At 61.1% G+C, this 57226-nt stretch carries 46 protein-coding genes, 1 tRNA gene and 2 pseudogenes; 30 read left to right on the top strand and 19 right to left on the bottom strand.

Annotation, left to right across the window (positions count from 1 at the left end; all coding sequences use genetic code 11):
* A pseudogene (locus ABD819_RS12160) lies at window positions 1-132 on the top strand (IS481 family transposase); the annotation flags it as partial.
* 114 nt (window positions 133-246) lie between these two features.
* Here the strand turns inward: ABD819_RS12160 and ABD819_RS12155 are convergent.
* The 4 genes from ABD819_RS12155 to ABD819_RS12140 all read right to left on the bottom strand — a co-directional run bounded on the left by ABD819_RS12155 (window position 247) and on the right by ABD819_RS12140 (window position 4585).
* Window positions 247-2241, bottom strand: coding sequence for a M1 family metallopeptidase (locus tag ABD819_RS12155; RefSeq protein ID WP_345124676.1), 1995 nt, complete (start codon window positions 2239-2241; stop codon window positions 247-249).
* Between the two features lie 108 nt (window positions 2242-2349).
* Window positions 2350-2709, bottom strand: coding sequence for a hypothetical protein (locus ABD819_RS12150; RefSeq protein ID WP_345124674.1), 360 nt, complete (start codon window positions 2707-2709; stop codon window positions 2350-2352).
* Window positions 2710-2750: 41 nt separating this feature from the next.
* On the bottom strand, window positions 2751-3932 hold the full coding sequence (locus tag ABD819_RS12145) for a serine hydrolase domain-containing protein (RefSeq protein ID WP_345124672.1): 1182 nt from the start codon (window positions 3930-3932) through the stop codon (window positions 2751-2753).
* A gap of 2 nt (window positions 3933-3934) precedes the next feature.
* A complete protein-coding gene (locus ABD819_RS12140) occupies window positions 3935-4585 on the bottom strand; it encodes a hypothetical protein (RefSeq protein WP_345124670.1) in 651 nt (216 codons plus the stop codon).
* Window positions 4586-4642: 57 nt separating this feature from the next.
* Here ABD819_RS12140 and serA point away from each other — a divergent pair, with 57 nt between their 5' ends.
* Together serA and ABD819_RS12130 are read left to right on the top strand one after the other, a co-directional pair.
* Window positions 4643-6544 carry a phosphoglycerate dehydrogenase gene (serA, locus tag ABD819_RS12135; protein ID WP_345124668.1) on the top strand — a complete coding sequence of 634 codons (1902 nt, stop codon included), beginning with the start codon at window positions 4643-4645 and terminating at the stop codon, window positions 6542-6544.
* 236 nt (window positions 6545-6780) lie between these two features.
* Window positions 6781-7326, top strand: coding sequence for an REP-associated tyrosine transposase (locus ABD819_RS12130; protein WP_345124666.1), 546 nt, complete (start codon window positions 6781-6783; stop codon window positions 7324-7326).
* 132 nt (window positions 7327-7458) lie between these two features.
* On the opposite strand, the gene ABD819_RS12125 is transcribed toward ABD819_RS12130, so the two are convergent.
* Window positions 7459-8886 (bottom strand): D-alanyl-D-alanine carboxypeptidase, encoded by a 1428-nt coding sequence (locus tag ABD819_RS12125; protein ID WP_345124664.1) that lies wholly within the window; start codon window positions 8884-8886, stop codon window positions 7459-7461.
* Window positions 8887-9011: 125 nt separating this feature from the next.
* Here ABD819_RS12125 and pyrG point away from each other — a divergent pair, with 125 nt between their 5' ends.
* From pyrG to ABD819_RS12110, 3 genes are all read left to right on the top strand, one after another.
* Window positions 9012-10658 carry a CTP synthase gene (gene pyrG, locus ABD819_RS12120; RefSeq protein ID WP_345124662.1) on the top strand — a complete coding sequence of 549 codons (1647 nt, stop codon included), beginning with the start codon at window positions 9012-9014 and terminating at the stop codon, window positions 10656-10658.
* A gap of 192 nt (window positions 10659-10850) precedes the next feature.
* Window positions 10851-12641: a membrane protein insertase YidC gene (yidC, locus tag ABD819_RS12115; protein ID WP_345124660.1), complete on the top strand. Its 1791-nt coding sequence runs from the start codon at window positions 10851-10853 to the stop codon at window positions 12639-12641.
* A gap of 235 nt (window positions 12642-12876) precedes the next feature.
* Window positions 12877-13425, top strand: coding sequence for a DUF6438 domain-containing protein (locus ABD819_RS12110; protein ID WP_345124658.1), 549 nt, complete (start codon window positions 12877-12879; stop codon window positions 13423-13425).
* 76 nt (window positions 13426-13501) lie between these two features.
* On the opposite strand, the gene ABD819_RS12105 is transcribed toward ABD819_RS12110, so the two are convergent.
* Window positions 13502-15196 carry an ABC transporter substrate-binding protein gene (locus ABD819_RS12105; protein WP_345124656.1) on the bottom strand — a complete coding sequence of 565 codons (1695 nt, stop codon included), beginning with the start codon at window positions 15194-15196 and terminating at the stop codon, window positions 13502-13504.
* A 193-nt stretch (window positions 15197-15389) separates the two neighbouring features.
* Between ABD819_RS12105 and ABD819_RS12100 the strand changes: the two genes are divergently transcribed.
* The 10 genes from ABD819_RS12100 to lepB all read left to right on the top strand — a co-directional run bounded on the left by ABD819_RS12100 (window position 15390) and on the right by lepB (window position 23141).
* A complete protein-coding gene (locus ABD819_RS12100; protein ID WP_068193033.1) occupies window positions 15390-16199 on the top strand; it encodes a ParA family protein in 810 nt (269 codons plus the stop codon).
* A gap of 411 nt (window positions 16200-16610) precedes the next feature.
* Entirely contained in the window at window positions 16611-17774 is a 1164-nt protein-coding gene (locus ABD819_RS12095) for a C10 family peptidase (RefSeq protein WP_486326955.1), read from the top strand.
* 28 nt (window positions 17775-17802) lie between these two features.
* Complete coding sequence (locus ABD819_RS12090) at window positions 17803-18282, top strand: hypothetical protein (protein ID WP_345124648.1); 480 nt, start codon at window positions 17803-17805, stop codon at window positions 18280-18282.
* A 131-nt stretch (window positions 18283-18413) separates the two neighbouring features.
* A complete protein-coding gene (locus tag ABD819_RS12085; protein WP_345124646.1) occupies window positions 18414-18554 on the top strand; it encodes a hypothetical protein in 141 nt (46 codons plus the stop codon).
* 77 nt (window positions 18555-18631) lie between these two features.
* A complete protein-coding gene (locus ABD819_RS12080) occupies window positions 18632-18793 on the top strand; it encodes a DUF433 domain-containing protein (protein ID WP_425553981.1) in 162 nt (53 codons plus the stop codon).
* Between the two features lie 166 nt (window positions 18794-18959).
* The gene (locus tag ABD819_RS12075) at window positions 18960-19127 is read left to right on the top strand and encodes a hypothetical protein (RefSeq protein ID WP_345124641.1); all 168 of its coding nucleotides are present in this window, start codon (window positions 18960-18962) and stop codon (window positions 19125-19127) included.
* 93 nt (window positions 19128-19220) lie between these two features.
* Complete coding sequence (locus ABD819_RS12070) at window positions 19221-20243, top strand: ParB/RepB/Spo0J family partition protein (protein ID WP_345124639.1); 1023 nt, start codon at window positions 19221-19223, stop codon at window positions 20241-20243.
* A 111-nt stretch (window positions 20244-20354) separates the two neighbouring features.
* Window positions 20355-21086: a DUF5683 domain-containing protein gene (locus ABD819_RS12065; protein ID WP_345124637.1), complete on the top strand. Its 732-nt coding sequence runs from the start codon at window positions 20355-20357 to the stop codon at window positions 21084-21086.
* Between the two features lie 99 nt (window positions 21087-21185).
* On the top strand, window positions 21186-21905 hold the full coding sequence (gene dapB / locus ABD819_RS12060) for a 4-hydroxy-tetrahydrodipicolinate reductase (RefSeq protein ID WP_345124635.1): 720 nt from the start codon (window positions 21186-21188) through the stop codon (window positions 21903-21905).
* Window positions 21906-21992: 87 nt separating this feature from the next.
* Window positions 21993-23141 (top strand): signal peptidase I, encoded by a 1149-nt coding sequence (gene lepB, locus ABD819_RS12055; protein ID WP_345124633.1) that lies wholly within the window; start codon window positions 21993-21995, stop codon window positions 23139-23141.
* A 190-nt stretch (window positions 23142-23331) separates the two neighbouring features.
* Here the strand turns inward: lepB and ABD819_RS12050 are convergent, their stop codons facing one another.
* The gene (locus tag ABD819_RS12050; RefSeq protein ID WP_345124630.1) at window positions 23332-23994 is read right to left on the bottom strand and encodes a uracil-DNA glycosylase; all 663 of its coding nucleotides are present in this window, start codon (window positions 23992-23994) and stop codon (window positions 23332-23334) included.
* A 113-nt stretch (window positions 23995-24107) separates the two neighbouring features.
* On the opposite strand from ABD819_RS12050, the gene apaG reads away from it, so the two are divergent.
* Together apaG and ABD819_RS12040 are read left to right on the top strand one after the other, a co-directional pair.
* Window positions 24108-24494, top strand: a complete 387-nt coding sequence (apaG, locus tag ABD819_RS12045; protein ID WP_345124627.1) for a Co2+/Mg2+ efflux protein ApaG — start codon at window positions 24108-24110, stop codon at window positions 24492-24494.
* 93 nt (window positions 24495-24587) lie between these two features.
* Window positions 24588-25367, top strand: a complete 780-nt coding sequence (locus tag ABD819_RS12040; protein WP_345124626.1) for an O-methyltransferase — start codon at window positions 24588-24590, stop codon at window positions 25365-25367.
* A 120-nt stretch (window positions 25368-25487) separates the two neighbouring features.
* Here the strand turns inward: ABD819_RS12040 and kdsA are convergent, their stop codons facing one another.
* On the bottom strand, window positions 25488-26312 hold the full coding sequence (gene kdsA, locus ABD819_RS12035) for a 3-deoxy-8-phosphooctulonate synthase (RefSeq protein WP_345124625.1): 825 nt from the start codon (window positions 26310-26312) through the stop codon (window positions 25488-25490).
* Between the two features lie 171 nt (window positions 26313-26483).
* Window positions 26484-27098, bottom strand: coding sequence for a methyltransferase domain-containing protein (locus tag ABD819_RS12030; RefSeq protein WP_345124623.1), 615 nt, complete (start codon window positions 27096-27098; stop codon window positions 26484-26486).
* A gap of 125 nt (window positions 27099-27223) precedes the next feature.
* Here ABD819_RS12030 and ABD819_RS12025 point away from each other — a divergent pair, with 125 nt between their 5' ends.
* Window positions 27224-28174: a hypothetical protein gene (locus ABD819_RS12025; protein WP_345124622.1), complete on the top strand. Its 951-nt coding sequence runs from the start codon at window positions 27224-27226 to the stop codon at window positions 28172-28174.
* A 187-nt stretch (window positions 28175-28361) separates the two neighbouring features.
* Here the strand turns inward: ABD819_RS12025 and ABD819_RS12020 are convergent, their stop codons facing one another.
* The 5 genes and pseudogenes from ABD819_RS12020 to rpsA all read right to left on the bottom strand — a co-directional run.
* A complete protein-coding gene (locus tag ABD819_RS12020) occupies window positions 28362-30080 on the bottom strand; it encodes a T9SS type A sorting domain-containing protein (protein ID WP_345124621.1) in 1719 nt (572 codons plus the stop codon).
* A 37-nt stretch (window positions 30081-30117) separates the two neighbouring features.
* Window positions 30118-31827, bottom strand: coding sequence for a T9SS type A sorting domain-containing protein (locus ABD819_RS12015; protein ID WP_345124619.1), 1710 nt, complete (start codon window positions 31825-31827; stop codon window positions 30118-30120).
* 123 nt (window positions 31828-31950) lie between these two features.
* On the bottom strand, window positions 31951-34587 hold the full coding sequence (gene cphA, locus ABD819_RS12010) for a cyanophycin synthetase (protein ID WP_345124617.1): 2637 nt from the start codon (window positions 34585-34587) through the stop codon (window positions 31951-31953).
* A gap of 167 nt (window positions 34588-34754) precedes the next feature.
* Window positions 34755-34825 (bottom strand) — tRNA-Cys (locus ABD819_RS12005).
* Window positions 34826-35514: 689 nt separating this feature from the next.
* Window positions 35515-37323: pseudogene (gene rpsA, locus ABD819_RS12000) on the bottom strand (30S ribosomal protein S1); the annotation flags it as partial.
* Window positions 37324-37964: 641 nt separating this feature from the next.
* Between rpsA and ABD819_RS11995 the strand changes: the two are divergent.
* On the top strand, window positions 37965-38804 hold the full coding sequence (locus tag ABD819_RS11995; protein ID WP_345124614.1) for an alpha/beta fold hydrolase: 840 nt from the start codon (window positions 37965-37967) through the stop codon (window positions 38802-38804).
* Window positions 38805-38884: 80 nt separating this feature from the next.
* On the opposite strand, the gene ABD819_RS11990 is transcribed toward ABD819_RS11995, so the two are convergent.
* The 5 genes from ABD819_RS11990 to tsaD all read right to left on the bottom strand — a co-directional run bounded on the left by ABD819_RS11990 (window position 38885) and on the right by tsaD (window position 43363).
* A complete protein-coding gene (locus ABD819_RS11990; protein ID WP_345124609.1) occupies window positions 38885-39952 on the bottom strand; it encodes a fatty acid desaturase family protein in 1068 nt (355 codons plus the stop codon).
* Between the two features lie 60 nt (window positions 39953-40012).
* Window positions 40013-40507 (bottom strand): HNH endonuclease, encoded by a 495-nt coding sequence (locus ABD819_RS11985; protein WP_345124604.1) that lies wholly within the window; start codon window positions 40505-40507, stop codon window positions 40013-40015.
* A gap of 232 nt (window positions 40508-40739) precedes the next feature.
* Window positions 40740-41531: a C40 family peptidase gene (locus ABD819_RS11980; RefSeq protein WP_345124600.1), complete on the bottom strand. Its 792-nt coding sequence runs from the start codon at window positions 41529-41531 to the stop codon at window positions 40740-40742.
* Window positions 41532-41780: 249 nt separating this feature from the next.
* Window positions 41781-42239: an SsrA-binding protein SmpB gene (gene smpB / locus ABD819_RS11975; protein WP_345124598.1), complete on the bottom strand. Its 459-nt coding sequence runs from the start codon at window positions 42237-42239 to the stop codon at window positions 41781-41783.
* 110 nt (window positions 42240-42349) lie between these two features.
* Window positions 42350-43363 carry a tRNA (adenosine(37)-N6)-threonylcarbamoyltransferase complex transferase subunit TsaD gene (gene tsaD / locus ABD819_RS11970; RefSeq protein WP_345124596.1) on the bottom strand — a complete coding sequence of 338 codons (1014 nt, stop codon included), beginning with the start codon at window positions 43361-43363 and terminating at the stop codon, window positions 42350-42352.
* Window positions 43364-43652: 289 nt separating this feature from the next.
* Here tsaD and ABD819_RS11965 point away from each other — a divergent pair, with 289 nt between their 5' ends.
* The 10 genes from ABD819_RS11965 (at window position 43653) to ABD819_RS11920 (ending at window position 56941) form a co-directional block, all read left to right on the top strand.
* The gene (locus tag ABD819_RS11965) at window positions 43653-48263 is read left to right on the top strand and encodes a translocation/assembly module TamB domain-containing protein (protein WP_345124592.1); all 4611 of its coding nucleotides are present in this window, start codon (window positions 43653-43655) and stop codon (window positions 48261-48263) included.
* Between the two features lie 247 nt (window positions 48264-48510).
* Window positions 48511-49410 (top strand): cell division protein FtsX, encoded by a 900-nt coding sequence (locus tag ABD819_RS11960; protein WP_345124588.1) that lies wholly within the window; start codon window positions 48511-48513, stop codon window positions 49408-49410.
* Between the two features lie 84 nt (window positions 49411-49494).
* Window positions 49495-49812, top strand: coding sequence for a DUF3098 domain-containing protein (locus ABD819_RS11955; protein WP_345124584.1), 318 nt, complete (start codon window positions 49495-49497; stop codon window positions 49810-49812).
* A gap of 78 nt (window positions 49813-49890) precedes the next feature.
* Window positions 49891-50721, top strand: coding sequence for an undecaprenyl-diphosphate phosphatase (locus ABD819_RS11950; RefSeq protein WP_345124580.1), 831 nt, complete (start codon window positions 49891-49893; stop codon window positions 50719-50721).
* A 2-nt stretch (window positions 50722-50723) separates the two neighbouring features.
* Entirely contained in the window at window positions 50724-51572 is an 849-nt protein-coding gene (truB, locus tag ABD819_RS11945) for a tRNA pseudouridine(55) synthase TruB (protein WP_345124575.1), read from the top strand.
* Window positions 51573-51761: 189 nt separating this feature from the next.
* Window positions 51762-52709 (top strand): bifunctional riboflavin kinase/FAD synthetase, encoded by a 948-nt coding sequence (locus ABD819_RS11940; RefSeq protein ID WP_345124572.1) that lies wholly within the window; start codon window positions 51762-51764, stop codon window positions 52707-52709.
* Window positions 52710-52743: 34 nt separating this feature from the next.
* Window positions 52744-54021, top strand: coding sequence for a carboxypeptidase-like regulatory domain-containing protein (locus tag ABD819_RS11935; RefSeq protein WP_345124570.1), 1278 nt, complete (start codon window positions 52744-52746; stop codon window positions 54019-54021).
* A gap of 74 nt (window positions 54022-54095) precedes the next feature.
* Entirely contained in the window at window positions 54096-54794 is a 699-nt protein-coding gene (locus ABD819_RS11930) for a CoA transferase subunit A (protein ID WP_345124568.1), read from the top strand.
* Between the two features lie 126 nt (window positions 54795-54920).
* Window positions 54921-55580 carry a 3-oxoacid CoA-transferase subunit B gene (locus ABD819_RS11925; RefSeq protein ID WP_345124566.1) on the top strand — a complete coding sequence of 220 codons (660 nt, stop codon included), beginning with the start codon at window positions 54921-54923 and terminating at the stop codon, window positions 55578-55580.
* Window positions 55581-55768: 188 nt separating this feature from the next.
* A complete protein-coding gene (locus ABD819_RS11920) occupies window positions 55769-56941 on the top strand; it encodes a T9SS type A sorting domain-containing protein (RefSeq protein WP_345124564.1) in 1173 nt (390 codons plus the stop codon).
* Window positions 56942-57226: the final 285 nt, after the last annotated feature.

Here is a 57226-nt window from a genome sequence, read left to right as displayed (position 1 = left end):
TACAACTTTGCCAAACGCCTCAAACGGCTCAAGGGATTGACACCCTACGAATTTGTTTGTGCGGAATGGCGGAAAAATCCTAGTAGCTTTATTCGAGAACCGACCCACCATACTCCGGGACCATACATCTAGGCGGTCCGACCGGTTGTCGTTGGACCGAAATCGTTGGTACTTCAACCGGTCAGACCGCCCAGGGCGGTCGGACCGGCAGGCCCGACTCGAATACGGTTACTTCTGCACCAGTACTTACTTCAGCACCTGGGCCCGCCACACGTTATTGCCGGGGTTGGCGTCGGGCAGCAGCTTGGTGGGGTTGAGGCGCACCAGGGTGAGCGGCGTGGTGGAGTTGTAGCGGAACGTCCAGGTGCCGCTGCGCTGCCACACTTCCACGGGCAGGCGCACGCGGGTGGTTTTGCCGCCGGTTTCGGTCACGTCGGCGATGACGGGCATGGCGGCCTGGCCCCGGTTTTCGACGGTGATGAGCGCGCCCTGCTTGGGGTCCTGGTTCACGTAGGCCACGGCGGTCACGGCCTGGTCCAGAATCCAGTTGTTGTACACCCATTCGCGCCAGAACCAGGTCAAATCCTCGCCGCTGGCCTCGTTCATCGTCCGGAAAAAGTCCTTGGGCTGCGGGTGCTTAAAGGCCCAGCGCTTGATGTAGGTGCGGAAAGCGTAGTCGAACCGCTCCGGCCCCAGCACCTCGGCGCGCAGCAGAAACAGGCCGTAGCCCATTTTGGCGTAGGCGGCGTAGCCCAGCATGTTGGCCGGGGTCACGTCGGGCACGGTGTAGGGCGGTACCGTGGAAGGGTCCATCATGTAGCGGATATTACCGGCCACCAGGCGCGTGGTGTCGTTCAGCTGTTTCGCATACTCGCCGTTGTTGAAAGCGTTGCTGGAAAGGATGTTGATAAAGGTGTTGAACCCCTCGTCCATCCACGGGTACTTGCGCTCGTTCGAGCCCACAATCATCGGGAACCAGTTGTGGCCGAATTCGTGGTCCGTCACGCTCCACAGGCTGGCTTTGCGGGCCTTCGCGCCGCAGAACACGATGCCCGGATACTCCATGCCGCCCACCACGCCGGCCACGTTGGTCGCCACCGGGTACGTGTATTCGTACCACTGCTTCGAGTTGTATTCGATGCTTTTCTTCACGTATTCCGTCGAGCGGTTCCAGGCCGTATCCTGGGCCGCTTCGGTGGGGTAGAGCGACATGGCCAACGACTTGCGGCCGCTGGGCAGGTTCATCTTCGCCGCATCCCAAATGAAGGAGGCCGAGGCCGCCCAGGCCACATCCCGCGCCCGCTGGCAGCGGAAGTGCCAGGTCAGGCGGCCGTTTTTGCCGCCGGGCCGCGAGCTGGCCTGCGTCACCTCATCGGCCGAGCGCACCAGCACGGTTTTGTCCGAACCGGCGGCTTTGGCCAGGCGGCTTTGCTGGGCGCTGGTCAGCACTTCGGCGGGGTTCACGAGCTCGCCCGAGCCGCCCACGAGGTAGTTGGCGGGCACGTTCAGGGTGTAGTCGAAGTTGCCGTATTCGAGGTAAAACTCGGCCGTGAGGTAAGGCAGCGTGTTCCAGCCCTCCACGTCGTCGTACACGGCCATACGCGGGTACCACTGCGCCACTTCGAAGATTTCGCCGTTCTTGGTCTGGAGGCGGCCGAGGCGGTCGGAGCCGTACTCGGGAATGCTGAAGCCGTAGGCGATATCGATTTTCAGCTTGTCACCGTTGGGCTTCAGGGCCTCGGGCAGCATGATTTGCATGCGCGTGTCGGTCACGCGGTAATTGGCCTTCAGCTTCTTGCCGTGCAGCTCGATGGTCACGGTTTGCAGCGAGTCGCCGCCCCGAAAGCCGCGCGAGTTGTTGCCGAAGCGCCCGCCGCCCACCGGCGTAATGGCCGCCCCGCGCGAGTCTTCGCGGTACAGGTTCTGGTCGACTTGCAGCCACACGAAGGGCAGCGCATCGGGCGAGTTGTTGGTGTAGGTGATGGCCACGGTGGCGCTCACGCGGGCCGTTTTCTCGTCGAGCCGGGCATCGATTTTATAGTCGGCCGCGTTCTGCCAGTAGTCGGCCCCGGGCTGCCCGCCGGCCGTGCGCGTGGGCGTCGAATGCTGCTCAATAAACGAGGGATTGAACAGCGTGCGCGAATCGTAGGCGGGGCCGGTGTTCACGGTTTGGGCCAGCGCCGGGCCGGCTGCCAGTAGGGCCGCGCCCAGCAGCACGCCGGACAGGAATTGTAGTTTCATGCGAATCATAAAGGGGAAAAAGCGAAGAAGAATCGCACAAAAGAACGTCACGCCTCAGCTACGTTCGGCATGACGTTCTTTTCACGCCCTTTTTTGCCGCCCCTGCCCCTACAGCCGCTCCCGCACCAGCTCCATCAGTCCGTTCAGGTCGGCCGCGTCCATTTCGGGCGCTTCAATAAATGGGGTCAGCGCCCCGGTTTCGGCAGCGGCGAAGGCGGCCGGCAAGGGGTGCGTACGCCACCGCGGGTAGTCGCGCACAAACTCGTCGCGGTGCAAAAACGCCACCGGTACGGCCAGCTGCTGAATAAACTGCTGCCACTCGGGCCGCATCGAGGTTGCTCCGTAGGTCACGGCACACAGCGAGCACGGGTAGGTGGCCGGCGAAAGAATCTTGTGGAACATATCCTTCAGGCCGGCCAGGCGGCCGCCGTCGGCGTTGTACACGAAAAGGAGGCGTTGGTATACCATCGAAAGCGTAAACAGTAGGTAAGACAACCGATTCGGCGCGGCTATTTTTCCGCGTACTGATACGGCACGTAGTTCTCCCACTGCCAGGGCGTGGCTTTATCGCCGAGCAGCTTCTCCAGCAGCGCTTTAAAAATCTTGTCCGCGTTCGAGCTGTTGCCCATCAGCAGCAGGCCCAGCTTGCGACCGGCGAAAACGACGCTGTGATTTTCCCAGCCGTCGTCGTGCCCTTCCTTGAAATAAGCCGGGCCGTAGGGCGACTCAAACGTGCCCCAGCCCAGCCCGTAGCCCAGGCGGATGGCGCGGTTGCTGTCCGGCGCGGCCACCGTCGCCAGCGGCCCAAACTGCGCTTTGAAAGGAATGCGCACTTGCAGGCGCGTCATTTCGCGCTTGGCGGTCGGCGTGAGGCCGCGTCCCTGCATCACGGCGGCCATAAAACGGGCGTAGTCGGCGGGCGTAGTTTCCAGCGAGCCGGCGGCCTGGGGCTTGGTGCGGCGGCGCTTTTCCAGGGACTGGCCCTGCTCGTCGTAGCCCAGCGCGTAGTTTGCCTCGAAAGCCGGCTGCCACACGTAGCTGGTGTGGGCCATGCCCAGCGGCCCGAAAACCCGCGCTTCGCTCAGCTGCGTCAGAGTTTGCCCGGTGATGGTTTCGACCACCAGCTGCAGCAGCTGCAAGCCCTCGCCCGAGTAGCCGTAGCGGGCACCGGGCTCAAACTTGAAGCGCAGCTTTTTATCGGGCTCAATCCAGCGCCAGTTGGGCAGGCCCGTGGTGTGGGTGAGGGCCATGCGGGCCGTGAGGCGCGGCCAGCGGGCATCGCCGGCCAAGTCGCGGTAGGCCTCGTAGTCGGGCAGCGGCCTGGGCAGGTAGTCGGCCATCGGCTTATCGAGGTCGAGGCGCTGTTCCTGCACCAGCTGCATCACCAGGTAAGCAAAGACAGCTTTGCTGAACGAGGCCCCGTACATGGCCGTTTCGGATTCCAGGGGGGCTTTGGTGGCTAGGTTGCGGTAGCCGTAGGTGTGCAGGTAGCGCACTTGGTTGTTTTCGAGCAGCGCCACCGCCAGGCCCGGCACGTTGGCCGAATCCATGAGCTGCTGCACGGTGCGGTCGATGTCGGCCGGGCGTAGGGTGCGGCCATCGAGAGTGTGGAACGCCGGGGCGCGCTGGGCCAGGGTGGGCACGGCGGAAACCGCAACCAACAGAACCGATATCGGCAGGAAAGTCTTCATTGCTACTGAATTTCCAGTTTGGCGTAGGTGAAGGTGGTGCCCGGGCTTTTGCCAGTCCACATAGTACGGCTCAACAGCAGTGAGGTGGCTGAAGTCCAGCAAATACGGTAGGGCTCCCCGGTTTTCGGCTCAAGCCGCCACACCTGGCGCAGCCGCCCGTTGCTCATCTCCAGTACTTGTAAGCTGTTGGGGTGCCCGCCACCGTACTCTATTCCCTGACAGATAGCTGCGATATGCTGGGTATCCGGCGCAAAAATGGGCTCACCCGCCAGTGCTATCTGAGTTCCTGAATTATCAATCAGCACATACTCCGATGTCTCGTCGTACTCAACTTTCACCAGGTGACATTTGAACTCCGGTAAATAGCCTAAGTACTGATGAATAATTAACTCGGCTTCGCTAATCCCTCTTTTTATCGTTGCTTCAATCGTGATGTCAGCGAACACCTTCGGGCCTTTTGCCGTGGGAATTGTAATTCGTCCCTCCTGCTTTCGAAGCGGAAAGGCAACCTGTGGCTTGGTTGAAACACAGGCTTTCCCAGCCGCCAGGTACGCCGCCCTCGTCAGCGGGCTGAACGTGACGCGCATGGCCGGCGGCCCGGCAGCCGGAAAACGGCTCAGTAGCGGCAGCAGCCAGATTAGCAGAAGTTTCATTAAAAACATGGGAGCGGAATGTAGCGGCAAGGTACTGCCGGCCCCACCTTTGTCATCATGCCCAACGCCGCTGCCCTCCTGCCCTACCTCGTTTTCGATTTCGACAGCACCTTCACCCAGGTTGAAGGTCTCGATGAGCTGGCCGACATTGCCCTGGCCGGCCGCCCCGACGCGGCCGAGCGCGTGGCCCAAATCCGGGCCCTGACGGACCAGGGGATGGCCGGCGAAATCGGGTTTCAGGAGTCGCTGGCGAAGCGGCTGGCGCTGCTCGGGGCCAACGAGCGCCACCTCGCGCCGCTCATTGCCCGCCTCAAAACCAAGGTGAGCGAGAGCATCCGGCGCAACGGCGACTTCTTCCGGCAATTTGCCGATAGGATTTACGTGGTGAGCAGCGGCTTTCGGGAATTCATTGAGCCGGTAGTGGCCGAGTTCGGCATTCCGGCCAGCCACGTCCTGGCCAATACCTTCACGTTTGATGCGGCCGGCAACATCACTGGCTGCGACCCGGCCAACGTGCTGAGCCGCGACGGCGGCAAAATCCGCCAGCTCGTGCTGCTCGATTTGGACGGGCCGGTGTACGTGCTCGGCGATGGCTACACCGACTACCAAATCCGCGAAGCCGGCTTGGCCCACCGCTTCTACGCTTACACCGAGAACGTAGCCCGCCCCACCGTGGTGGCCCACGCCGACGAAGTGCTGCCCACCTTCGACGAGTTTTTGTACCAACTAGGACTTCCCATGACTTTATCATACCCCAAAAACCGCATCAAAGTCCTGCTGCTGGAGAATCCGGATGCCCGCGCCGCCGAGCTTTTCCGGGCCGAAGGCTACCAGGTGGAGGAAGTGAAAGGCGGCCTCGACGAGGACGAGCTAATCGAACGAATCGAAGGCGTGAGCCTGCTCGGCATCCGGTCCAAAACGCAGGTGACCCAGCGCGTGCTCGATGCGGCCAATCGGCTGATTGGTATTGGCGCTTTCTGCATCGGCACCAACCAGATTGACCTGGCCGGAGCCATGAAAAAGGGCGTGGCGGTGTTCAACGCGCCGTTTTCGAACACCCGCTCCGTGGTGGAGCTGGCCCTGGGCGAAATCATTGTGCTGGCCCGCCGCATCCCCGAGAAGAATCCCAAAATGCACGCCGGCGAATGGGATAAGTCGGCCAACGGCTCGTTCGAGATTCGCGGCAAAACCCTCGGCATCGTGGGCTACGGCAACATCGGCTCGCAATTATCGGTGGTAGCCGAAGCCGTGGGCATGAAGGTGGTGTACTTTGACGTGGCCGAAAAGCTGCAGCTTGGCAACGCCGTGAAGTGCCGCACGCTGGCAGAGCTGCTGGCCCAGGCCGACGTGGTGACGCTGCACATCGACGGACGGCCCGAAAACGAGAACTATATCGGCGCGAAGGAATTCGCGCTGATGAAACCCGGCGCCCTTTTCCTCAACAACGCCCGCGGCCATGTAGTAGACGTGCCGGCGCTGGCCGCCGCCCTGCGCAGCGGCCACCTCGGCGGCGCGGCCGTGGACGTGTTCCCCTACGAGCCCAAAACCAACAGTGAGAGTTTCGAGAGCGAGCTGCGGGGCCTGCCCAACGTACTGCTCACGCCCCACATTGGCGGCAGCACGGCCGAGGCCCAGCGCAATATCGCCGAGTTCGTGCCCGAGCGCCTGATGCAGTACATCAACACCGGCAACACCCAGCAGTCGGTCAATTTCCCCAATATTCAGCTACCGGTGCAGCAGGCGCATCGCCTCATCCACATCCACGCCAACGTGCCCGGCGTGCTGGCCGACATCAACAACGTGCTGGCCGCCCACCAGGTCAACATCCTGGGCCAGTACCTGAAAACCAACGAGCACATCGGCTACGTGATTACCGATATTGATAAGGAGTACGACCTCGACGTGATTCAGGCCCTGCGCGCCGTGGAACACACCATCAAGTTCCGGGTGCTGTACTAGCCGCGCTTGCGCGCCCGGCACCTGGCGGCAGTCTAAGGCAACGCAGTTGCCAAGACTGCCAGCCACGGCAACGGATGCAGTCTCCCGACTGCCGCGTTGCCGCGTTGCCGCGTTGCCGCGTTGCCGCGTTGCCGCGTTGCCGCGTTGCCGCGTTGCCGCGTTATTCCAATCACAGCAGCCCTCAGTATTTCCCCAAGCCGACCTCGGTCAATTGTTCTTACACTATTCTCACCCCCATGGGCTACCAAATCCGCGACCAGCAGGCCCTGTATTTCCTCACGTTCACCACCGTTGGCTGGGCTGATATCTTCACCCGCCCTCACTACAAGGATATCATCATCGACAGCCTGCGCTACTGCCAGGCCAACAAAGGCCTGGAGCTGTTCGCCTACTGCCTCATGACCAACCACCTGCACCTCATTGCCCGCGCCGCCGAAGGCCACGAGCTTTCCAACATCGTGCGGGATTTCAAAAAATTCACCGCCAATCAGCTTTTCAAGGAAATAGTTAATTCGCCCACCGAAAGCCGCCGCAACTGGCTGCGGTGGCTGCTCACCCAGGAAGGCGAACGGAACCCCAGTAACCAGAATTTTCAGCTCTGGCAGCAGCGCAGCCACGGCGTGGAGCTGCACAGCGAGGAGATGGTGCGGCAACGCCTGGCTTACACGCACGCCAACCCGGTACGGGCGGGAATTTGCTACCGCGATGAGGATTATGTGTATTCCTCGGCCTCGTTTTATTCGGGGCTGGAGGCGGTGCTGCCGGTGTCGTTGCTGTTTTAGCTGTTTTGGTTTCGGCAGTCTGGAGACTGCACTTGTGGTCGTGGCTGGCAGTCCCGGCAACTGCGTTGCCTTGAGACTGCCGCCAGAGCGTACCAGACCGTACCAGAGCGTAGTGCCCCGCCATTCCTGCTCTTACAGCCGCTCGCGCACCTGGCGCAGCACCCGCTCCACCTCGTTGCGCATGTCGCCGCTGTCTACCACGTGGTTGTTGTTCAGGAAGCTGACCGCCAGCAGCCGACCGCTTTTGGTGCGCAGGTAGCCGCACACGTTGAGGTTGTTGCTGAGGGTGCCGGTTTTGCCCCACACCCAGGGGCCGGCCGCGTCGTGGTAGCGCTTGCGCAGGGTACCCTGGCCCCCGCCGGCCGCCAGCAGGCTGAGCAGGCGCGGCTCGGGCACTTCCTGGTGCAGCTTGAGCAGCAGGGCCGTGAGGGTGCGCGGGGTGATGAGGTTGAGCCGCGAGAGTCCGGAGCCATCGACCCAGAAAACCGGGTCGGGCAGGCCGGTGAGCAGGTTTTTGCGAGCGTAGCGAATCACGCGCTCGGTGCTGAGCGAGTCGTGCCGGCCGATTTTGGTGCTGCACATCAGCAGCAGCTGCTCAGCCAGAAAATTGTCGCTCACCCGCAGCATGCGGCGGTAGAGGGAGTCGACGCGCAGCCCGTGGAGCGTGCGGATGGAATCCTGACCGGGGCGCGGCCGCCATGCGGCGTTGCTGGTGGCCCGGCGCAGGGTGTCGCCCAGCAGCCGCAGCATCAGCCCGCGGCTGGTGATGAAGGGTGTTTCATCGACCCATTTTTTGCCGGAAGGCAGCACGTAGAAGCGGTTTTCGCTGGTGGCCCGCAGGACGTGGGTGTCCTTGTCGAGGCCGGGCGTGAGCAAATCGGACGTGGCCGGCCCCACCAGCGGCGCGAAAAAGCGCGGCAGCACCCGCACCCGGGCCGCCGGGGCCAGCGCCGGGCGCACGGCTGCTACGCCCCCGGCGCGGGGCCTGGCCGGCACCGGCGCGGCCCCATAAAAGCGCACGGTGTGGCCGTAAATCGGGAAAGCGCCCCGCTCGGGCTGGAAGTAGTAGCCGTAGTCGTCCCAGGTCCAGCTGGGGCCGAAGGGCGTGACGCAGGCAATGTCGCAGTAGGCCAGCTTCGTTTCCGGCCGCTTCAACAGAAACTCATAGGCCCGGCGGCTGGGCACGTCGCCGTGCAGCAGCGTGGGGTCGCCGGTGCCCTGGAAAAACAGCGTGTCATTGCGGCTGAAGTAGCGCAGGCTGGGCAGCGAGTCGCCGAGCAGGTGCAGGCCAGCGTAGAAGCTGAACAGCTTCATGTTGCTGGCCGGGGTGAAATACTTGGTTTCCTGGTAGCCAAACAGGTCTTCGCCGGTGGCGGCATCGGCCAGGCTCAGGCCCACCTGGTGCTGGCGCAGGATTGGCGAGGCGGCCAGCAGCGAATCGAGCCAAGGCAGGCGCTGGGCGACAGGCGGCGCGGTGGCGGGCAGTTTTTCCGGAGCCTGGGCACAGGCGGCCAATTGGGTACCCAGGGTGAGCAGCAGAAAATAGAGGGGACGTAGCATCGGCCGCAACTTACGCAGCATTCGGGGCTGGGGTGGCTTTTTCAGCAAAATTGCTCCCTGGATACGGGACCGCTCAACCTTTTTTTCGGGTTCCAATTTCGGGTGCCGTACTTTTGACCCCCGTCATGCCCGAACGCCAAAACCCCTCCCCCCCCGCGTCGGCCGCGAAATACATTTTCGTTACCGGCGGCGTCACTTCTTCACTCGGCAAAGGAATTATTTCCGCCTCGCTGGCCAAGCTTTTGCAGGCCCGCGGATTCCGAGTCACCATTCAGAAGTTCGACCCCTACATCAACATTGACCCCGGTACGCTGAACCCGTACGAGCACGGCGAGTGCTACGTGACCGACGACGGGGCCGAAACCGACCTCGACCTCGGCCACTACGAGCGGTTCCTGAACACCCCGACCTCGCAGGCCAACAACGTGACCACCGGCCGTATCTACGACCACGTCATCCGCCGCGAGCGCGAAGGCGCGTTCCTCGGCAAAACCGTGCAGGTGGTGCCCCACATCACCGACGAAATAAAGCGACGCATGCTGCTGCTGGGCCAAACCGGCCAGTTCGACGTGGTGATTACCGAAATCGGTGGCTGCATTGGCGACATTGAGAGCCTGCCCTTTGTGGAAGCCGTGCGCCAGCTGCGCTGGGAATTGCCCGACGCCGACTCGCTGGTGATTCACCTCACGCTGGTACCGTACCTGAAGGCCGCCGGCGAGCTCAAAACCAAGCCCACCCAGCACTCGGTGCGCGATTTGCGCGAGGCCGGCCTGCAACCCGACATTCTGGTGTGCCGCTCCGAGTACCCGATTCCGCTGGAGATGCGCCGCAAAATCGCGCTGTTCTGCAATGTCAAAATCAACTCGGTTATCGAGTCGCTCGACGCCGACAGCATCTATTCGGTGCCCCTGCTAATGCGCAAAGAGGGCTTGGATGAGCGGGTGATTAAGCGCCTGAAGCTGACCGGCGGCACCGCCGTACCCGACCTCGAAGCCTGGAAAGATTTCCTCGGTAAGCTCAAAAACCCGACCGAGGAAGTGACCATTGCCCTCGTGGGCAAGTACGTGGAGCTGCCCGACGCCTACAAGTCCATCAATGAATCCTTCGTGCACGCCGGTGCGCAGAACGAGTGCAAAGTGACGTTGCGCAGCGTTCAGTCCGATAACATTACGCCCGAAAACGTGGCCGCCCTGCTCCACGGCTGCGACGGCGTGCTGGTAGCCCCCGGCTTCGGCGAGCGCGGCTTTGAGGGCAAGATTGCGGCCGTGCGCTACGTGCGGGAAAACAACATTCCGTTCTTCGGCATCTGCCTGGGCATGCAGGTGGCCGTGGTAGAGTACGCCCGCAACGTGCTGGGCCTGCTCAACGCCAACTCGACTGAGATGGACGCGCTCACGCCCAACCCCGTGGTGGCCATGATGGAAGAGCAGAAAAACATCACCCTCAAAGGCGGCACCATGCGCCTCGGAGCCTACGGCTGCGACCTGCGCCGCGGCTCGCGCGCCGCCAAAGCCTACGGCCGCAACCACATCAGCGAGCGCCACCGCCACCGCTACGAGTTCAACAACGACTACCTGGCCCAGTACGAAGCCGCCGGCATGCACATGACCGGTACCAACGCCGAAACCGGCCTCGTGGAAGTAATTGAGCTGCCCGCGCACCCCTGGTTCGTGGCCGGCCAGTTTCACCCCGAGCTGAAAAGCACCGTGGAAAACCCGCACCCGCTGTTCACGCGGTTTGTGCGGGCGGCCATCCAGCACCGCAAGGGGTAGAGCGTTGCGCTTGCTGAAGAATGCACGTCATGCTGAGCGCAGTCGAAGCATCTCTACTGTCCAACTAATCCTGTTGATTGGATTTAGTATTGCGGTAGAGATGCTTCGACTGCGCTCAGCATGACGTGCGTTCTTTGTACCTCATTAAGCACAGCACAACGTACCTTTGCCCCTTCGCAACTTAAAATAGTAATGGATAGAAATCAAGCAACCGGCCTATTCCTCATCTCGGCCTTGCTCCTCGTGTACTTGTTTTTCTTCAGCCCGAAGACGGACGAAAAAGCCACTGGCAAAACTCCGGCCGCTACTACTGCTGCCACCAAGGCCCCGGCGGCCACCGCGCCCGCTTCGGTAGCGGCCCTGGCTCCGGAAATGGCCCTTGACACCACCGCCGGCGCGGCGCAGGACCTGCACCTGACCAACGAAAACATCGACATCACGCTCTCGACCCGCGGTGGCCGCGTGACGGCCGTGCGGATGAAGAACTACAAGACGTTCTTCGGCCAGCCGCTCGATTTGTTTGATGCCAAAACGGCCCGGATGGATACCCGTTTCCGCACCGTGGACGGTAAAACCATCAAGTTTTCGGACCTGAACTTTCAGGCCGCAACTTCGCAGGACAGCGGCGCAACGAAGCTCACCTTCACGGCCCCGGTGGCCGGTGGCAGCATCGTGCAGACCTACTCGCTGCCCGCCAATAGCTTCGAGCTGAAGTACGACCTGCGCCTGAACGGCCTGGAGCGCACGGTGGCCCAGGAGCCGCTCACGTTCACGTTTGTCGACCAGGTGCGCCAGACCGAGCAGGACCTGCAGCAGAACCGCAACCACACCACCATCAACCATTACCTCGCCGCCGGCGACCAGGGCTCGCTGGCCGAAGCCAGTGAAACCCCCGAAGAATACAAGGCGGCCGGCCCCGTGAAGTGGGCCGCCCACAAGCACGACTTTTTCGTGGCCGGCCTCATTGCCGACCAGCAACCCTTCGCGGGCGGCGCGTTCAACTCGACCGTAAACCTGGCCGATTCCACGACCATCAAGACGTTGAGCACCATGCTCACGCTGCCGGTGGCCGAGGTGACGCAGGGCCGGGGTCAGTACCGCTTTTTCTTCGGTCCGAACTCGTTCAACCTGTTGAAAAGCGTGGCCCCCGAGTTCGACCGCAACGTGTACCTGGGCTGGGGCTTGTTCCGCTGGGTGAACCGCTTCGTGGTGCTGCCGGTGTTCCACTTTCTGGAGCAGTTCATCAGCTCCTACGGGTTGATTATCGCGCTGTTGGTGCTGCTAATCAAGCTCGTAACCTGGCCGCTCACCTACAAAACCTACGAGAGCCAGGCCCGCATGAAAGTGCTGAAGCCCGAGATTGACGAGTTGAAAGCCAAGCACGGCGACGACTCCACCAAGGTGCAGCAGGAGACCATGAAGCTCTACTCCACTTTTGGGGTGAGCCCGCTGAGCGGCTGCGTACCCACGCTGCTGACCCTGCCGATTCTGTTCGCCATGTTCCAGTTCTTCCCCAATGCTATCGAGCTGCGCCAGCAAAGCTTCCTGTGGGCCAAGGATTTGAGCAGCTACGACGTATTCGTAAAACTACCTTTCTACGTGAAATGGTACGGCGACCACGTCTCCATGTTCACGCTGATGATGACGGCCTCCACGCTGCTCATGACCTGGCAGAGCAACCAGACCAACACGGCCATGCAGGGCCCGATGAAGACCTACAGCTACCTGATGCCCATCATCTTCCTGTTCGTACTGAACAGCTTCGCGGCCGGCCTCACCTGGTACTACTTCGTGTCGAACGTCATCACCTTCGCCCAGCAGGCGCTCACCAAGGCTTTCGTGGACGACACCAAAATCCGCGCCCAGCTCGACGCCAACAAAATCAAGAACAAGGACAAGAAGCCCGGCGGCATCCAGAACCGCATTGCCGAAGCCATGAAAGCCGCGCAGGAGCGCGAGGCCCAGGCCAAGCGCAAGTCGTAGTAACGATACTGGAACGCAAATAGGCCGTCATGCTCATCTGGCGTCCGCGAAGTCGAAGCATCTCTACCGCGTAAGTAACTAATTACTGTTGCGGTAGAGATGCTTCGACAAGCTCAGCATGACAAACGAAAACCGGCAGAACGAAACCCCAGGCACGGTTTTCGTTCTGCCGGTTTTTTGTTTGCCTACATTCACGGCTGCTTCCCTGCCGTTTCACCTCTCAACAAATACCACCATGCGCTATTTCGCCGCCTTTCTGCTCTTGTTCGCCTTTGCGTTTGCGCTGCCCGCCTGCGCTCAGAAAAAGACTACGACCCAAAAGGTAAAAATCAAGAAAGCCCCCAAAAAGACCGTTGCGGCCAAGGCCCCTATCAAGCCCCTGGCCGAACCGGGCCCGGTGCTCACCTTTGAGCGCACGCCCTGCTTTGGCACCTGCCCGGCCTACACCATGCAGGTTTTTGCCGATGGCCATGTGGCGTACGAAGGCCGCCGTGGCGTGCCCATGATGGGCAGCAAAGAGCTGAAGCTGCCCGCTTCGGCCGTGACCGATATGCTGAATCAGGCCAGGGAAGCCCACTTTGAGCAGTTCCAGGCCCGGTACTCACAGAATACCACCGACCTGCCCAGCACTATTATCGGCGTGCGCCAGCCCAATGGCAAACTCAAAACCGTGGTACTGGAAGAAGGCGCTCCGGAAAACGTGCGGCAGTTCTTCACCTACATCGGCAACCAGCTCGATACCCTGGCGCAGCTTAACACGGCTACCCCCAGCGCCGACCGGTAGCCCCGCGCCTGCACGCTGCGCTCCTCAGCGGCTACCTCTGCGGTAACTTGCCGAACGATGACCAAACGCGGCTCTGCTACTCTTTGCGCACCCGCTCCAGCAGCAGCTGGTTCATGGGGTTGGGCGTGAGGCCGCGCACGTTATTCTGCGTAAGGCGCACTACCTCATCGTAATACAGGCTGATAACGGGCGATTCCTCCACCACAATCCGGTCCATGGCCTGGTAGAGCGCCGTGCGTTTGGCTACGTCCTGGGTGCGGCGGGCTTCGTCGTACAGCTTATCGTAGGCCGCGTTTTTGAAGTGGGTTTTATCGGGGCCGGCGGGGCTGAAGTTGGGGCTGTAGAACAGCGCCAGGTAGTTTTCAGCATCGGGATAATCGCCGAGCCAGCTTTTGGCGAAGAAAGCCACCCGGCCGTTGTCCACCAGGTCCTGCTGGGCGGCCGATTGGTTGATGTCAATCTGAACCTGGGCGCCGACGTTGGCCCACTGCTTTTGCAGGTATTCGCCTATCTCCTTGCGTTCCAGCACGGTGCTTAGCCGTAGCTTCAGCGGGCGCTGCGGCCCGTAGCCGGCCGCCCGCAGCAGCTGGCGAGCTTTCTGGGGCTGGTAGGTATAGCCGGGCACCTCCTTTTCGGAGAACGAGGGCAGGGCCGTGGGCACGAAGCCCGAAGTACCGGCGTGGCCTACCCGGTTGAGCAGGTAGGTCAGCATCTCGGGCTTGTTGAGGGCGTAGTTCAGGGCCTGGCGCACGCGCTTGTCGCGCAGGGCCCGGCCCTGAATGGCCTGCTCGCCGCTCAGATTGGCCGAATCGAGCTGAAAACCCAGGTATTCGGTATTCAGGTAGGGTGCTTTCTGCACCGTGAATTTGCCCTTGAAATCGTCCCGGATAGTGCCATCGGGGTGCATAATCAGGTCGCGCGAGCCGGCCCGGATGCCCGAGAGGAAATCCAGCTTGCCCTGCATGAAGGTCAGGAACTCAGTTTTGCGGTCGGGCAGGAAGCTCACGGCTACGGCATCGAGGTAGGGCAGGCGGCGGCCCTGCCGGTCGGCGCGCCAGTAGCCGGGGTTGCGCTCGTAGAGCAGCACATTACCCTCGTCCCAGAGCTTGAACCGGAACGGCCCCGTGCCTACCGGATGCTCGCGGAAATCTTTGCCGTATTTCGCCACCGCCTCTTGCGGCACCACGTAGGCATAGGGCATGGTGAGGATGCCCAGAAACGGAATGAACGGCTCCTTGAGATGAATCCGCAGCGTGGAGTCATTCACCGCCACGAATGCGGTGTCGCTGGGGCTACCATCGGGCTGCTCCAGCACCTTGCCCCGGAAAATCCAGCCGCCGGAGCTGGCCGTGGCCGCATCCAGAATGCGCTTGAAGCTGTAGACGAAGTCGGTAGCCGTAATGGTGCGGCCCTTGCCGCCGGCAAACACGTCGCTGTCATGGAACCGCACGCCGGGCCGCAACACAAAAGTGTAGAGCCGCCCGTCGGGCGAAATCGTGTAGCGCCGGGCCAGCGCCGGCACCGGCAGCAGGGTCGAATCCAGCTCCATCAACCCATTAAACAGCTGCGACACCGCCCAGGAATTGGCCTGGTTGCGGGCAAAAGCGGGGTCGAGCGAGGACAGGGCCTCGGGCTGGTTGTAGCGGAACACGCGGCGCTCATCGGCGGCCGGGCGGGCGGCATCGTGGCAGCCGGCCAGCAGCAGCAGCGCGGCCAGGGGCGCGGCTGGCCTTGCCAATGCAGCGGCCCAACGAGCCAAAAAAGCGGACATACGAACAGGGAAAGAATGTATCTTTGTGCGGAACCTGATGCAATGCTACGGCAAAAGTTATTAGTTATTGGTTGCCAGTTGGTCGTTGTCAGTTGTTAGCCGGAAGGCGTAAAAAGTCCCGAGAGCTGATACTGAACACCCAATACCAAACAACTGACAACTGACAACGACCAACTGACAACTATAGAGACTCATGGGAAAAATCATCGCGGTAGCCAATCAAAAAGGTGGGGTGGGCAAAACCACTACCTCCATTAACCTAGCGGCGTCCCTGGCCGCCCTGGACTACCGGACCCTGCTCGTCGATGCCGACCCCCAGGCCAACGCCACGTCCGGCGTGGGCTACGACCCCAAGGACATCCAGAACAGCATCTACGAGTGCATGGTGGACGGCATCAACGCCCAGGACATCATCCTGCCCACCAACATTCTGCCCCACCTCGACCTCATGCCCTCCCACATCGACCTGGTGGGTGCTGAAGTGGAGATGATAAACCTGCCCAACCGCGAAGAGAAAATGAAGGAGGCCCTGCGCCCCCTCGCCGAGCAGTACGACTTCATCATCATCGACTGCTCGCCCTCGCTGGGCCTCATCACGGTCAACGCCCTCACGGCCGCGCACTCGGTTATCATCCCCGTGCAGTGCGAGTATTTCGCCTTGGAGGGTTTGGGTAAGCTCCTGAATACCATTAAGATTATCCAGAGCCGCCTCAACACCGAGCTCGAAATCGAAGGCATTCTGCTCACGATGTACGATGTGCGCCTGCGCCTCTCCAACCAGGTGGTGGAGGAAGTGCGCATGCACTTCCAGCAGCTGGCCTTCGACACCATCATCCCCCGCAACGTGAAGCTGAGCGAGTCGCCCAGCTTCGGCATCCCCGTCATCCTGCACGACGCCGAGAGCAAAGGCTCCATCAGCTACCTCAACCTGGCCCGCGAAATCGTGGAGAAAAACAGCGTGGAAGCCCGACCCGAGGAAACGGCGGAGGACGAGCGGATTTAGGACTTGTGCGGCAAAAAGGTCTAATGTGTTATCGATGGCAATTTGGGGAGCGTGTCTGAAGCTACGAATTGGCTCAGCTCACTTCCGGCATACTCGCGTTATAGAAGCATCCTTTCCGCAGGAAATATATTGCGCTCGTCTACTTTAGAACAACTGCTATGATTAGGAGTGAATTATTTTCTATATTCGCCCTCCACATTACCTAATTCATACTGGTTTGAAAAATTCTACCCCCCCCCCCGCAAGTATTCGCTTCTGTTTGGCGCGATAGCCACGTGTGCTATTGTCTCCTGTTCGAAGGTTTCACCGGAAGTGGCTCCTGACCCCAGGCCGGCCACGCCGCCAACGGCTTACCTGGTAACTGAGCCCGCGGCCCGGCAAGTCGCAGAAAATATTGCGCGTAGCGCCGAAATGTATGCGCAATACCGGCACAACGTGACGACAGGCGATACGCAACGGGTTTTCCGGGGCAAGCAAGCTATTTTGCGCTTCACGGCCGTGCCTGCCACCGACGGAAAGCCCGCTTTTTACGCTTGTGATTACCAGAACGGCGGGTTTGCTTTGGTAGCTGCCGACTGGCACATGCGCCCCATTTTAGCCTTTTCCGAACACGGTTCCTTTCGCTACAGCGTCGTTTCGACTGCCAACCGAGGAGCGGCGGCCCCGGCCCCGGCAATGCCCGACGGCTTGTTGACGTGGGTAGAAACGACCACGGCAGCGGCCGTGGCCCTGCGGCGATACCCCGACGCTAAAAACACGGTGCCGGGCGCATCGGAAGCCTGGCAAAGTCTGGAATCCCTTGTTTGCCCGATAAGCGGCGACCCCGACATTGACTTTGCTTGCGAGAATCAGCCCTCTGTTATCACCACGCAGCGCGGGCCCCTGTTGACTACCTCATGGGGACAGCGTACTCCGTACATCGACAATTGCCCCGTTGTGTCCGGAGTTCAATGCCCAACGGGTTGCGTGGCCACGGCGATGGCGCAAATCATGCGCTACTGGCAACGACCCACCTCCTATTCCTGGACGGCGATGCCCGATGGCCCACTTAACCCGTTCTCGGGAAGTTTCCCGGCTTTGGCACAGGTGATGAGCGACGCAGGGCAGCGCATTTCGACGGACTACCAACCCCAGAGTTCGGGTGCCAGTTCGTATCGAATATGCCCGGCTTTTAACAACAGCTTTGGCTACAGCTCGGCCGACTATCGTGCTTACCCCAATGCTTCGAACGGCACCAGTGCAACCACCTTGTTACTGCCCAACTGCTCGTACATCGACATCATGAGCAATTTTAATCAGGGTCAGCCCGTTATTTTCGGTGGTTATACCCAGCAAGGCAGCTTTCTCGGCGTGAAATGGCCTGACGGAAACGGCCATGCCTGGGTGAGCGACGGCTACCTCCAGACCGCTTATGTGTTTACCGGCATCACTTTCCTGCAGTTTCACATGAACTGGGGGTGGGACGGACGATTCAATGGGTGGTATTCATTCAACAACTGGCAGGTAAACACGGGTAATGGCACCACCACGAATTACCGGTACTGCCAAGATGCGGTCATCAATATTCGCCCTTAATGTTATGAAACGCGCCCATTTATTCCTTATGCCGCTGCTGGCGCTCACCGCAAGCTGCGAAGAGCCGGTCAAGCCCAACGGCAACGTTATGCCTGACCCACTTGTCTTTGTGCTGCTGGACAAGCAAGGTAACGAACTGTTCACCAGCGAAGACACCCCCATCAGAGTTTCTTCTTTTAATAGCAGGGGGCAGCGGTTTTACATAGAAAGCCAAACGGAGTACCCCGATGGCAAGACCAAAATGATACAGCCTACGTCACCCAGCGCACCTTACCGTTTTGTATACTCTTCCTTGGGAATACCGCTGGCTAGCAGTCAGGGCAGTAAGGAATGGTACCTGGAGTTGAATGGCAAAACGGACACGCTACACTACGACGTGCGGCACGCCCGGCCCAAGGCGCTTTACAACCAGTTCGATGTCGTGGCCGTTTCCTTCCACGGCAAGCCGGTAGCCGCCAGCGGGGACCCGCTCAAAAGCGTTTACTACGTGTTGCGCCGGCTGCGCTAGGCGGCCGGCCACCGCACGAGCCGGGACTGGCCGCTGGTCAAAATGGCAGGTGCGCATTCCGACCGGGTGCTGGGGTTGAGGCGGCTGCCGGAAGGTAGCTGCCTCTTTCGTTTTCTTCTCGTCGCCTGCCTGTGCCAACTGCTGAGTGTTCTGTTCCTGCTGTTGTACGGCTACCCGTTCTCATTACCAATGCCGACAACCGCTGGCAACCCGTGGAAAAGAACAGCGTGGAGGCCCGCCCCGAGGAAACGGCGGAAGACGAGCGGATTTAATTATCCATAAAGATGTACACCTCTCCTACTCACCCGCTCATCGGCATTGACCCGGAAATCCGTTTCGGGCGGGCCTTATTGGTACGCGCATCAGCGTGGACGACGTGCTGGGGTGGCTGGGCAATGGCACGAGCAACGCGGATATCATCGGGGAGTTTCCGGAGCTGGATGAAAACCTGATTCGGGCCTGTTTGCGCCACGCGGCTGACCAGCCTACGGGCTTGTTTGAACCGCAATAATTGCTGGTTTGGCTCGTTGGAGCGTTTATGAAAAATTTCCTCACTCAGGCCGGGCTGGGACTTATCATTCTATCGGGCTGCGCCTCGGCGCGCTTTACACCGATACCCGAACCAGCGGCAGCCAGCGTTTTTTTTTAGCAAGCTACCCGACCGCCCCTACCGGGAAGTGGCCCACATCGAATACACCGGCAGCATCTTCAGCAGCCGCACGCAACTGCTTCGTCGGCTTCAGGAGCGCCAAACCAAGGCGCAGGGCGATGCTTTGGTGCAAGTCCGCTACGATTTTGTGCTCTGGTACCCGCACGCCAGCGCCATCGTTATCAAGTACCAGTAGCGTATAGCTGGCACGGCCGCTTTCCGGCGCGGGCTCACCTCCAAACTTCGCGGCTTGCCCTTCGACCAACAATCCGTAAATTTGAAGTTCCGTATGCGCCGACCTTTCGGCCAACAGGACCTTGCCGAGATGACCCCAGAGAAGAACGACGAGAAAAACGCGCTGCCCACCCCGTCCCAACTCGTGCCCAAGCGCAAGATTGGCGGCCTGGGCCGGGGCCTGAACGCCCTGATTGAAGGCAGCTACGAGAAAAAGGGCGACCGCCCCGGTCCCGGCGACCGGCTGCTGGCGCACCCCGTCAATTCGGTGGGCTTCATCTCGGTCGAGCACATTGAGGCCAACCCCTACCAGCCCCGCACCCACTTCGACAAAGAAGCCCTGCAGGAACTGGCCGACAGCATCAAAATCCAGGGCATTATCCAGCCCGTGACCCTGCGCCAGCTCGGCACCAACGCCTACCAGCTTATCTCGGGCGAGCGCCGCCTGCAGGCTTCCAAGCTGGCGGGCCTGGAGACGATTCCGGCCTACATCCGCAAGGCCGACGACCAGCAGATGCTGGAAATGGCCCTGATTGAGAACATTCAGCGCGAAAACCTGAATGCCATCGAAATTGCCCTCAGCTACCAGCGCTTGCTGAGCGAGTGCAACCTGCGCCAGGAAGAGCTGGGCGACCGGGTGGGCAAAAACCGCTCGACCGTGACCAACTACCTGCGCCTGCTGAAGCTGCCGCCCGATGTGCAAATCGGCCTGCGCGACGCCGAAATCAGCATGGGCCACGCCCGCGCCCTCATCGGCCTCGACGACCCCAAGCTGCAAGTGGAGCTCTACCGCAAGATTGTGGCCGAGGAGCTGTCTGTGCGCCGCGTGGAGGAGCTGGTGCGCGGCGGCTACGGCCGCAACGCCGACGACAAAGGCAACGCCGAGAAAGACAATACGGCCCCCACCCCATCGGCGGTGCCGGTGGCCGAGCTGCGCCGCGCCGAGCGCCACCTCACCGACCGGTTTGGCTCGCGGGTGCAGGTGCGGCCCGGCCCCAAGGGCAACGGCGAAATCAAAATTGCCTTCGATTCGGTGGAGGACATGCAGCGCATTCTGCATATTCTGCAGCCGTCGTAGCGTAGCCAATGACGGGTTTCAATACCTGCTGCGGTTTGTTTCAAATTTCAGTTTTGAGATATAGCCGCAGTGATGTGCTAAAGCCCGGCATTTTCCGTTAGCAGATTTGCTATGAAAAACTCGTTTGCCTACTTGCTGGCCCTGCTGGTTTTCGGCTGCCTGCTATTGGCTGGCTTCACCAGCCGCGCCCAGGTGCTGGGCCCACCGCTGGAGCCCACGGTGGTGGTGTCCGACACGACCGAAACCCGCGTAGTGGTGGTGACGCCCGAAGCCAGGCGGCGCAAGGAAGCGGCCGACTCGGCCAAGCGCACGGAGCACATGTTCCGGGCCTTTGGCTACAAGGGCATTCGCCTCACGCGGCCCGGCAAGGCGGCGCTGCTGGCCGCGCTGCTGCCCGGCGCGGGCCAGATTTATAACCACAGCTACTGGAAGCTGCCGCTGGTGTATGGGGCGCTGGGCGGGGTGATTTACGGTGAGTACCACTATCAATCACGCTACCGGGAGTTTGCTGATGCGGTTAACGCCGTGGAGGTTGACCCAAGCAACTTACAAAATGCCAATGGCTCGGGCCTGGTACGTTCCAACGCCGCAAAAGTGCGCAGCCTGGATGGTTTGCGTAGCGGCGTCGTGTTTTTCCGCGGCAACCGCGACATTTTTTACCTCTACATCGGCTTAGCCTACAGCCTGCAGATTGTGGATGCGCTGGTTGATGCCCACCTCAAAGATTTTGATGTGAGCGACGACCTCACCTTTCACTGGGAGCCCACGCTCATGGCCGTACCCGGCCGGGCTGCGGCGCTGCCCACTGCGCCGGGGCTATTATTTGCGTTGCGGGTGAAGTAGGGGCGGGTGATTTTTTCCCAGTAGGACTTTTTTATAAAGTCAGCTAAAAATGGCCGCCCTTGCCAGCCCACAACAAACTCCTGACAACTACCCTTCTACATGAAAATCCTTCTCATCGGTTATGGCAAAATGGGCCAGACCATCGCTGCCCTAGCGGCCCAGCGCGGCCACGAAATTGCCGGCATCGTCGACCTGCACGCCAGCCAGCTAAACATCACCGACTTCACCCCGGCCACCGTCGATGTCGCCATTGAGTTCACCCATCCCGATTCGGCTTTTGCCAACGTAGCGGCCTGCCTGCGCCAGGGGTTGCCCGTGGTGTGCGGCTCCACCGGCTGGCTCCATCATTTCGATGAGGCCCAGGAATTAACCCAGGAATTGGGAGGCAGCCTGTTTTACGCTTCCAACTACAGCGTGGGCGTAAACCTGTTCTTCCACTTCAACGAGTACATAGCAGCCAAAATGAGCCAGTTTGGCGGCTACGACGTGGCCGTGCGCGAAATTCACCATACCCAAAAAATCGACCAGCCCAGCGGCACCGCCCTCACCGCGGCCGAAGGCATCCTCCGGCATTTCCCCGCCAAAACCACCTGGCGCAACGCCCCCGCCGAAACCCCGGCCGAGCTGGCCATCATCAGCGAGCGCGCCGGGGAAGTCGTGGGCACGCACATCGTCGCCTATACCTCGGCCGTGGATACGCTGGAAATCAAGCACGAGGCCCACAGCCGCGAAGGCTTTGCGCTGGGTGCCCTGCTGGCGGCCGAGTGGCTGCCCGGCCGCCAGGGCGTGTTTGGAATGAAAGAGCTGCTGGGATTGTAGCCTTGCCAGCAGTAGCACGTACTTCGCTGCCGTTCTGCTGCGTTTCTTTGCCTGATATTCATTGCCAAGCCCAAGCTTGCTTCCCCCATGTCTTTGCTCAAAACCGACCACACCACCGCGCCCAAGGCACCCAAGACGAAAACCCGCGAGTGGGCCGATTCGCTGATTTTCGCCGTTGTGGCGGCCACGCTCATCCGCTGGGCCACGTTTGAGGCGTATACTATTCCCTCGCCCAGCATGGAAAATTCCCTGCTGGTGGGCGACTACCTGTTCGTGAGCAAGCTGCACTACGGCCCCATCACGCCCCAAACGCCGCTGCAGGTACCCCTCACGCACCAAACCGTGTGGGGCACGGGCCTGAAAAGCTATTCCGAGCTGATTCAGCTGCCGACGTACCGGCTGCCGGGCTTCTCCGAAATCAAGCGCAACGACGTGGTGGTGTTTCACGTGCCCCACGAAACCCAGTTTCCGGCCGACCTGCGCACCAACTACATCAAGCGCTGCGTGGCCGTGGCCGGCGATACCCTCGAAATCCGCGAGGGCCAGGTGTTCCTCAACGGCAAGCCCGGCGTGACCCCGCCCGGCCTGCAAACCACCTACTTCATGCAGGTGGACAACCCCAACGACGAAGTGCTGGCCGCCCTGCGCGCGCAAGGCGTGGTTGATTACGACCAGCCCGGCGGCATGCCCCAGGCCGTGGCCGACGCCGACGGCAAGTTTGGCTACGCCATCAGCTGCACCAAAGCGGCGGCTGATTACTTCAAAAAGCAGCCCTACGTGCGGAGCATCACCGTGATTCAGCCGCCCGTGCAGCTGTTCCCCGATGCGGCCGACTTCCGCAACTCCGGGGCCATGAGCGCCACCCCGCGCAACTGGAGCCTCGATGACTACGGCCCGCTGCCCATTCCCAAGAAAGGCCAGACCATCACCCTCTCGCCCGCCAATGCCGCCATCTACTTCAAAATAGTGGCCCGCTACGAGCGCAACCTCGGCGTGACCTGGAAAGACGGCATGATTTACCAGAACGGCAAGATGCTCACCAGCTACACCGTGAAGCAGAACTACTACATGATGATGGGCGATAATCGCCACAACTCCGAGGACTCGCGCTTCTGGGGCTTCGTGCCCGAAGACCACGTGGTGGGCAAAGCCGTTCTCATCTGGCTTTCCATCGACCCCAACGCCGACTTCTGGCACAAAATCCGCTGGAGCCGCCTGTTCAGCCTTATTCACTAAAGGCCGGCTACCTGTTGTCATTGCGAGCGCAGCGAAGCAATCCGTCCTGTTCTCAGCGACAACCCTAGTAATGCGAAACGCCCCGGCTCTGCTCAGAGTCGGGGCGTTTCGCATGAAGATATTTATCACATTTCAAGGCTGGGCGCAGATAGAGGACGGATTACTTCGTCGTCCCTCCTCGCAATGACAATTACCACTCAATCGGGGTCAGCCCTTTACTCTCCAGCCAGGCATTGGCTTTGCTGAACGGCTTGCTGCCGAAGAAGCCTTTATCAGCGGCGAACGGCGATGGATGCACGGATTTAATAATCACGTGCTTCCGCTCGTCAATCAGTTCCGATTTTTTGCCGGCGTAAGCGCCCCAGAGAATAAATACCACGTGCTGGCTTTCCTCCGAAACCTTGCGGATAACGGCATCGGTGAATTCTTCCCAGCCCTTTTTTTGGTGCGAAGCCGGCTCGGCGGCGCGCACGGTGAGCGTGGCATTGAGCAGCAGCACGCCCTGCTGCGCCCAGCGGTCGAGGTTGCCGTTGGGGGCGGGCGGCGTGCCGGGAATATCCGCTTGCAGCTCCTTGAAAATATTCTGAAGCGAGGGCGGCGTGCGCTGCCCATCCTGCACCGAAAACGACAGCCCGTGCGCCTGGCCCCGCCCGTGGTAAGGGTCCTGGCCCAGAATCACCACCTTCACCTGGCCAAACGGCGTGGCTTCGAAGGCGTGAAATATCTGGGAGCCGGCGGGGTACACGGTAGCCGTCGCGTATTCACCTTTCACAAAGGCAATCAGACGCTGGAAATAGGGTTTTTCAAATTCATCGGCCAGCACCGGCTGCCAGCTTTCGGCTATCTTTACCATCGAAATTTGTTTGAAAATAACTGGGCATTTGCGGCGTTTTATGGCCACTTTTGCGTAAAACCAATTTTGGCGGGCCGCTGTTATGCCCGCAGCTACGCTTAGCTCCGCCGACTATGCCCACCACCACTACGCAAGGCGTCACCGTTTCGGTTACGACCAACTACCTACCCGACTACTCCAGCCCCGGCCAGGAGCATTTCGTGTTCGCCTACAAAATCGAAATTCGTAACAACAGCGAGTTCACCGTGAAGCTATTGCGTCGCCACTGGCACATTCACGACGCCAACGGCGTGGTGCGCGAAGTGGAGGGCGAAGGCGTGGTAGGCCGCCAGCCCGTGCTGGAGCCCGGCGAGGCCCACCAGTACGTGAGCGGCTGCAACCTGAAATCAGGAGTGGGCAAAATGCGCGGCACCTACCTCATGGAACGGGTGGCCAACGGCCAGGAATTCAACGTGGAAATCCCGGAGTTTACCCTCATGGTGCCTTACCGGTTGAATTAGGGTTTAGTTGTCAGTTGCTGGTTGTCGGTTGTTAGTTTGTACCGTGGTTGTCGTTTCAGCCGAACAACGGACAACTAACAACCGACAACTATTTTGTTTCAACTCCTCGCTTACCTCCGCTTCTGGCTCCGTTCGGGCAATGCCCACGGGCTGCATTCGCCGTTTGTGTTCGGCCTCTACACGTCGGTGGTGCGGCACACCGGCATTTTTGGGGCGTATGCCGCTGTTGAGGCCCGGCGGCAGCAGCTGTTGAATAGCCCGGCCCGCATCAGCGTCACGGACTTTGGCGCGGGCTCGCACACCGGCGCGGGCCAGCAGCGCCGCGTGGCCGATATCGCCCGCACGGCGGCCAAACCTACGCATCTCGCGCAGCTGTTGTTTCGACTGGTCAATTATTTCCGGCCGGCCACCATTTTGGAGCTGGGCACTTCGCTGGGCCTCACCACGGCCTACCTGGCCGCCGCCGACTCGCACCACCGCGTCATCACCCTGGAGGGTTGCCCCAATGTAGCCGCCGTAGCCCGCGAGACTTTTGCGGAGCTCCAGCTGCGCAATATTGAAATCGTGGAGGGCAACATCGACCACACCCTGGCCCCTACCCTGGCGGCACTGGGTGCGCCCGTCGATTTTGTGTTTTTCGACGGCAATCACCGCTACGAGCCCACGCTGCAGTATTTCGAGCTGTGCCTGGCGCACCGCACCGACGAATCGGTATTCGTGTTCGATGACATTCACTGGTCGGCCGATATGGAACGGGCCTGGGAAGTCATCAAAGCCCACCCCGATGTGCGACTGACGGTGGACTTGTTCTACATCGGGCTTGTGTTCTTTCGAAAGAACCAGCCCAAGCAGCACTTTTCGTTGCGGGTGTAAAAACGGTCATGCTGAGCGCAGCCGAAGCATCTCTACCGCTGTACTAAATCAGATTAGTTGCGCAGTAGAGATGCTTCGGCTGCGCTCAGCATGACGTTCTATTGGGCATGACGGACTTTTCTACCGCACTGCGTCCCGCACCCGCGTTAGCTTCACCAGCAGCGCTTCGAGCTGGTCGAGCGGCAGCATATTGGCGCCATCAGATAACGCGGTAGCTGGTGTGGGGTGCGTTTCGATGAACAGGCCGTCGGCTCCCACGGCGATGGCGGCTTTAGCGATGGTTTCGATGAGGGCGGGCTGGCCGCCGGTTACGCCGCTGGCCTGGTTGGGCTGTTGTAGGGAGTGGGTCACGTCCATCACCACGGGCACTTCGAAGCGGCGCATGGCGGGCAGGTTGCGGAAGTCCACCACCAGCTCGGAATAGCCGAAGGAATTGCCGCGCTCGGTGAGCATGACGTTGGGGTTGCCGGCTTGGCGTACCTTATCCACGGCGAATTTCATGGCCTCGCCGCTCAGGAACTGGCCTTTCTTGATGTTGACTACTTTGCCGGTTTGGGCGGCGGCGATAAGCAAATCCGTCTGCCGGCACAGGAAGGCCGGGATTTGCAGCACGTCGACGTACTCGGCGGCCAGCGCGGCTTCGGTCGATTCGTGGATGTCCGTAACCGTTGGCACCCCGATTTCGCGGCCTACTTTCTGTAGAATACGCAGCGCCGTTTCGTCGCCAATGCCGGTGAAGGAATCCGCCCGCGAGCGGTTGGCTTTGCGGTAGGAACCCTTGAAGATGAAGGGAATCTGCAGCTTATCGGTCATGTGCTTAATGCGCTCGGCAATGCGCAGGGCCATGTCCTCGCCTTCGATGACGCAGGGCCCGGCCATGAGAAAAAACTGGCCGGAATTGGTGTGGCGGAAGTGCGGGAGGGTGTTGGCGAGGGCAGTCAGCATGAGGAATTTAATTGCTTATTTCTGGTTTTTCTTCTGATTGTGAGCAGAACGTCATGCTCATCTGGCGTCCGCTTGTCGAAGCATCTCGACCGCGCAATGCAATTAGTTACTCGCGCGGTAGAGATGCTTCGACAAGCGGACGCCAGATGAGCATGACGTTCTATTCTAATATCAGTGTGTCTTTCGCTTCAAACAGATAAACAGCTCCCGCCCCTGCCGGGGCTGCAGCGAATTGGTCGCGGTTTCGAAGTGGCGAAACTCGAAGTACGGCGCGAAGTACGCCCGGTATTCTTCCTTGGTGCCGCCAAAGGGCGGCTCCTGCACTGGTCCAAAATCGGTATCGAACAGCAGGCCCATGAGCGTGCCGCCGGGCCGCAACAGGGCGGCGCACTGCCGGGCATACGCCGGGCGCAGGACGGGGTTGAGGGCGCAGAAAAAGGTCTGCTCCACAATTAAATCAAACGGCGGGTCGTTGGGCAGGGCAAAGAAGTCGGCCAGCAAGAGGTGGCCGGCGGGGAAATCGGGCACGCGGGCGGCCAGCGCAGCGAGGGCTTCGGGGGCGATATCGGCCACGAAAACCTGCCGACAACCCCGCTCGTGCAGGTATTCGGCCTCGTAGGCGCGGCCGGCCCCGGGAATGAGGATGCGCGGCTGGCTGGCCACGTCAATTTGGTCGAAGTAGGCGCGCAGTGGCGGAGTTATGGTGTGGGCATCCCAACCATCGCGGCCGGTAGCGTAACGGCCTTGCCAGTAGGCACTATCAAAGTCGGCAAAAACCGTTTCCATGGGGTTGAAGTATAGAATAAACTTGCCAGGGCAGCAAACTCCCCTATTTTTACGCCAAAGGTACATGCTGCATCGCGGCGCATACCCCGAAATTACTTCCGTTTCTTTTGCTTAAACATTCCCCTATGGACCCCAACGAAACCCCCGAACCCCGCTCCAACAATAGCCGCGTCCTGCTCTGGGTAGCCCTCGTATTGGTGCTGCTGGGCATCAACGGCGTCTTGTTCTACCTGAATCAGCAGAAGGGCACCCAGAACGAGGCCCTGACCACCGAAGTCCAGGCCAAAGACAGTAAATTGCAGGAGCAGATTAAGCAATACGAAGCCCTGAAAGCCGATTTCGAGCGCCAAAGCCAGGAGCTGCAAGCCCTGGGCCTGAGCAACGACTCGCTCGAATCGAAGATTGCCAGCGTCAATTCCGACCTGCTCAAGCTGCGTTCCTTCAAGGCGGGCAGCTTCTCCATTGCCCAGCAAAGCCTGTTTAAGCAGCGCGCCCAAAACCTGGAGGGCCAGCTGCGCAAGAAGGACGACGACATTGCCCAGCTGAAGAAGGATAATGAGACGCTCTACACCGAAACCAGCACGCTGAAAGAAAAGCAGAACAAGCTGACCGACACCATCAGCACCATCGCCCGCACCAACCGCGAGCTTTCGGATAAGGTAACGGTGGCCTCGCACCTACAGGCTGACAACATCAAGATAGCCATCATCACCTCCAAGAACAAGGAGAAGGAAGACGACAAGGAGGAGTTCAAAGCCAAGCGCGTGGAGAAGGTGAAAATCACCGCCAACATGGCCCGCAACGACGTTTCGCCCAAGGAAACCAAAGCCATCTACCTGCGCATTCTGGAGCCCGATGGCGCGGCCCTCTACAACCTGAGCACCGGCGGCGGCACCTTCACCGTAGACGGCCAGGAGGCGTTCTACACCCAGAAGCAGGACGTGGTGTACGACAACACGCGGCAGAAAATGGAATTTATCTATGCCAAAGGCGCCGAGTACAAGAAGGGCCTGCACACGGTGGAGCTGTATGAAAGCGGCCAGCTGATGGGTAAAACGACGTTCACGCTCAAGTAAATCACCGATTACGCGGATTTAAGCGGATTTCACGGATTTTGTGGACGATTATTCAAACGACAAAAGGCCACCCAAGCGGGTGGCCTTTTTTTATGGCTACTCTTTCGTGTTCGTTGAACAGAATCGTCCACAAAATCCGATGAATCCGACCAATCCGATAAATCCGCGGTTCTGACAATGGCCGCCCCTACTCCACCAGCAGGCGCTGGGCCGGGCCGGCACCGCGCAGCAGGTAGAGGCCGGCGGGCAGGCCCCGCAGGTCCAGCGCGGCCTCGGACCCGGCCGGGGCGGGGTAGCGGCGCACGGCCCGGCCCCGCGCGTCGGTGAGGGTGAGGGGCGCGGGGGCGGTGCCGGCGGGCAGGCGCAGGGTGGCCGTGCGCCGGGCGGGGTTGGGGAAGAGGGCGGCCGGGGCGCGGCTGGCGGTGGTGGCCGTGAGGGTGGCGTCGGTGAGGGACGCCAGGAAGCCGAGGGTGGAGGCGTTGAGGGTTGGGTTGGAGAGGGTGATGGAGCTGAAGCTGGCCGTGGCACTGCCAAAATACCCAGCCACGTACACGCTGGTGCCACTCAAGGACAGCGCGTTGGCTTCGTCGTCACTCGTGCCGCCGGCCCGTTGCGCCCACCCGAAGCTGCCCGTACTGCCCGCGTCGGCGAGCTTGGCCACGAACACGTCGCGAATGCCCACCCTACTGCCCGCACTGGTCAGGGTGGTGGCACCGAAGCCCGCGACGTTGCTGAAATATCCGGCCACGTACACGCTGGTGCCGCTCACGGCCAGCGCACCGGCTAAATCGTTGCCCGTGCCGCCGGCCCGTTGCGCCCACGTGAAGCTGCCCGTGGGGCCCGCGTCGGCGAGCTTGGCCACGAATATATCCTGGCTGCCCGCATTGGTCAGAGTGGCGGGGCCAAAACCTGCCGTGGCGCTGGTGAACGACCCGGCCACGTACACGCTGGGACCACTCACGGCCAGGGCGAGAGCAGTTTCGCTCCCCGTGCCGCCGGCCCGCTGCGCCCACCCGAAGCTGCCCGTGCTGCCCGCATCGGTGAGCTTGGCCACGTACACGTCATTAGAGCCATTAGCGTTTGTATTGGTCAGGGTGGTGGCACCGAAGCCGACCGTGAGACTCTGAAAATACCCCGCCACGTACACGCTGGTGCCGCTCACGGCCAGCGCGAAGGTTCCATCGTTGCCCGTGCCGCCGGCCCGCTGCGCCCACCCGAAGCTGGCCGTGCTGCCCGCGTCGGTGAGCTTGGCCACAAACACGTCGTAGGAGCCCGCACTGGTCAGAGTGGCGGGGCCAAAGCCCGCCGTGGGGCTGTCGAAAAAGCCGGCCACGTACACGCTGGTGCCGCTCACGACCAGCGCGGTGGCAAAATCGGTTTCCGTGCCGCCGGCCCGCTGCGCCCACACGAAGCTGCCCGTGCTGCCCGCATCGGTGAGCTTGGCCACGAACACCTCGAAAGAGCCATTGGAATTCGCATTGGTCAGGGTGGTGGTACCGAAGCCGACCGTAAGACTGTAAAAATGCCCGGCCACGTACACGCTGGTACCACTCACGGCCAGCGCGGTGGCTCGGTCGTCGTTCGTGCCGCCGGCCCGCTGCGCCCACACGAACTGGTTGCTGGCCGGGTTGAACTTGGCCACGAACACGTCATTGAGGCCGAGGCTGGTCAGCGTGGTGCCGCCCAGCACCACCGTGTTCGTGAATTCCCCGGCCAGATATACGTTACCCGCCGCATCGACGGCCGTGGCTGTCACTGTCGAGTTGTTGCGCATGACTGCCGCCGTGGCCACGGCCACGGCCCGCGCCGACTGCCAGGCCGGAGCCTGGGCCGCCGCCGGCCGGTGCAAGGTCAAAAAGAGCAGGGCCAGCAGGCCCATGGGGAACCGGGAGGAAAAAGCTTTCATGGGAATGAAAAAGTGTATTCCCAAATATATGCTTATCCTAATTCACCACCAAACGCCGGGCGGGGCCGGCACCGCGCAGCAGGTAGAGGCCGGCGGGCAACCCGCCCAGGTCGAGGGCGGCCTCCGGGCCGGCCGGGGCGGGGTAGCGGCGCACGGCCCGGCCCAGCGCATCGGTCAGGGTCAGGGGCGCGGGGGCGGCCCCGGCGGGCAGGCGCAGGGTAGCCGTGCGCCGGGCGGGGTTGGGAAAGAGCTGCGCGGGGGCCAGGGCGCGGGCGGCGGCGGTGGCCGTCAGGGTGGGGTCGGTGAGGGCGGCCAGGTAGCCAAGGGAGGTGTTGGCGTTTGGATTGGAGAGGGTGGTGGGGCTAAAGCCCGCCGTGGGGCTAAAAAAAGCCCCGGCCACGTACACGCTGGCGCCGCTCACGGCCAGTGCGCTGGCGCCGTCTAAATTCGTGCCGCCGGCCCGCTGCGCCCACGCAAAGCTGCCCGTGCTGCCCGCGTCGGTGAGCTTGGCCACGAACACGTCACCAGCCCCCGCAGTGGTCAGGGCGGCAGGGCCAAAGCCTGCCGCGAGGCTGTCGAAAGTCCCGGCCACGTACACGCTGGTGCCGCTCACGGCCAGCGCACCGGCAAAATCGTTGCCCGTGCCGCCGGCCCGTTGCGCCCACGTGAAGCTGCCCGTACTACCCGCGTCGGTGAGCTTGGCCACGAACACGTCGGAAGCGCCCGCGGTAGCCAGGGTGGTGGGGCCAAAGCCCGCCGTGGAGCTTCTGAATTCACCAGCCACGTACACGCTGGTGCCGCTCACGGCCAGCGCGGTGCCTGCGTCGTAGCCCGTGCCGCCGGCCCGCTGCGCCCACGCGAAGCTGCCCGTGGGGCCCGCGTCGGTGAGCTTGGCCACAAATACATCGTAAGCGCCCGCACTGGCCAAGGTGGCGGGGCCAAAGCCCGCCGCGGGGCTGGCAATACCTCCGGCCACGTACACGCTGGTGCCGCTCACGGCCAGCGCGGTGGCTTGGTCGAAGCCTGTGCCGCCGGCCCGCTGCGCCCACGCAAAGCTGCCCGTGCTGCCCGCGTCGGTGAGCTTGGCCACGAACACGTCAAAAGCGCCCGCATTGACCAAAGTGATGGCGCCGAAGCCTGCCGTAGGGCTGTCGAAAAACCCCGCCACGTACACGCTGGTACCGCTCACGGCCAGCGCGAAAGCATAATCGCTGCCCGTACCGCCGGCTTGCTGCGCCCACGCGAAACTGCCCGTGCCGCCCGCGTCGGTGAGCTTGGCCACGAATACCTCGGAAGCGCCCGCACTGGTCAGGGTGGTGGGACCAAAGCCCGCCGTGGCGCTGTTGAGAGTCCCGGCCATGTACACGCTGGAGCCGCTCACGACCAGCGCGGTAGCTTCATCGTTTCCCGTGCCGCCGGCTCGCTGCGCCCACACGAACTGGTTGCTGGCCGGGTTGAACTTGGCCACGAACACGTCACGCTCTCCGAGGCTGGTCAGCGTGGTGCCACCCAGCACCACGCTGTTGGTAAAGGACCCGGCCAAATACACGTTGCCCGCCGCATCCACGGCCGTGGCCGTCACTATCGAGTAATTACTGGCCGCCGCCGCCGTGGCTGCGGCGACAGTCCGCGCCGACTGCCAGGCCGGGGCCTGGGCCTGGGCCGACAGGCGAAAGACCAGGAGAAGAATGGCCAGCAGGATGCGAACCACAGCAGCGGGCGGTGGGAAAGAGGAAAGGTTGAACATAGAAAGGCAGGCAGTAGAGAAATAAAAGCAGCGGTACGGTGTAGGGTGCGGGGCATTCCCCGCCCGTCGTTGAACGAAACCGTTGTGTCGGTCCCAACGACGGGCGAAGGCAAGCCCCGCACCTTACCCTGCCGGATTCGTGGTTTCGAATTCTTCCAGCTGGGCCAGTACGGCCGCGATATTCTCCGCGAACATCGTGATGACGGCCCCTTTAGGAGCGGTTTTCAGGACGTGGCTCACGGCTTCGGGCTCGCGCTCGATGTAGGTGATTTTCAGGTCCGGCTTGTCGAGGCGCAGGCCGCGCTCCATGATTTCGCGCAGGAATTCGGCCGATTTGCCGCGCAGGTCGCGGTCCTGCCGCAGAATCACCTCGTCGAAGATGCGGCCGGCGATGCGGGCGAAGCCCAGGGTATCCTCGTCGCGGCGGTCGCCCAAGCCCGACACTACGCCGATTTTGTGGGTGGCCGACGTGGCTTCCATAAACTCGGCGAATTTGGTAATGCCCGCCGTGTTGTGGGCGTAGTCCACGATGACTTCGAACTTCGGAAACTTGAAGGAATTCATCCGACCCGGCGTTTTCGAGCCCGAAGGCACGAAGGTGCGGAAGGCGGTTTTGATGTCGTCCTTGTCGAACCCGGCCAGGTAGCCCGCCAGGCCCGCCGCCAGGCAGTTCTCAATGTTAAAGCCCGCCCGGCCCTCGAACGTGACCGGAAACTCGGCCGCCCGGTCGATGCGCACCTTATAGCTGTTGCGATAAATCGTGACGTAGCCTTCCTCGTACACCGCCGCCACGCCGCCGGCCTCCACGTGCTCCTGAATGCGCGGGCTATTCTCATTCATGCTGAACAGGGCCACCTGGCAGTCTACGGTGCGGGCCATGGCGTACACCAGGTCGTCGTCGGCATTGAGCACGGCCCAGCCGTTTTTGCGCACCGTGCGGGGCAGCACGCCCTTCACGGCCGCCATTTCCTCCACGGTGTAAATGTCGCGCATGCCCAGGTGGTCGGCGGCTACGTTGGTCACTACCGCAATGTCACAGGTATGGAAGCCCAGGCCCGAGCGCAACATGCCGCCGCGCGCCGTTTCGAGCACGGCGTAGTTTACGGTCGGGTCCTTTAGCACGAACTCGGCGCTCTGGCCGCCAGTGCAGTCGCCGGTTTGCAGCTGCACGCCTTGGATGTAGATACCGTCGGTGGTAGTGAAGCCGACTTTATGGCCCTTGCTGGCCACGAGGTGAGCAATGAGGCGCGTGGTGGTGGTTTTGCCGTTGGTACCCGTCACGGCGATAATTGGAATACGGGCCGTGCTGCCGCGCGGAAACAGCATGTCCACCACCGGCGCAGCCACGTTGCGCGGCAGGCCGTCGGTGGGCGCGATGTGCATCCGGAAGCCGGGCGCGGCATTCACTTCAATCACGGCCCCGCGGCTTTCATTGAGCGGAATGGAGATATCCGTCGCCATCAGGTCAATACCGCAGATGTCGAGGCCCACGATGCCGGCGGCGCGCTCGGCCATCAGCACGTTGTAGGGGTGCATCTGGTCGGTCACGTCGGTAGCGGTGCCGCCGGTGCTGATGTTAGCCGTGCTCTTGAGGTAGAGCGTTTCTTTGGCTGGCAGCACCGATTTCATGGTCAGGCCGCGGCCTTTGAGGATATCCAGCGTGTGCTTGTCGGCTTTGATGCTGGTGAGGACTTTTTCGTGACCAATGCCCCGGCGCGGGTCCTCGTTTACGTTGGCAATGAGCTGCTGAATGGTGCTTTTGCCGTCGCCCACCACGGCGGCGGGTGTGCGTTTGGCGGCCGCAATCAGCTTCCCGTTCACCACCAGCAGGCGGAAATCAAAGCCTTCAATAAACTGCTCCACAATCACGGCCCGCGAGTACTCCTGCGCAGCTTTGAGGCCGGCGGCAGCATCCTTCCAGTTCATGATGCGGATGGTGGCCCCCTTGCCGTGGTTACCATCGAGCGGCTTGGTCACGATAGGGAAGCCCAGCTCGTCGATGGCATCGCGCAGGCCGGCCTCCGAGTACACGGTGGAGCCACGGGGCACGGGTATGCCTGCATCGTGCAGCATGGCCTTGGTGCGGTTCTTATTGCCGGCTACCTCCACCCCGGCGTGCGAGGTCAGGTTGGTAGTAGTGGCCCAGATGCGGCGCTGGTTCACGCCGTAGCCCAGCTGAATGATGCTGGTGTTCTTGAGCTGGATGTAGGGAATGTTGCGCGAAGCGGCCTCGGCCACGATGCTGTAAGTGCTCGGCCCAAAAAACTCGTCCTCCCGGATTTCGTGCAGCTCGGTGATGATGGTCTTCAAATCCACCTTTTCCTTGCGGCACAGGGCTTCTACCATCTCCACGGCGGCCTCGGCGGCCCGGCGGCCGGCGCGCTCTTCCTGGTAGGCGAATACCACGTATTCCACACCGTCTTCGCGGGCGGGGTAGCTCTTGCCCCAGAATACCGGCATGGCCGCCTGCCGCTGCAGCTCCAGCGCTACGTGCTGAATCACGTGGCCCAGCGGCTCGCCGTCATTCAGCTGCTCCAGGCCAAGGGGCGGGTGCTTGGCGGCCTGCTTGCCACTCATACCGCCCGGCTGCATGGTCCCGATGTTGGGAAAAAGCTTCATCAAGCGGCCGGCAAATCCGGGAATGGCATTCGACCACTGACCGGCAAATTCCTGTAGGTCTACTTTGGCAACAATGAGTTTGTGGTGTTTAACAGACCAATAGCTCGGCCCGCGCATGGTGCGGAGGTCAACAATCTTCATAAGGTGGTGGGGTGGTAAAGGGCGAGTTTAGCGGCAAGTACGGCCAATGGCCCAGCTTGGCTACGAAATGTAGGCATAATGCCGCCTAAAACCCGCGAACTGCCCTTTGTAGCACAAAAAAAGCCCCGCTTGCCAGTTGGCAAGCGGGGCTTTTTTCAATTAATCAGAGGTGACGGGCGGATTCGAACCGCCGTAGGAGGTTTTGCAGACCTCTACCTAGCCACTCGGTCACGTCACCGGTTAGTGGTCTTTTGGGAGCGCAAAGGTAAGCAGCCCGGTTGGGCCCGGCAAGGTTTCGGGCACAAAAAAAGCCCCGACGCACGCGCCGGGGCTCTTCTCATTTGCCGAAGCAGCTAAGCACTAGGCTTTAGCTTCGTCGTCCTTTTTGTCGGCAGCAGCTTCGTCGCTACCAGCAATCAGGTCTTTGGCTTTGTCAACCAGGTCGCCAGCTACTTCCGAAGCCTTGGTGAAGGCTTCCGAGTGGGTTACGGCATCCACAGCGTCGGTGGCAGCGTGCTTCACTTTGTCGAAGGTTTCGTTCTGCGAAACAGCTTCGGCAGCGTCAGCAGCCACTTCCTTCACTTTGTCGAATGCAGCCGAAGCAGCACCGGTGATGCCGGCCAGCAGGCCACCTTCCTCAACGGCGGGAGCGTCAGCCTTAGCAGCTTTGTCCTTAGGAGTCTTGGCAGCAGCGGCGTCAGCGACGGGAGCCTCGGTAGCTTCAGCAGCCGGAGCAGCTTCGGCGGCGGGAGCGGTGCCTTCGATGGTAGCAGCAGCCTTAGCGGCAGCTTTAGGGGTGGCAGCAGCCGAGGCACCTTTGCCAGCGGCAGCACCGTCCTCCAGCGCCTGGGCGTTGTCGGGGCCAGCAGCTGGCACGTCGGCGGGCTTGGCAGCGGCAGCAGTTTTCAGCTTCTGCTCACCAGCCTTGCGCTCGTTGCCCATCATCTGGTCGCGCAGGGCGCTCAGGGCGTCGAGGTCACCGAGGGTCGACTTCTCTTCCGTCTTCTTCAGGTCGCTGATTTTGCCTTCACCCTGGGTTTCGCCACCCTTGGCGTTGGTTTTCTTCTTGAACTTGGAGTTGCGGTTGTCGTCCTCAGCAGCGGCTTCTTTGTTGAAGATGGCCGTGTGCGAAAGCACGATGCGACGGTCGTCCTTCGAGAACTCGGTCACGCGGAAGTCCAGCGCTTCGCCGTTTTCAGCGTTCGAGCCGTCCTCTTTCACCAACGATTTGGGGTAAGCGAAGCCCTCGATGCCGTACGGCAATTCGAGAACAGCGCCACGCTCCGACTTCTCGGTGATGGTAGCACGGTGTACCGAGCCGGGGGTGAACACCGACTGGAACGTATCCCAGGGGTTCTCTTCCAGCTGCTTGTGGCCCAGGGCCAGGCGACGAGCGCCAAGGTCCATCTCCAGTACCACTACGTCGAGACGGTCGCCCACCTTCACCATTTCGGATGGGTGCTTGATTTTCTTGGTCCACGACAGGTCCGATACGTGCACGAGGCCGTCCACGCCCTCTTCCAGCTCAACGAACAGGCCGAAGTTGGTGAGGTTACGCACAAGACCGTTGTGCTTGGTGCCCACGGCGTACTTGTCGGCGAAGTCGCCACGCGTCCATGGGTCTTCGGTCAATTGCTTGATGCCGAGGCTCATCTTGCGGTCTTCGCGGTCGAGCGTCAAAATCTGCGCCTCTACGATGTCGCCCTGCTTGATGAAGTCCTGCGGGTTGCGCAGGTGCTGGCTCCAGCTCATTTCCGAAACGTGGATGAGGCCTTCCACACCGGGTACCACTTCCATGAAAGCGCCGTAGTCGGCCACGTTCACGATGCGGCCCGATACTTTCGAACCCGGCTGCAGGTCGGCGGGCAGCGAATCCCATGGGTGGGGAGTCAGCTGCTTCAAGCCCAACGAAATACGCTTCTTGGCTTCGTCGAAGTCCAGAACCACGATGTTCAGTTTCTGGTCCAGGGTCAGCACTTCGCTCGGGTGAGCGATGCGGCCCCACGAGATGTCCGTGATGTGCAGCAGACCGTCGACACCGCCGAGGTCGATGAACACGCCGAAGTTGGTCATGTTCTTGATGTTGCCTTCCAGAATCTGGCCTTTCTCCAGGTTGTTCAGGATAGCCTCACGCTGCTTCTCGAGGTCTTTCTCGATAAGTACTTTGTGCGAAACCACCACGTTGTCGAACGCGGAGTTAATTTTCACCACTTTCACTTCCATGCGACGACCAACATAAATGTCGAAGTCGCGGATGGGCTTCACGTCGATTTGCGAGCCGGGCAGGAAGGCTTCTACGCCGTCGAGCTCCATGATTAGGCCGCCTTTGGTGCGACGCTTCACTACACCTTCGAGGATGGTATCCAACTCGAGGGCATCGTAAATCGACTTCCAGGCCTGCTTGATTTTAGCTTTCTTGCGGCTCAGGATGAGCTGGCCGTTGGCATCTTCCTGGTCTTCGATGAACACCTCCACCTCGTCGCCGATTTTCAAATCGGGCAGGTCGCGGAATTCAGTAATCGACACCAGACCATCGGATTTGAAGCCGATGTTCAGGATAACGTCGCGGTCGGTGATGCCAACTACGGTGCCCTTCACTACTTCTTCTTCCTGAACAGTCGTCAGCGTGTCGCCGTACATCTGCTCCATCTCGGCGCGCTGGTCAGCCGAGTAATTTCCACCAAAACCGGTGGCTCCGACATTATCCCAGTCGAAATCGTCAATCAAATCTGCCATAATAGCTATTTGGGCACCGCTTAGGTAAACGTAGCGGCCGATGCCCGGGCCCTTACGCGGTTCTTGTTGAACACCTTGCCGTTAGTCAGCAAGGCCCGCCACCCTGGCGGGGCCGCAAAGGTACGGATTTTGGGGCAGTTTTGCTAGGCTGTTTTTTTAACCAGCTCATAGATTCTGATACCACTTACAATCAGAATAGCTGGCCATAATACAAGCACCGAACTGATGAGCCCATATCTGGCCCAGTTTGCATCTCCAGATTCAAAGGCAGCAAGCACTGCCATTAGCCCAATACCAATTGGCGTGACAAACCTAGCGTACAGCCACTCCGATACTTTACTTCCCTGTCGAACATCATCCATTGCCTCAAAAAATGTCCGCACTCCCCAGTATGCTTGGAATGACCACGCCAAAACAAGAAGCGTAACCGTTAGCAGGAGGGTAGTTGAGGATAAGCCGAACATTGATAACGAAGGTTTTTCAATAGAAATAGGTCGGCTTGCTAATCGTCTTTACTGGCTTATTTATTACAGTAAGCAGTAAGCAGTAAGCAGTAAGCCACAATATTAACATCCTTCGGCACAACCTCGGCGAGGATGCATCAGTAAAGGAAAGCTCGACTTTCACAATTCTCTTTTCTAATGGCTCACATCAAAGCAGGCAACGATGCCGCCGGACACCCGGTCAATATTTTCTATGAAGACTGGGGGCAGGGCGCGCCGGTGGTGCTCATCCACGGCTGGCCGCTCGACCATACCATGTGGGAGCACCAAGCGGTGGCGCTGGCCAAGGCCGGCAAGCGCGTGATTGCCTACGACCGGCGCGGTTTCGGTCGGTCGTCGCGCCCGTGGGGCGGATACGACTACGATACGCTGGCCGCCGACCTGAACGCGCTGCTGACGGAGTTGGACCTGACCGGCGTGACGCTGGTGGGCTTCTCGATGGGTGGCGGCGAAATTGCCCGCTACATCGGCAATTACGGCCAAGCCCGTGTGGCCCGTGTAGCATTTGTGAGCGCCGTGACGCCCTTTATGCTGCAAACCGCCGACAACCCCGACGGGGTGCCGCAGAAAGTGTTTGACGGCATGCACGAAGGCATTGCCAAAGACCGGTTTGCTTTCCTGGAGAGCTTCGCCAAGGACTTCTACGGCCAGAGCCTCATCAGCCACCCCGTGAGCCAGGCCGTGCTGAACTGGAACCAGACCGTAACCACGCTGGCCGCCCCCAACGCTACTGATGATTGCGTAACGTCATTCTCAAGCACCGACTTCCGCGACGACCTGAAGAAGATAACCGTGCCCACGCTCGTGATTCACGGCGACAAGGACCAGACCGTACCCTTCCCGGTGAGCGGTGAGCGCACCGCCAAAATGGTGGCAGGGGCCGAGCTAAAGGTGTACGAAGGTGCCCCCCACGGCCTGTTCTTCACTGCTAAGGACCGGTTGACCAAGGATTTGCTCACCTTTCTGGGCGGCCAATAGCTCCTGCTAACTTCATAGCCAAAGAAAAGAGGCCCGACGTAAATACGTCGGGCCTCTTTTCTTTGGCTGTTTCAGCTACACTACGCAGCGCGGCCCATCTGGCGTAGGTAGCCTACATGCGAAGCAATGGCCGAGCGGGTGTGGCGGTAGTTGTTGTATTTCACATCAAACTCGTCGCACACCTGCTGCACGATTTTGCTGATGGCCGGGTAGTGTACGTGCGAGATTTTGGGAAACAAGTGGTGCTCAATCTGGAAGTTGAGGCCACCTACCAACCAGCTTACCACTTTGTTGTCAGTAGCGAAGTTGGCCGTGGTGCGCACCTGATGGATGGCCCACTCGTCTTCGAGCTTGCCGGTGGTGGCGTGGGGCACGGGGAAGGCGGCATCCTCTACGGTATGGGCCAGCTGGAACACCATGCTCAGGACCAAACCGGCGACGGCCGTGCTCAGCATGAAGCCGGCAAACCACGGCAGGAAGCCCACCATGTAAATAGGAAGAACTACGTAAAGCAAGAGGTTCAGCACTTTGAAGCCCCAGAAGCTGACGTGCTCGCTGGTGCTCATCGGCTTGAGGCCAATGGCTCCGATTTGACGCGTGAAGTACTTCTGGTAGTCCATGGCAAAAATCCAGGACGTGTAGAGCATGCAGTAGAGGGCCCAGAAGTAGAAGTGCTGGTAGCGATGCAGCGGGTGCTTGGGCTGGTCGGGCGTCATGCGCATCCAGGGCTGGATGTTGATGTCGTCGTCGTGGCCCTCGATGTTGGTGTAGGTGTGGTGGATGAGGTTGTGCTTGGAGTTCCACATGTAGGGGCTGCCGCCGAGCACGCCCAGCGTGTAGGCCGCCATGCGGTTCATCCAGGGGTAGCGCGAAAAGCTGCCGTGGGCGCCATCGTGCATCACGTTGAAGCCAATAGCGGCAATAACGCAGCCCAGCAACGCACATTCGAGCAAGGCCCAGCCGGTGGGCGGCGTGAAAAACACCAAGTGAACGTAGAGCGCCACCATGATGCTCACGAGCAATACCGCTTTGAACAAGAGGCTGAAATTACCCGTCATCGGCCGACCGGACTCCTCGAAATACTGATTTATCCGGGTTTTTAGCTCAGTATGAAACGAGCGAGTAGCTGCGAATTTGGGTAAGGCCATGGACGGGATTTGGGAAGATGAGCGACAAATGTACTTCCGCCCAACCCCGTACCGCCGTACTTAGTTTAGATACGCGTGCCAGTTCTGGTCAATCGTGCCCGCCGAGAGCTTGAGAAAGCCGGCCAGGGTAGGCTTTTTGGGATGCTGCCGAATAGTTAAACCCGCCTCGCCGGGCGTGTGGTGGCCTTTGGCGTGGTTGCAGCGGGCGCAGGCCGTGAGCAGGTTGGTCCACGAAGATTCTCCGCCGCGGGAGCGGGGCACTACGTGGTCAAGCGTCAGGTTTTTGGGCGAGCCGCAGTACTGGCACTCGAAATGGTCGCGCTTGAAGATGTTGTGGCGGCTCAGGGCAATGCCTTTATAGGGCACGCGCACGTAGCGCTGCAAGCGGATGATGCTCGGCTTGGGGTAGGCATGCGAAATGGTGCGCAGCGTGCCGTGCTCCGACTTGGCTACCATCTCCGCTTTATCGAGAAATAAGAGCACAAACGCCTTTTGCACGCTGCACAGGGTGATGGCGGTATAGTCGCCATTCAGCACTAACACTTTTTGGTCCATACACGCTTGGGGGGTCGGATAACCCGCCGAAAGCTAGCGGTTTCCAAGCGAATAAACAAGCGTGGCGGGGTTAAGTTCAGTAGGCCGATAGTAGGAAAACAGAACGTCATGCTGAGCGGAGCCGAAGCATCTCGCATGCAGCAGTAACCCAATTGACTGAATTTACTACCCCACGCGAGATGCTTCGGCTCCGCTCAGCATGACGTTCTAAGTGCCAATGATTTGCCCGCGCCTATTCCGGCAGCAGGCGCTTTATCAGCCGTAGCTTGTGGGAGTAGCGCTGCCGCTCGCGGTTGTAGATGCCGTTGTGGTCGAGCGGGTCGAGGCGAACTTCGCCGTGAGCGTGCAGAATCTGTGCTTCGTCCATGACCATGCCCACATGCACGATGCGGCCTTCGGCATTGTCGAAGAAGGCAAGGTCGCCGGGCTTGGCCTGGGACACGAAATGCACCGTACGGCCGTGGTCAATCTGCTGGCGGGCATCGCGCGGGAGCTGAATGCCCACCAAGCCATAAAGCTGCTGGCAGAGACCGGAACAGTCGAGGCCGAAGATGCTTTTGCCGCCCCACACGTAGGGCGCTTTCAGGTACATGAGCGCCATTTTGCGCAGCAGTAGGGCCTGGCGCGTGGCATCGGGCGCAGCGCTGGGGTTGGTGGCGGTGCCGTTGAAAAAATACTGCTGGTCGCCGAGGCGCAGGTTCATGCCGTCGAAAAACGGCAGGCGGCAGCCCAGCGTGAGCGGGATTTTGGTGGTGGCGTCGCTCACGGCCTGCACCACGTCGAGGGCGCGGGGGTGGTCCTGGGCGCACCAGGCGGCGTAGTACTCGGGCGAAACGGGCGTGTGCTGCTTAGTGTCAATCCAGCCCACGTAGTTGTCGGCGGCCAATTGAACTTGCAGCCAGCTTTCCTGGGCAACCAGAATCTGGTAGCATTCGCCAAAAAGCAGCTGGGTGACCAGCTCGGCCCGGTCGTTGGGCTCGGCGCGGACGGGGACGGCGCTCAGCGCGCAGATACCGGGATTCAAAGGTGAAATAGTGAGGTGGTGAGGTGGTGAGTTGCTGCAAAGAACGGTAGCCGTTGTCATTGCGAGCGACACGAAGTGGAGCGCGGCAATCCTTCCTCCCTGTGCGACCAGCCCGGAAATGTGACAAAGCTTGTCTAAAGCAAGCCCCGGCACTGCGCAATATCAGGACTTGTCACATTATCAGGTTGGTCGCAATTAGAAGGACGGATTGCCGCGTTGCGCTGCGCTCCACTCGCAATGACAGGAGGGCTACATCCGCTCCATGTCGCGCTTCTGGGCTTTTTCCTTGAGGTCGTTGCGCTTGTCGTAGAGTTTTTTGCCCTGGGCGAGGGCGATTTCGATTTTGGCGAAGCCGCGGTCGGTCACGAATAAGCGCAGGGGGATGATGGTGAGGCCCTGGTCCACGCTTTTGCCGGCCAGCTGCTTCAACTCGCGCTTGTTGAGCAGGAGCTTGCGCTCGCGCATGGCATCGTGGTTGTTGTAAGTACCTAAGGAATAGGGTGCGATGCGAATGGAATGAATCCAGAGGCTGCCATCGGTGTGGAACAGGCAGTAGCCGTCGGTGAGGTTCACGTTGCCTTCACGAATGCTTTTTATTTCGGTCCCCTGCAGCATCACGCCCGCGTCGTACTTGGCCAGAAAGGTGTATTCGTGGCTGGCGCGGCGGTTTTTGATGTTGATGATGATGGGTTTATCGTCTTTGGCCATGGTGGGATAATTGTAGCACATGCTTTAGCTTGTGCCGGAAACGTGCAACGATGCACAAGCTAAAGCATGTGCTACAAGCAGTACGTTGCGAACGGGGCGCGAAGCTACGCCTACGTCAGCTTCAGGCGCGGGTTGGGGCTGCTGAGCTGGGTAGCAAAGTCGCCGGCCTCGTACTGGAAATGCGCGGTCATGGCCACCATGGCGGCGTTATCGGTGCAAAAGGCGAAGTCGGGGATGAAAACCTGCCAGCCCTGGGCCACGGCTTCGGCCTCCAGCGCGGTGCGCAGGCCGGAGTTGGCGGCCACGCCGCCGGCCAGGGCCACCTGGGTGAGGCCGGTATCGGCGGCGGCGCGGCGGAGCTGGCGCAGCAGCGTGGCCACGATGGTATGCTGAATGCTGGCGCAGAGGTCGGCCAGGTTTTCGGCCACGAAGTTGGGGTTGGCGGCGATTTCCTTTTTCAGAAAGTAGAGCACCGCCGTTTTCAGGCCGCTGAAGGAAAAATCGTAGCCCGGCATGGCCCCTACCGGAAAGGCAAAGCGCTGGGGGTTGCCCGTGCGGGCCAGCTTATCAAGGTGCGGGCCGCCGGGGTACGGCAGGCCCAGGAGCTTGGCGGTTTTGTCGAACGCTTCGCCGGCGGCATCGTCGATGGTGTGGCCGATGACGTCCATTTCCAGCGCCGACTTCACCACCACCAGCTGGGTGTGGCCGCCGCTCACGGTGAGGCAGAGGAAGGGAAAGTCGGGTTTGGGGTCGCGCAGGAAATGGGCCAGGATGTGCGCCCGCATGTGGTTCACGGCCAGCAGGGGCTTATCGAGGGCCAGCGCCAGGGTTTTGGCAAACATGCCGCCTACTAATAAGGAGCCGAGCAGACCGGGGCCCTGGGTCACAGCCACGGCATCCAAATCGGCTTTGGTGATGCCGGCTTCTTTGAGCGCGGCCGTGACGACGGGCAGCAGGTGCTGCTGGTGGGCGCGCGAGGCCAGCTCGGGCACCACGCCGCCGTACTGCTCGTGGACTTTCTGGGTGGCCACCACGTTGCTCAGAAGCTGGCCGCCGGCCAGCACGGCCGCGCCGGTGTCGTCGCAGGATGACTCGATGGCGAGAATAATGGGATGAGCAAGCATGGGGAAACGGTAAATCTGAAAGAGCGGCGGCAGGCGTTTTGGGGCCGGAGCCGCAGGAATGACGCGCCGCAACGCCGTGGCGTGGGCCCCGCAAAGGTAGCGGTGCGGGGGGCGGGGCCGGCCCGAAATGCCAGGCTGGCCGGCTGGCACGAGAGTTGAACCAGCGCCTGGCCCGGGCCGTTCCCCGGGTCGGCGACGGGCCGGCCGGGGCCAGCGGTTGGCTCAAATAGCTAAAAAACCGCAACTTTGCGGATTAATCTGCGTTTTTTCGCTCTCATTCCCTGCCCTGGTGCGTCGTTTCTTCTCCATTTTGCTGAAAGTACTGCTGGGCCTCGGGCTGGTGGTGGTGCTGGCCGTGGTGGGGGCGTTGCTGGCCCTGCGGGTGCCGAGCGTGCAAACGCGCATCGCCCACAAGGCGGCGGAGTTTCTGACCCGGAAACTCGGGCAGGAAGTAACTATTGGGCGGGTTGATGTGCGGCCGTTTTCGCGGGTGCTGCTGGATGGGGTGCGCGTGAAAGACCGGCGCGGGGGCGAGCTGTTCAGCGTTGGCCGGGCCGATGCGGATATCAGCCTGTTCTCGGTGTTCGACCCACGCCACCTGCACATCAGTACGCTCACGCTGAATGAGCCGCGCTTTGAGCTGAAGAATTTGCCGGGCCAGCCTGACTCTACCACGTTCAGCCAGTTTACGGCAGCCGTGAGGCGGCTGATTGGGCCGTCGAAGGATACGAGCAAGGCGGCCCCGTTCGATTTTCAGATTGCCGCCGTGGCCCTGCGCAACGGCCATTTTGCCATTGAGAAAGGCGATGCGCCCCGCTCGAAAACCTACGGCCAGAGCATCGACTACGACCATATGCAGGTTGACAGCATCTACGCCGACATCTCCAGAATTCAGCTAGCCGACACGCTGGCCCTGCGCATCAGCCAGCTCCACGCCGTGGAAACGCCCTCGCAAACGCAGCTGCGCGAAATCACGGCGGACATGAAATACGGGCCGCACTTCTGGGAATTTAAGGATTTGAGTTTGCGCGTGGGCCGGAGCCAAATCAAGGATTACCTGCGGTTCGAATTTCGGGTATTTGGCAACTTCTCCGACTACAACGACTCGATGAAGACTATTGCGCGCCTGCGCAATTCGCGGGTGTACACGGACGACATTGCCAAGTTTGCGCCGCAGCTGGCGACGTTGCACGAGTCGGTGGCTATTTCGGGCGATGCCTCGGGCTACGTGCGCGATTTCAAGGTGAACAACCTGGACGTGCGCTACGGAAAAGGCACGCACATTGTGGCCAAGCGCGCCCACGCCGACGGCCTGCCTAACTACCGGGAGAGCTTCATCGACCTGCGCCTGCTGCCCTCGGTGGTGCTAACCAGCGACCTGAAGAAATGGCTGCCGGCCTCGGCCAACAAGATTGTGCAGCGCCTGGGCACCGTGAAGCTGCAGGGCCAGATACTGGGTTTCTACAGCGACTTCGTGGCCAATGCGTCGTTCGATACGGCCCTGGGCTTTGTGGCCACGGACATCAACCTCAAGACCAAAACCGACCTCACCCACGCGACCTACGCGGGCACCATCCGCTCCAACGCGTTTCAGCTGGGCAAGTTTCTGGGCGATGAGTCGGTGGTTCGGGACGTGACGCTGAACGGGCGCGTGGCGGGCACGGGCTTCCTGCCGGCGTTTGCGCGGGGCCGGGCCAAAGTCACGGTGCCGGCTATCTGGCTGCGCGGCTATCGCTACCAAAACATCGCGGTCGACGGCGACTTCCGGCCCCAGCACTTCAACGGCCACCTGAGCATCAACGACCCGGCCGTGCGCCTGGTGGCCGACGGCCGCGTTGACCTGGAGCGCAAGCATGAAAATATCGACGTTAAAACCACGATTGACTACGCCAACCTGCGCACCCTGGGCCTGAGCAGCCAGCCCATCACCGTGGCCACCACGGCCGACGTCAATTTTAAAGGCGTGCAGCTCGACTCGCTGGTGGGCTACGCCTACCTGCGCAAGTCGCGCTTTGGTCTGAACGGCCGGGAGCTGCGCCTCGATACGCTGGACGTAGTGAGCACGCGCAACCGCCTGAACCAGCGCCGTGTAACGTTGCGCTCGGAAGCCGTGGATGCCAGGCTGGCGGGCACCTTCAACACCTCCGACGTGGTGCGCGACGTGCAGACGCTCATCACCGAGTACCGCCTCAACTTTGAGAGTAATGCCACGGCCACGGCCAACTACTACCGCCAGAAGCGTCAGCGGGTGCTGCCAGTGTATCAGGTTGACTTACTGCTGAATCTGAAGAAACCCAACCCCGTGCTGGCGCTGTTCGTGCCCGAGCTGCAGGTGGCCAACGGCAGCCGCATCGACGGCTCGTTCCGGAATGGCGAAACCTCGATTTTCCAGCTCGGCGGCCACCTCGACAGCCTGCGCTACGGCCCGGTGATGACGGTGAACGATGACTTCGACTTCCTGACGTCGAAGCTGCCCTACAAGCCCGACATTCTGGCCCAGGCCAGCATCACGAGCGACCGGCAGGTGCTGCCCACGCTGGGGCGCACCGAAAAGTTTGTGATTGAAGGCGTGTGGGACCAGCAGCGCATCAACTTCTCGACTTCCCTGGCCCAGACGGGCACCACCAACAAAGCCACCATCAACGGTTCGCTGGGCTTTTTGCCCCGTGCCGTGGAAGTGGTGTTCCGGCAGTCGGGCCTGCACTTGCTGGATAAGGACTGGACCATCGCGGCCGATAACTCGGTGCGAATTTCGGATTACGGCAAGGAGTTCGACATCAGGAACCTGACGTTCAGCAGCGGCGAGCAGTTTGTGAGTGCGCAGGGCTTTATCTCGCCCGACAACAGCAAGCCGCCGCTGCTGTTGCAGGCCAAGGATTTCGAGCTGGCGACCCTCAACAGCCTCACCGGGCAGCGCCTGGCCGGCCGCCTTAATGCCCAAGGCACCGTGAGTGGCGTGTACGGCCCGCTGGCCATCAGCAGCACGCTGGGCGTGGATTCCTTGAAATACGACGGCACCCTGATTGGCCAGGTAGCCGGGCGGGCCGACTGGGATAATGCCGCCAGCAAGCTGCGCCTGAACATGGACGTGGCCCGCGGCGGGCAGTCGGTGCTCACGGTGCTCGGCGACATTGCCCCGCAGGATGCCACCAACCAGCTCAACCTGACGGGCACCCTCAACGATGCGCCCATTATCCTGGCGCAGCCATTTCTGGGCTCGTTGTTTAAGAATCTGGGGGGCACGGGGCGGGGCGAGCTGCGACTCACGGGCCGCTTTGCCGCGCCCAACCTGCTGGGCTACGTCGACGTGAGCAACGGCCGCCTCACCTTCGGCTACCTGGGCACTACCTACACGTTTGCCAACCGCATCAGCTTCACCAACACGTCGATAGAGTTCCGCAACGTGAGGCTGCGCGACGTGCTGGGCAATACCGGCACCGTGGACGGCGTGGTGCGCCACCGGGGCTTCAAAAACATGAGCCTGGACATCGCGGCTACTTTCCGCAAGATGCAGGTACTCAACACGACGCGCAAAGACAACGAGATGTATTTCGGCACGGCCTACGCCACGGGTACGGCCCGGGTAAGCGGCCCCACCGACGACCTCGACGTGACGGTGCGGGCCAGCAGCGAGGCCGGCACCCGCATTTCGCTGCCGCTCGACAACGCGGCCAAGGCGCAGAAGGCGGGCTACATCAAGTTCGTGAACAACAACCCGGTGGGCGATACGGTCATCACGAAAAAGGCCATAACCATTGCCGCGCAGGACAAAGTTGACCTCTCGGGCCTGCGCCTGAACATGAACCTGACCATCACGCCCGAGGCGTACATGGAAATATTGCTCGACGAGAGCACCGGCGACGTCATTCGCGGCTCGGCGGCCGGGCAGCTACGCATGGCCATCGACACGCGGGGCGAGTTCAACATGTATGGGCAGGTCGAAATTGTGCGCGGGGCCTATAACTTCACCTTGCAGGGCCTGATTAACAAGGAGTTTGTGGTGCGCCCCGGCGGCGTTATTTCCTGGAACGGCGACCCGCTGGCCGGCGAGATGAACGTGACGGCCACCTATACGCAGCGGACCTCGCTGGCTCCCGTGCTGGGCGCCAACGCCGGCGGGGCCGCCGTGGTGCCCGTCACGGCCGTGATGAACCTGACCGGGCCGCTGCTGCTGCCCGCCATCAGGCTGAATCTGGAGTTTAATGACACGCCGGGCACCCTCCAGAGTGATTTGGCAAACTTCACTACCTCGCTGCGCAACGATGAGCAGGAGCTGAACCGTCAGGTATTCAGCTTACTGGTTTTTAAGCAGCTCTCGCCCTTAGGTTCGTTTGGCAATACCATTTCCATTCGGGGCCAGGACAATACGGCGTTTAAGAGCCTGGGCCAGGTACTGAGTACCCAGCTCGGCCTGCTCACTTCGCAAATCGACCAGAACCTGGAAATTGATTTCAATATCAACGGCATCACCGCCGACCAGCTGCAAGCCCTGCAAGTGCGCCTGAGCTACTCGTTTCTGAACGGCCGTTTGCGCGTGACGCGCGAGGGTGGCTTTACCAGCAATCCCAACCTGACGGCCCCGAATGTTGGCAACGGCGGGCCTGCCACCTCCGGCAATACCGCCGGCCAGGCCTCCCTCCTGGGCGACCTGAGCCTGGAGTACTACCTGCGCCCCGACGGCAAGTTCCGCACCAAGCTGCGCTACGAAACCACCCCGCGCGACCTGGAAACCATCAACCAGCCCCGCGCGGGCCTCTCGCTGCTGCACACCGAGCAGTTCAACTCGTTTGGGGAGCTATTCAGCCGCAAAAAACCGGGCAAGAAGGAGCGCAACACCCAGAAAGCCCGCGACTCGAAGGAAGTGCTGACCGTGGACGAAGACCCGCACACGAATTTTTAGGGTTGGATAAAGTGCCGGTCAACTCCCCTCCTTGGCTAAGGAGGGGAGTTTTTGCGCAGCAAAAACGGGGGTGGTTGGATTCGTTGAACGATGGACGAACGACCGGACGCGAACGGCGCGTTATTCATTGTTCGGCCATCGTTCAACGAATCCAACCACCCCAGCCAAACCTGCGGTTTGGCATCCCCTCCTTAGCGAAGGAGGGGAGTTGTCGTTCTACTAGCCTCGTTTGCTACCTTTGCCCGATATGGCCGCCCCCACCACTCCTTCCAGTCGCAAGAAAAAGCTCGGCTCTTACCCCACGCTGCTCGTGGTGTTCAGCATTACGCTGGCGCTGGTGGTCATTGGTTTATTTGGCTTGCTGCTGCTACACGCCCAGAAGCTGAGTGAAGTGGTGCGCCAGAATTTGGAAGTGCAGGTATATCTCGACCGCGACCTGCCCGAAACTGAGCTGCTGCGCCTGCAGCAGGATTTGGGCCAGCAGCCCTTCGTGGCTGAGCGCGAAGGCAAGCCCCAGATTCGGTTCGTGAGCAAGGAAGAAGGGGCCCGCCAGCTGCTGCAAAGCACTGGTGAGGACTTTCGCCAGTTCCTCGGCGACAACCCGCTCCGCGATGCCTACGTGCTCAAAATCAAGCCCGAATACACTGATACCATGCACCTGCGCCAGCTGGAGCGCAGCGTTTCCACGCAGCGCGGCGTGTTTGAGGTGCAGTACCCGCAGGACCTGTTTGCCAGCATCAACCACAACCTGACCCGGGTGAGCCTCGTGCTGCTGGGCTTCGCGGCGGTGCTGGTGCTGGTGGTGGTCATTCTGATTAACAATACGATTAAGCTGGCGCTGTTCTCGCAGCGTTTTCTTATCCGGTCCATGCAACTGGTGGGGGCTACGCGGCTCTTTATCCAGCAGCCATTTTTGCGGCGGGCTACGTGGCAGGGCCTGGCCAGCGGCGTGCTGGCGGCGCTGCTGCTAATCGCGCTACTACAATACGCCTACCTCGAAGTGGAGCCGTTGCGCCTGTTGCGCGACGACCTGCGGCTGGGCCTGCTCCTGCTGGGCGTGGTAGGGCTGGGCGTAGTAATCGGTTTTTTCAGCTCGGCCCGCGCCGTGCACAAGTACCTCAAAATGTCGCTCGACGACCTGTATTAAATCAGTGAACAGTTGTCAGTGAGCAGTTAACAATTTTGCTCTCTCTTAACTACTAACTGCTCACCGTCAACTGATAACTGCCCTATGCAACCAACCACCTTCCGCTTTGCCTTTGGTCCCCGCAACTACCGCCTGATGTGGATTGGGCTGGCCGCGCTGGCCGCCGGCTTCATCACCATGATGTTTGGCGACAAGAGCAACTACGGCGAGGATTTCGTCGGCATCACGCTGGGGCCATTGCTGCTCATCGCCGGGTTTGCCATTGAGTTTGCGGCCATTCTGGTGCGTGATAAATCGGTGGTGGCCGCCCCGGCGGCCCCGGTTAACGCTCCTTTCACGGTTGAATTGCCAACCGCCGCTCCCGCCGCCCCAGCCGCCGCTCCGGCCTACAAGCGCCTTTAATCTGGTGGCGAGGGCTTGGTAGTCGTGGGTGCTTGTGCTCACCACTTACCACTCATCACTAACCATTAACCACTAAAAATGACCTACTGGCACGCGCTGCTCCTCGCCATCGTGGAGGGCCTGACTGAGTTTTTGCCCGTTTCCAGCACCGGCCACATGATTATTGCTTCGGCTTTGCTGGGCATTCCGGTTACGCCGTTTTTCAAGCTCTATCTGGTAGTTATTCAACTGGGGGCCATTCTGTCGGTATTTGCGGTGTACTGGCGGCGCTTTTTTCAAAGCATCGACTTTTACCTGAAGCTGCTGGTGGCTTTCCTGCCCATTGTGCTGGTGGGCCTGCTCTTCAAAAAGCATATCGACGCATTGCTCGAATCGGTGACGACGGTGGCTGTGATGCTGGTAGTGGGTGGCGTGGTGCTGTTGTTTATCGACCGCTGGTTTCCGCAGAAGGACCCCAACGAAGGCGGCCACCCCGTCACCAACCCCGGTTTTAAGGAGGCGCTGATGATTGGCCTGTTCCAGTGCTTGGCCGTGGTGCCGGGCACCAGCCGCTCGGCCGCGACCATCATCGGCGGGCTTACCCAGAAGCTCACGCGGCAGTCGGCGGCCGAGTTTGCGTTCTTTCTGGCCATGCCAACCATGGCGGCCGCCGCGGTCAAGGACGTGTACGACTACTACAAAGACGCCAAAGCCCAGGGCGGGGACCTGAGCCACCTGTTTTCGGCGGAGCAGCTGAAGCAGCTGGCCCTGGGCAACGCCGTAGCCTTTGTGGTGGCGCTGCTGGCCATCCGGCTGTTTGTGGGCTTTGTAGCAAAATATGGGTTTCGGGCGTTTGGTATCTACCGCATCATCGCGGGGGGCATTTTGCTGATTATGTTGGCCCTGAAACTTCCTTTAAACCTGGTATGAGTATGAAAACACTAGCCGATTTTGACTTTGAGACGGGCGAAGTCCTGCTCCTCGACAAACCCCTGACGTGGACGTCGTTCGACGTGGTGCGCAAGGTGAAAAACGCGCTGCGCATCAAGAAAATCGGCCACGCCGGCACCCTCGACCCGCTGGCTACGGGCCTGCTCATCCTCTGCACGGGCAAGAAAACCAAGGAAATTGACCTGATTCAGGCGCAGGAAAAAGAATACACCGGCACCTTTCGCCTGGGCGAAACCACGCCCAGCTTCGACCTGGAAACGGCCGTGGACCTGGTGCGTCCCTACGCCCACCTCACCGATGAGGAAGTTGCGGCCGCCACGACCCAGTTTACCGGCCTCATTCAGCAAACGCCGCCGATTTTTTCGGCAGTAAAAATCGACGGCAAGCGCGCCTACGAGCTGGCCCGCAATGGCCAGGAAGCTGAAATCAAGCCCAAAACCGTCGACATCAAAGTCTTCGAGCTCACGCGCATTGCCCTGCCCGAAGTCGACTTTCGGGTGGTGTGCTCCAAGGGCACGTACATCCGCAGCCTGGCCCGCGACTTTGGGGTGGCTTTGGGCTGCGGCGCGCACCTCACCCGCCTGGTGCGGACCCGCATTGGCGAGTACCGCGTCGAGGACGCGTTTTCGCTCGAAGACATCGAGGCGTTGCGCCCGCCCCGCGCCGAAGGTGACCGGCCGGCCCGGCCCGAGCGCCAGCGCACCGCACCCAATCGGGCTGGTCTGCAATACTTTGCCGCGCTGCAGGCTGATGCCCTGGCCGCTAAGGAGCACGAGGCGCATGAAGCGGGCGAAACGCCGGCCGCCGCGCCCGGGAACGCGCCCGAATAGCGCGTCTTACCTTCGCGGCGCTTTTACAGCGGTTTTCAGGTTAGTGTACCCCTTTCAGAAAGTTAAAAGTTGAGAGTTAAAAGTTAAAAATCATTGTATCTGCTTTTCAACTTTTAACTCTCAACTTTTAACTTAGTACACAAAAAGCGAAACTGTTCTATTTCCTACTTTTTGCTTCTCCGGCGCCTTATGCACGTCATCCGCGACCCGGCCCAGTTTCCGTTCCTTGGCAATGCCGTGGTCACCAGCGGCACTTTTGATGGGGTGCACGTGGGGCACCAGCGCATTCTGGCCCGGCTGCGCGAGGTGGCCCAGGCCAGCGCCGCGCCCGCGGTGGTTATCACCTACTGGCCGCACCCGCGGCTGGTGCTGGGCCCGCCGCCCTCCCACCCCGAACTACTGGATTTGCAGCTGCTTAACACCCTAGACGAGCGAATTGCGAAATTGGCTGAATTGGGCGTTGATTACCTGCTCATCGTGCCCTTCACCCGGGAGTTCGCGCAGTGGACTTCGGAAGACTACATCCAGAACCTGCTGCTAACCACCGTGGGTGCTAAGCAGTTGGTAATTGGCTACGACCACCGGTTTGGGAAGAACCGCGAGGGTGGCTTCGACTACCTGCGCCAAAACGCCGACCGCTACGGCCTGGCCGTGGAAGAAATCCCGCGCGAGGACGTGGACGCCGTGGGCGTGAGCAGCACGCGCATCCGCCAGGCGCTGCGCCAGGGCGATATTGCCACGGCCAACCGCTACCTCGGCTACCACTACCCGCTCACCGGCACGGTGGTGCACGGCCGGAAACTGGGCCGCACCATCGGCTACCCCACGGCTAATCTGGACGTTCGGGAGCCGTTGAAGCTGGTGCCGGCGCGGGGTATTTATGCCGTGTGGGCCGTCACGGCGGCCGGCACCCGGCACCCGGCCATGCTCAGCATTGGCGTGCGGCCCACCATCGGGGCCGAGCTGGCCCAGACCATTGAAGTGAACTTGCTTGATTTCAATGGGGATTTATACGACCAGGAGCTGACGCTGGAATTCGTGGCGTGGCTGCGGGCCGAAGAAAAATACAACGGCCTGGACGCGTTAACGGCCCAGTTGGCGTTGGATGCGCAGAATACGAGAGCAGCGCTGGCCTAGTCCGCTGGCCTTTCAATCACCCTAATCCCTGACAATGAGCTATTTTAAAGCACTATTATTGCTGTGCGGCGCCTGGCTGCTTACCCTGAACGCCGCCCAGGCCCAGGGAAAACTTAGCGGCGTGGTGCTCGATTCGGTGACGCACGAGCCGCTGTCCTTCGCCAGTGTATTTCTGGCTAACACCACGCTGGGCGCGACCACTACCGAAAAAGGCGAGTTTGAGTTTCCGCGCGTGCCGAAAGGCACCTACGACATCGTGGGCTCCTACCTGGGCTACCGCCTTGGCAAGCAAACAATTACCGTAGAAGCCGCGCCCCAGCGCCTGACCCTGAACCTGGCCCCCACCGGCAACCAGCTGGGCGAAGTAGTGGTGAAGCCCGCGCCCAACAAGCCCGAGGAGTACCGCCAGTTCACCGAGCTGTTTATCGGGGGCAGCACGTTTTCGGAGCAGTGCCGCATCAGCAACCCCGACGATGTGCGCGTGATGCTCGACGACTCGACCCAGGAGCTGACGGCCCGCACCAAGGAATTCCTGCAAATCGACAACGATGCCCTGGGCTACCGCCTGAAATACTACGGCCTGTACTTCGCCTACGACAAAGACGCTCAATCCATTACCTACTACGGCCAGCCGGTATTCGAAGAAATGAAGCCGCGCGACGAGGCCCAGCGCCGCCTGTGGGCTGCCAACCGCCTCACGGCCTACACGGGCTCATTCATGCACTTTCTGCGCTCCCTCTACACCAACCGCCTGGCGGCCGGCAGCTTCCTGGCCCAGCAGGTACGCGTGGTGGCCAACCCCCGCTACGAGCGCAACCAGCAGCAGCGCACGGCCCTGCTGGCCGCCGGCGCGGCCGGGGCCTACTCGCCCGCTGAAAAGGACTCGCTGCGCCGCTGGAGCCGCGAGGCCCCCGAGCTGGCCACCCTCTACCCCGAGCCCCGGCCCATCGACAGCCTGCGCCGGGTGAAACCCAACGGCCGCGTCTACCTGCGCTTCAGCGGCCAGCTGCAGGTGGCCCATTTTGGCGAAGCTCCGGACCCGCGCTTCAAGCAGCGCATGAACACGCTGGGCCCCACCCGCACGCCCTACCCGCTGCAGCGCCAGGTGTCGCGCCTGCAGCTGGCCGACGATGAGGCCGAAATCCAGGCCGACGGCTCGCTGCGCAATCCGCTCGAAGTGGCCGTTGGCGGCTACTGGGGCTTCGAGAAAATCGGCGAGTTCCTGCCCTACGACTACGTGCCCACGGGGATGCCCACGCCGATGGCCCCGGCGCGCCCGGCCCCGGCAGCCCGCCCGGTTCGCCGCCGCTAGCTGCCGGCCCGAGCCCGCGCCGTGACGTACTTTTCGGCCCTAATCGCGGCCCGGCCGCGCCCAAATCCCACCCAATGATAGATAAAACTGTTCCCAACGTCGAAGCCGCCCTGCAGGGCATGGCCGATGGCATGACCCTGATGCTCGGCGGCTTTGGCCTGTGCGGCATTCCCGAAAACTCCATACAGGAGCTGCTGCGCCTGGGCGTGAAAAACCTGACCTGCATTTCGAACAACGCCGGGGTCGACGACTTCGGCATCGGCCGGCTGCTGCAGACCAAGCAGGTGAAAAAAATGATTTCGAGCTACGTGGGCGAAAATGCCGAGTTTGAGCGCCAGCTGCTCAGCGGCGAGCTCGAAGTGGAGCTGATTCCGCAGGGCACGCTGGCCGAGCGCTGCCGGGCTGGCGGCGCGGGCATTCCGGCGTTTTTCACCCCGGCCGGCTACGGCACCGAAGTGGGCGAAGGCAAGGAAAGCCGCGAGTTCAACGGTAAGATGTACCTGATGGAAACCGGCCTCACCGCCGATTTTGCCTTCGTGAAAGCCTGGAAAGGCGACACCGCCGGCAACCTCATCTACAAAGGCACGGCCCGCAACTTCAACCCGATGATGGCCACGGCCGGCAAAATCACGGTGGCCGAAGTGGAAGAGCTGGTGCCCGCCGGCGAGCTCGACCCCAACCAGATTCATACGCCCGGCATTTTTGTGCAGCGCATCTACCAGGGCCAGCACTATGAGAAGCGCATCGAGCAGCGCACGGTGCGGCAGTCGTAATCATTAATAGAACGTCATGCTGAGCGCAGCCGAAGCATCTCTACCGCTTCGTTGCAACAACTCAGGCGAAGCGGTAGAGATGCTTCGGCTGCGCTCAGCATGACAACCTCCCCCCTTCTCAACATCATGTTAGACAAACACGGCATCGCCCGGCGCATCGCCCAGGAAGTGAAAGACGGCTCCTACGTCAACCTCGGCATCGGCATTCCTACGCTGGTGGCCAACTATATTCCGGCCGGCATCAACGTCGAGCTGCAGTCTGAAAACGGCCTGCTCGGCATGGGCCCCTTCCCCACCGAGGACCAGGTTGACCCCGACCTTATTAACGCCGGCAAGCAGACGGTGACGACCCTACCCGGCTCCAGCCTCTTCAGCTCCGCCGACTCGTTCGGCATGATTCGCGGCGAGCACGTCGACCTCACCATCCTAGGTGCGATGGAGGTTTCGGAGCGCGGCGACATCGCCAACTGGAAAATCCCCGGTAAGATGGTCAAGGGTATGGGCGGAGCGATGGATTTGGTGGCCTCGGCCAAGAATATCATCGTGGCCATGCAGCACGTCGCCCGCGATGGCTCGTCTAAATTATTGACTGACTGCACGCTGCCCATCACCGGCCTGCGCTGCGTAAAGAAAATCGTGACCGAGCTGGCCGTAATCGAAATAACCCCCGACGGCTTTGTGCTGCGCGAGCGCGCCCCCGGCGTGACGGTGGAGCAGATTGTAGCTGCCACCGCCGGCAAGCTAGTAGTGCCCGAAGGCGAAGTGCCGGAAATGCAGGGCGTGTAGCGGTAGCTTCAACTGATGCAATTGGAACATTTTCTGCCTTGTTGAATGGAATTAAAAATGAAGAATTAAAAATTAAAAATCTGACAGTCAGTTTTTTTAATTTTTAATTCTTCATTTTTAATTCTAATACAAACGCTACACTGACCCTGAAACCGCTTTATCTTCGTAGCCACCCAGTTCACGATTATATGCGCCAACTCTTACCCCTGCTGTTTCTGACCACCGCCCCCGCGCTGGCCCAGACGGTTTCGCCCATCATTGACCGGACCGACATGCCAACGGCCACGGCCGCCGCGCCCGTCGATACGCTGCGGCTGAGCGCGGCCAGTCCGGTGCTACCGGCCACTGCCCCGCCCCTCAGCCGCCGGGGGGCCAACCAGACCTGGAACTACGCCGGCCTTATTGCCGTGTCGCAGCGCGTGGAGCGGTTTGTGACGGTGGCCAGCGTGACGGCCACTTCCCCGTTTTACCTCTTCACATTTGGGCCGCTGGGTGGCGTGAACCGCGCCACGGTGGCCTCGCCCCAGGCCTTACCGCTGGCGGGCGGGCTGCCCGTGCCCCTGCCGATTACCGATACCCACCAGTTTTACAGCGTATCGGCGGCGGCCGCGGCTACCCAGGATTTTCGCTCGGTGGGCTTTGGGGCCTCGCTGGCGGGCACGGCGGTGCCGGTCACATATACCAACCAGGCGCAGCAGGACGTCATTTACCGCTTCCCGCTGAGCTTCGCCAGCGCGGCTGATTCCAGCAGCTCGTTTTTTGCCACGCCGGCCGCTATTTCCACCGTGGGCTACCTCAGCCAGAAGCGCAAGCGTGTGAACAAGCCCGATGCCTGGGGCACGCTGGTCACGCCCTTCGGCTCGTTCCAAACGGTGCGCGTCGTCACCAAACTCATCGACCACGACAGCGTGGCCTTTGGCGGCACACCGGGCCAGGGCTTCGACCTGCCCGTGACCCGCGAGTACAAGTGGCTGGCCAAAACCCACCGCGTACCGGTCCTCACCATTACCACCCGCGTGCTGGCCGGCCAGGAAACCATCACCGGCGTGGAATACCGCGACATTTATCGCCGTATCGTGCGCCTGGGCACCCGCGACGCGGCTACTCAGGCTGCCCTGGCGGCCTATCCTAACCCTTCCGCCATTGGTACGGCGCTCCTGCTCACGGTGCCGGCCGGTAGCGGGCCGCTCACCGTGTCGGCCACCGATGTGGTGGGACGGCGGCTGTTTCAGCGCAGCTTTGGCGGTGGCGCGAGTGTGCTCAGCCTTCCGGCCGAGGCGTTTGGCAACTTCCGGGGGGTGGTGCTGTTGACCGTGCAGACGGCGCAGGGCACGGCCACGCGCCGGGTGGTGCGGGAGTAATTTTGAGTGGCTGCGGCACCGTTCCGCCGGGCTTTTCGTTTAAGGCCCCGTTGGCAGCGCCTGCCAGCGGGTTTTTTTACGGGTAATTTTGTGGGGCGGGCGGCTGCGCCCGGCATTTTCTACAGCATCGTTTTCAAAATAGTATGGCAACTTCATCTAACGGCAAATCGGCCGGGGCTACGGCCAACGGCCACGCCACTCCGGGTGGCACGCATCACAAGAAAGTAGGTAAGCCGGCTTCGGAAGAGCTCCTCACTCCTACCGCCGTGCCGGCCCACAAGCTGG

Origin of the sequence: Hymenobacter antarcticus (assembly GCF_039539545.1) — a bacterium.
In the GTDB taxonomy this organism is placed as follows: Bacteria; Bacteroidota; Bacteroidia; order Cytophagales; family Hymenobacteraceae; genus Hymenobacter; species Hymenobacter antarcticus.
The sequence above is the reverse complement of the archived record's forward strand: the minus strand, read 5'-3'. Positions and strand labels throughout refer to the sequence as shown.

Bases quoted from the DNA above. Each gene is read 5' to 3' on its own strand.
- ABD819_RS11995 (WP_345124614.1), top strand. From the start codon at position 37,965: ATGGCTCACATCAAAGCAGGCAACGATGCCGCCGGACACCCGGTCAAT.
- ABD819_RS11925 (WP_345124566.1), top strand. From the start codon at position 54,921: ATGTTAGACAAACACGGCATCGCCCGGCGCATCGCCCAGGAAGTGAAA.
- ABD819_RS11950 (WP_345124580.1), top strand. From the start codon at position 49,891: ATGACCTACTGGCACGCGCTGCTCCTCGCCATCGTGGAGGGCCTGACT.
- yidC (WP_345124660.1), top strand. From the start codon at position 10,851: ATGGATAGAAATCAAGCAACCGGCCTATTCCTCATCTCGGCCTTGCTC.
- ABD819_RS11930 (WP_345124568.1), top strand. From the start codon at position 54,096: ATGATAGATAAAACTGTTCCCAACGTCGAAGCCGCCCTGCAGGGCATG.
- ABD819_RS11940 (WP_345124572.1), top strand. From the start codon at position 51,762: ATGCACGTCATCCGCGACCCGGCCCAGTTTCCGTTCCTTGGCAATGCC.
- ABD819_RS12050 (WP_345124630.1), bottom strand. From the start codon at position 23,994: ATGGTAAAGATAGCCGAAAGCTGGCAGCCGGTGCTGGCCGATGAATTT.
- ABD819_RS11990 (WP_345124609.1), bottom strand. From the start codon at position 39,952: ATGGCCTTACCCAAATTCGCAGCTACTCGCTCGTTTCATACTGAGCTA.
- lepB (WP_345124633.1), top strand. From the start codon at position 21,993: ATGTCTTTGCTCAAAACCGACCACACCACCGCGCCCAAGGCACCCAAG.
- ABD819_RS12145 (WP_345124672.1), bottom strand. From the start codon at position 3,932: ATGAAGACTTTCCTGCCGATATCGGTTCTGTTGGTTGCGGTTTCCGCC.
- ABD819_RS12150 (WP_345124674.1), bottom strand. From the start codon at position 2,709: ATGGTATACCAACGCCTCCTTTTCGTGTACAACGCCGACGGCGGCCGC.
- ABD819_RS12095 (WP_486326955.1), top strand. From the start codon at position 16,611: ATGTATGCGCAATACCGGCACAACGTGACGACAGGCGATACGCAACGG.
- ABD819_RS12090 (WP_345124648.1), top strand. From the start codon at position 17,803: ATGCCGCTGCTGGCGCTCACCGCAAGCTGCGAAGAGCCGGTCAAGCCC.
- ABD819_RS12125 (WP_345124664.1), bottom strand. From the start codon at position 8,886: ATGCTACGTCCCCTCTATTTTCTGCTGCTCACCCTGGGTACCCAATTG.
- ABD819_RS12065 (WP_345124637.1), top strand. From the start codon at position 20,355: ATGAAAAACTCGTTTGCCTACTTGCTGGCCCTGCTGGTTTTCGGCTGC.
- ABD819_RS12070 (WP_345124639.1), top strand. From the start codon at position 19,221: ATGCGCCGACCTTTCGGCCAACAGGACCTTGCCGAGATGACCCCAGAG.
- cphA (WP_345124617.1), bottom strand. From the start codon at position 34,587: ATGAAGATTGTTGACCTCCGCACCATGCGCGGGCCGAGCTATTGGTCT.
- ABD819_RS12155 (WP_345124676.1), bottom strand. From the start codon at position 2,241: ATGAAACTACAATTCCTGTCCGGCGTGCTGCTGGGCGCGGCCCTACTG.
- ABD819_RS11985 (WP_345124604.1), bottom strand. From the start codon at position 40,507: ATGGACCAAAAAGTGTTAGTGCTGAATGGCGACTATACCGCCATCACC.
- ABD819_RS12105 (WP_345124656.1), bottom strand. From the start codon at position 15,196: ATGTCCGCTTTTTTGGCTCGTTGGGCCGCTGCATTGGCAAGGCCAGCC.
- kdsA (WP_345124625.1), bottom strand. From the start codon at position 26,312: ATGCTGACTGCCCTCGCCAACACCCTCCCGCACTTCCGCCACACCAAT.
- apaG (WP_345124627.1), top strand. From the start codon at position 24,108: ATGCCCACCACCACTACGCAAGGCGTCACCGTTTCGGTTACGACCAAC.
- ABD819_RS12020 (WP_345124621.1), bottom strand. From the start codon at position 30,080: ATGAAAGCTTTTTCCTCCCGGTTCCCCATGGGCCTGCTGGCCCTGCTC.
- ABD819_RS12025 (WP_345124622.1), top strand. From the start codon at position 27,224: ATGGACCCCAACGAAACCCCCGAACCCCGCTCCAACAATAGCCGCGTC.
- ABD819_RS11960 (WP_345124588.1), top strand. From the start codon at position 48,511: ATGGCCGCCCCCACCACTCCTTCCAGTCGCAAGAAAAAGCTCGGCTCT.
- truB (WP_345124575.1), top strand. From the start codon at position 50,724: ATGAAAACACTAGCCGATTTTGACTTTGAGACGGGCGAAGTCCTGCTC.
- ABD819_RS11920 (WP_345124564.1), top strand. From the start codon at position 55,769: ATGCGCCAACTCTTACCCCTGCTGTTTCTGACCACCGCCCCCGCGCTG.
- ABD819_RS12030 (WP_345124623.1), bottom strand. From the start codon at position 27,098: ATGGAAACGGTTTTTGCCGACTTTGATAGTGCCTACTGGCAAGGCCGT.
- ABD819_RS12130 (WP_345124666.1), top strand. From the start codon at position 6,781: ATGGGCTACCAAATCCGCGACCAGCAGGCCCTGTATTTCCTCACGTTC.
- ABD819_RS11935 (WP_345124570.1), top strand. From the start codon at position 52,744: ATGAGCTATTTTAAAGCACTATTATTGCTGTGCGGCGCCTGGCTGCTT.
- dapB (WP_345124635.1), top strand. From the start codon at position 21,186: ATGAAAATCCTTCTCATCGGTTATGGCAAAATGGGCCAGACCATCGCT.
- ABD819_RS12140 (WP_345124670.1), bottom strand. From the start codon at position 4,585: ATGAAACTTCTGCTAATCTGGCTGCTGCCGCTACTGAGCCGTTTTCCG.
- serA (WP_345124668.1), top strand. From the start codon at position 4,643: ATGCCCAACGCCGCTGCCCTCCTGCCCTACCTCGTTTTCGATTTCGAC.
- tsaD (WP_345124596.1), bottom strand. From the start codon at position 43,363: ATGCTTGCTCATCCCATTATTCTCGCCATCGAGTCATCCTGCGACGAC.
- ABD819_RS12100 (WP_068193033.1), top strand. From the start codon at position 15,390: ATGGGAAAAATCATCGCGGTAGCCAATCAAAAAGGTGGGGTGGGCAAA.
- ABD819_RS12110 (WP_345124658.1), top strand. From the start codon at position 12,877: ATGCGCTATTTCGCCGCCTTTCTGCTCTTGTTCGCCTTTGCGTTTGCG.
- ABD819_RS11955 (WP_345124584.1), top strand. From the start codon at position 49,495: ATGCAACCAACCACCTTCCGCTTTGCCTTTGGTCCCCGCAACTACCGC.
- smpB (WP_345124598.1), bottom strand. From the start codon at position 42,239: ATGGCCAAAGACGATAAACCCATCATCATCAACATCAAAAACCGCCGC.
- ABD819_RS12015 (WP_345124619.1), bottom strand. From the start codon at position 31,827: ATGTTCAACCTTTCCTCTTTCCCACCGCCCGCTGCTGTGGTTCGCATC.
- pyrG (WP_345124662.1), top strand. From the start codon at position 9,012: ATGCCCGAACGCCAAAACCCCTCCCCCCCCGCGTCGGCCGCGAAATAC.